42 protein-coding genes and 1 pseudogene are annotated in these 50,070 nt (G+C 61.1%); 27 read left to right on the plus strand and 16 right to left on the minus strand.

The annotated features are described in order from the left end of the window. The 4 genes from RIN13_RS13115 to RIN13_RS13130 form a co-directional block, all read left to right on the plus strand. Positions 1–1,331: trypsin-like peptidase domain-containing protein (locus tag RIN13_RS13115; RefSeq protein WP_309107782.1), on the plus strand; the 1,331-nt coding region annotated here is incomplete at its 5' end. A 264-nt stretch (positions 1,332–1,595) separates the two neighbouring features. Next, positions 1,596–2,396, plus strand: coding sequence for an electron transfer flavoprotein subunit beta/FixA family protein (locus RIN13_RS13120; RefSeq protein ID WP_309107783.1), 801 nt, complete (start codon positions 1,596–1,598; stop codon positions 2,394–2,396). A gap of 15 nt (positions 2,397–2,411) precedes the next feature. Next, a complete protein-coding gene (locus RIN13_RS13125) occupies positions 2,412–3,365 on the plus strand; it encodes an electron transfer flavoprotein subunit alpha/FixB family protein (RefSeq protein WP_309107784.1) in 954 nt (317 codons plus the stop codon). A gap of 3 nt (positions 3,366–3,368) precedes the next feature. Further along, positions 3,369–4,145, plus strand: coding sequence for a PIG-L deacetylase family protein (locus RIN13_RS13130; protein WP_309107785.1), 777 nt, complete (start codon positions 3,369–3,371; stop codon positions 4,143–4,145). Between the two features lie 5 nt (positions 4,146–4,150). On the opposite strand, the gene RIN13_RS13135 is transcribed toward RIN13_RS13130, so the two are convergent. The 4 genes from RIN13_RS13135 to RIN13_RS13150 form a co-directional block, all read right to left on the minus strand. Further along, on the minus strand, positions 4,151–4,948 hold the full coding sequence (locus tag RIN13_RS13135; RefSeq protein ID WP_309107786.1) for an anti-sigma factor: 798 nt from the start codon (positions 4,946–4,948) through the stop codon (positions 4,151–4,153). 1 nt (position 4,949) lies between these two features. Further along, entirely contained in the window at positions 4,950–5,555 is a 606-nt protein-coding gene (sigK, locus tag RIN13_RS13140) for an ECF RNA polymerase sigma factor SigK (RefSeq protein WP_309107787.1), read from the minus strand. A gap of 204 nt (positions 5,556–5,759) precedes the next feature. Then, complete coding sequence (locus RIN13_RS13145; RefSeq protein WP_309107788.1) at positions 5,760–6,227, minus strand: tRNA (cytidine(34)-2'-O)-methyltransferase; 468 nt, start codon at positions 6,225–6,227, stop codon at positions 5,760–5,762. A gap of 55 nt (positions 6,228–6,282) precedes the next feature. Continuing rightward, complete coding sequence (locus tag RIN13_RS13150; RefSeq protein WP_309107789.1) at positions 6,283–7,227, minus strand: DnaJ domain-containing protein; 945 nt, start codon at positions 7,225–7,227, stop codon at positions 6,283–6,285. Positions 7,228–7,440: 213 nt separating this feature from the next. On the opposite strand from RIN13_RS13150, the gene RIN13_RS13155 reads away from it, so the two are divergent. Both RIN13_RS13155 and RIN13_RS13160 read left to right on the plus strand, forming a co-directional pair. Next, entirely contained in the window at positions 7,441–8,187 is a 747-nt protein-coding gene (locus RIN13_RS13155) for a hypothetical protein (protein ID WP_309107790.1), read from the plus strand. Between the two features lie 81 nt (positions 8,188–8,268). Further along, complete coding sequence (locus tag RIN13_RS13160; RefSeq protein WP_309107791.1) at positions 8,269–9,516, plus strand: cysteine desulfurase family protein; 1,248 nt, start codon at positions 8,269–8,271, stop codon at positions 9,514–9,516. On the opposite strand, the gene RIN13_RS13165 is transcribed toward RIN13_RS13160, so the two are convergent. After that, the gene (locus RIN13_RS13165; RefSeq protein ID WP_309107792.1) at positions 9,495–10,751 is read right to left on the minus strand and encodes an FAD-dependent oxidoreductase; all 1,257 of its coding nucleotides are present in this window, start codon (positions 10,749–10,751) and stop codon (positions 9,495–9,497) included. The two genes, RIN13_RS13160 and RIN13_RS13165, sit on opposite strands and share 22 nt — an antisense overlap. A gap of 232 nt (positions 10,752–10,983) precedes the next feature. On the opposite strand from RIN13_RS13165, the gene mnmA reads away from it, so the two are divergent. From mnmA to RIN13_RS13200, 7 genes are all read left to right on the plus strand, one after another. Further along, complete coding sequence (mnmA, locus tag RIN13_RS13170) at positions 10,984–12,105, plus strand: tRNA 2-thiouridine(34) synthase MnmA (protein WP_309107819.1); 1,122 nt, start codon at positions 10,984–10,986, stop codon at positions 12,103–12,105. A 230-nt stretch (positions 12,106–12,335) separates the two neighbouring features. Beyond that, positions 12,336–13,967 (plus strand): ABC transporter substrate-binding protein, encoded by a 1,632-nt coding sequence (locus RIN13_RS13175; protein WP_309107793.1) that lies wholly within the window; start codon positions 12,336–12,338, stop codon positions 13,965–13,967. A gap of 110 nt (positions 13,968–14,077) precedes the next feature. Then, the gene (locus tag RIN13_RS13180) at positions 14,078–15,169 is read left to right on the plus strand and encodes an ABC transporter permease (protein ID WP_309107794.1); all 1,092 of its coding nucleotides are present in this window, start codon (positions 14,078–14,080) and stop codon (positions 15,167–15,169) included. Between the two features lies 1 nt (position 15,170). Next, positions 15,171–16,193, plus strand: a complete 1,023-nt coding sequence (locus tag RIN13_RS13185) for an ABC transporter permease (RefSeq protein ID WP_309107795.1) — start codon at positions 15,171–15,173, stop codon at positions 16,191–16,193. Next, complete coding sequence (locus tag RIN13_RS13190) at positions 16,190–17,905, plus strand: ABC transporter ATP-binding protein (protein ID WP_309107796.1); 1,716 nt, start codon at positions 16,190–16,192, stop codon at positions 17,903–17,905. The genes RIN13_RS13185 and RIN13_RS13190 overlap by 4 nt, the downstream gene beginning before the upstream one ends. Positions 17,906–18,066: 161 nt before the next feature. Further along, on the plus strand, positions 18,067–18,480 hold the full coding sequence (locus RIN13_RS13195) for a chorismate mutase (RefSeq protein ID WP_309107797.1): 414 nt from the start codon (positions 18,067–18,069) through the stop codon (positions 18,478–18,480). 3 nt (positions 18,481–18,483) lie between these two features. Further along, positions 18,484–19,527: a hypothetical protein gene (locus RIN13_RS13200; RefSeq protein WP_309107798.1), complete on the plus strand. Its 1,044-nt coding sequence runs from the start codon at positions 18,484–18,486 to the stop codon at positions 19,525–19,527. Here the strand turns inward: RIN13_RS13200 and RIN13_RS13205 are convergent. The 6 genes from RIN13_RS13205 to RIN13_RS13230 are packed head-to-tail and all read right to left on the minus strand — an operon-like array spanning position 19,524 to position 25,714. After that, positions 19,524–20,285, minus strand: a complete 762-nt coding sequence (locus RIN13_RS13205) for a DUF4166 domain-containing protein (RefSeq protein WP_309107799.1) — start codon at positions 20,283–20,285, stop codon at positions 19,524–19,526. The genes RIN13_RS13200 and RIN13_RS13205 overlap by 4 nt on opposite strands. A 57-nt stretch (positions 20,286–20,342) precedes the next feature. Beyond that, positions 20,343–21,635, minus strand: coding sequence for a DUF58 domain-containing protein (locus tag RIN13_RS13210; RefSeq protein WP_309107800.1), 1,293 nt, complete (start codon positions 21,633–21,635; stop codon positions 20,343–20,345). A gap of 5 nt (positions 21,636–21,640) precedes the next feature. Further along, positions 21,641–22,708, minus strand: coding sequence for a MoxR family ATPase (locus RIN13_RS13215; protein ID WP_309107801.1), 1,068 nt, complete (start codon positions 22,706–22,708; stop codon positions 21,641–21,643). Next, positions 22,705–23,970, minus strand: coding sequence for a DUF4350 domain-containing protein (locus tag RIN13_RS13220; RefSeq protein ID WP_309107802.1), 1,266 nt, complete (start codon positions 23,968–23,970; stop codon positions 22,705–22,707). Before RIN13_RS13220 ends, RIN13_RS13215 begins: the two co-directional genes overlap by 4 nt. Further along, complete coding sequence (locus RIN13_RS13225; RefSeq protein ID WP_309107803.1) at positions 23,967–24,662, minus strand: DUF4129 domain-containing protein; 696 nt, start codon at positions 24,660–24,662, stop codon at positions 23,967–23,969. Before RIN13_RS13225 ends, RIN13_RS13220 begins: the two co-directional genes overlap by 4 nt. A 5-nt stretch (positions 24,663–24,667) precedes the next feature. Continuing rightward, on the minus strand, positions 24,668–25,714 hold the full coding sequence (locus tag RIN13_RS13230; protein WP_309107804.1) for a hypothetical protein: 1,047 nt from the start codon (positions 25,712–25,714) through the stop codon (positions 24,668–24,670). Here RIN13_RS13230 and RIN13_RS13235 point away from each other — a divergent pair. The 8 genes from RIN13_RS13235 (at position 25,708) to secA (ending at position 36,714) form a co-directional block, all read left to right on the plus strand. Next, a complete protein-coding gene (locus RIN13_RS13235) occupies positions 25,708–26,025 on the plus strand; it encodes a hypothetical protein (RefSeq protein ID WP_309107805.1) in 318 nt (105 codons plus the stop codon). The two genes, RIN13_RS13230 and RIN13_RS13235, sit on opposite strands and share 7 nt — an antisense overlap. Positions 26,026–26,344: 319 nt before the next feature. Then, positions 26,345–27,019: an MtrAB system response regulator MtrA gene (gene mtrA / locus RIN13_RS13240; RefSeq protein ID WP_247042559.1), complete on the plus strand. Its 675-nt coding sequence runs from the start codon at positions 26,345–26,347 to the stop codon at positions 27,017–27,019. Next, the gene (gene mtrB / locus RIN13_RS13245) at positions 26,991–28,976 is read left to right on the plus strand and encodes an MtrAB system histidine kinase MtrB (RefSeq protein WP_375164774.1); all 1,986 of its coding nucleotides are present in this window, start codon (positions 26,991–26,993) and stop codon (positions 28,974–28,976) included. The genes mtrA and mtrB overlap by 29 nt, the downstream gene beginning before the upstream one ends. Then, positions 28,969–30,699 carry an LpqB family beta-propeller domain-containing protein gene (locus RIN13_RS13250; RefSeq protein ID WP_309107821.1) on the plus strand — a complete coding sequence of 577 codons (1,731 nt, stop codon included), beginning with the start codon at positions 28,969–28,971 and terminating at the stop codon, positions 30,697–30,699. Before mtrB ends, RIN13_RS13250 begins: the two co-directional genes overlap by 8 nt. Positions 30,700–30,816: 117 nt before the next feature. Continuing rightward, entirely contained in the window at positions 30,817–31,761 is a 945-nt protein-coding gene (locus RIN13_RS13255; RefSeq protein ID WP_309107806.1) for a phosphoribosyltransferase family protein, read from the plus strand. A 142-nt stretch (positions 31,762–31,903) separates the two neighbouring features. Continuing rightward, positions 31,904–32,626 (plus strand): ribosome hibernation-promoting factor, HPF/YfiA family, encoded by a 723-nt coding sequence (gene hpf, locus RIN13_RS13260; RefSeq protein WP_309107807.1) that lies wholly within the window; start codon positions 31,904–31,906, stop codon positions 32,624–32,626. 32 nt (positions 32,627–32,658) lie between these two features. Further along, the gene (locus RIN13_RS13265; protein WP_309107808.1) at positions 32,659–33,933 is read left to right on the plus strand and encodes a DNA glycosylase AlkZ-like family protein; all 1,275 of its coding nucleotides are present in this window, start codon (positions 32,659–32,661) and stop codon (positions 33,931–33,933) included. Positions 33,934–33,975: 42 nt separating this feature from the next. Then, positions 33,976–36,714 (plus strand): preprotein translocase subunit SecA, encoded by a 2,739-nt coding sequence (gene secA, locus RIN13_RS13270; RefSeq protein WP_309107809.1) that lies wholly within the window; start codon positions 33,976–33,978, stop codon positions 36,712–36,714. Positions 36,715–36,731: 17 nt separating this feature from the next. Here the strand turns inward: secA and RIN13_RS13275 are convergent, their stop codons facing one another. Both RIN13_RS13275 and RIN13_RS13280 read right to left on the minus strand, forming a co-directional pair. Continuing rightward, on the minus strand, positions 36,732–37,247 hold the full coding sequence (locus RIN13_RS13275) for an Rv3235 family protein (RefSeq protein WP_309107810.1): 516 nt from the start codon (positions 37,245–37,247) through the stop codon (positions 36,732–36,734). Positions 37,248–37,285: 38 nt separating this feature from the next. Further along, entirely contained in the window at positions 37,286–38,023 is a 738-nt protein-coding gene (locus RIN13_RS13280) for a hypothetical protein (protein WP_309107811.1), read from the minus strand. A 167-nt stretch (positions 38,024–38,190) separates the two neighbouring features. On the opposite strand from RIN13_RS13280, the gene RIN13_RS13285 reads away from it, so the two are divergent. Further along, the gene (locus tag RIN13_RS13285; protein WP_309107812.1) at positions 38,191–38,763 is read left to right on the plus strand and encodes a hypothetical protein; all 573 of its coding nucleotides are present in this window, start codon (positions 38,191–38,193) and stop codon (positions 38,761–38,763) included. A gap of 10 nt (positions 38,764–38,773) precedes the next feature. On the opposite strand, the gene RIN13_RS13290 is transcribed toward RIN13_RS13285, so the two are convergent. After that, positions 38,774–38,989 (minus strand): helix-turn-helix domain-containing protein, encoded by a 216-nt coding sequence (locus RIN13_RS13290; protein ID WP_309107813.1) that lies wholly within the window; start codon positions 38,987–38,989, stop codon positions 38,774–38,776. Between the two features lie 160 nt (positions 38,990–39,149). On the opposite strand from RIN13_RS13290, the gene RIN13_RS13295 reads away from it, so the two are divergent. The 4 genes from RIN13_RS13295 to RIN13_RS13310 are packed head-to-tail and all read left to right on the plus strand — an operon-like array spanning position 39,150 to position 47,514. Then, positions 39,150–39,794, plus strand: coding sequence for a hypothetical protein (locus RIN13_RS13295; RefSeq protein ID WP_309107814.1), 645 nt, complete (start codon positions 39,150–39,152; stop codon positions 39,792–39,794). Next, the gene (locus RIN13_RS13300; protein ID WP_309107815.1) at positions 39,791–41,104 is read left to right on the plus strand and encodes a P-loop NTPase; all 1,314 of its coding nucleotides are present in this window, start codon (positions 39,791–39,793) and stop codon (positions 41,102–41,104) included. Before RIN13_RS13295 ends, RIN13_RS13300 begins: the two co-directional genes overlap by 4 nt. Before the next feature lie 58 nt (positions 41,105–41,162). Beyond that, the gene (locus RIN13_RS13305; protein WP_309107816.1) at positions 41,163–46,010 is read left to right on the plus strand and encodes an NAD-glutamate dehydrogenase; all 4,848 of its coding nucleotides are present in this window, start codon (positions 41,163–41,165) and stop codon (positions 46,008–46,010) included. Between the two features lie 34 nt (positions 46,011–46,044). Further along, complete coding sequence (locus RIN13_RS13310; protein WP_309107817.1) at positions 46,045–47,514, plus strand: PAS domain-containing sensor histidine kinase; 1,470 nt, start codon at positions 46,045–46,047, stop codon at positions 47,512–47,514. A gap of 109 nt (positions 47,515–47,623) precedes the next feature. Here the strand turns inward: RIN13_RS13310 and RIN13_RS13315 are convergent, their stop codons facing one another. Then, positions 47,624–47,872 (minus strand): WhiB family transcriptional regulator, encoded by a 249-nt coding sequence (locus RIN13_RS13315; protein ID WP_003804966.1) that lies wholly within the window; start codon positions 47,870–47,872, stop codon positions 47,624–47,626. Positions 47,873–48,109: 237 nt separating this feature from the next. Between RIN13_RS13315 and RIN13_RS13320 the strand changes: the two genes are divergently transcribed. Beyond that, complete coding sequence (locus tag RIN13_RS13320; protein ID WP_309107818.1) at positions 48,110–48,649, plus strand: hypothetical protein; 540 nt, start codon at positions 48,110–48,112, stop codon at positions 48,647–48,649. On the opposite strand, the pseudogene RIN13_RS13325 reads toward RIN13_RS13320, so the two are convergent. Further along, positions 48,623–50,070, minus strand: a pseudogene (locus RIN13_RS13325) (hypothetical protein); the annotation flags it as partial. The gene RIN13_RS13320 and the pseudogene RIN13_RS13325 sit on opposite strands and share 27 nt — an antisense overlap.

The raw sequence follows: 50,070 nt of genomic DNA on the forward strand, positions 1-50,070 counted from the left end.
CCCACAGAGGCAATGGAGCGCCGTACGGGCAGCCGACGCCGTTCTACGGCTCCCACAGCGGGTCCCACATCAGCGGTGGCCAGCCTCCTTACGGCCCGTCGCATGTGTCCCACCCCGCGAATTCCCCTAGGCGCAAGGCGACTTTCGGCGTCGGGACCCTTGTGGCCAGCATTCTTGCAGCCGGTCTTGTGGGCGGCGGAGTGGTTGCGGCCAGTGACGCTTTCCTTGACGAGGATTCCCCCGCAGCTGTCAGCAGCAGCCAGCAGGGGACCGTGATTGTCAACAACAAGGACGACGTCAACGTTATTACTGCAGCGGCGCAGAAGGCGTCCCCGAGCGTCGTCACCATCAAAGCCACCGGCGGTGGAGAGGGCGGAACCGGATCTGGCATCATTCTTGATGCTGAGGGCCACATCCTGACCAACACCCACGTTGTGACGCTTGACGGCAAGGCAGCCAACGCCACCGTGGAGGTGCGCACGAGCGACGGACGGGTCTTGTCGGCCAGCATCGTCGGTACTGATCCCTTGTCCGACCTTGCCGTCATCAAAGTGGACAACGCTTCCGGGCTGGTTCCGGCTACACTGGGGGACTCTGCGAAGCTCAACGTCGGGGACACTGCCGTTGCCATCGGATCCCCGCTCGGCCTGACCGGTACGGTCACGGACGGCATCGTCTCCACCCTGAACCGCACCATCAGCGTCGCTTCGTCTGCCGCGCCCAAGGACGGCGGCGACGATTCCCAGGGTGACGACGAAGGCGGCTTCCAGTTCGCACCGCCGGACGGCGGGCAGGGCCAGAGCAGCGCCGACCAAGGCTCGATCTCCCTCAACGTCATCCAGACTGACGCAGCCATCAACCCTGGGAACTCCGGTGGGGCATTGGTCAACAGCAAGGGTGAAGTCATCGGCGTGAACGTGGCCATCGCTTCCGCCGGGGGCGGCTCCAGCAGCAGCGGCAACATTGGGGTCGGCTTCAGTGTTCCGATCAACCACGCCAAGCGTGTTGCCCAGGAGATTATTGACACCGGCAAGGCCAGCCATGGCCAGTTCGGCGTCAGCGTCAAGGCCAAATCGGCCAGTAGTGCGGCATCAGCGTTCTCAGTGGGCGCTGAGGTGGCTACGGTGGAGCCCGGGTCGGCCGCAGCCAAGGCGGGGATAAAGGTGGGAGATGTGGTCACCAAATTCAATGACCTGGCCATCAGTGATCCGAACCAGCTGACCGCGGCGGTGCGCGAACAGCCGGCGGGAGCCTCTGTCAAGGTCACCATCCTTCGAGGCGGCCAGGAGCAGCAGCTGGATGTGACGCTAGGAGCAGCGGCAGAACAATAGAAAACCGAACAGGAACGACGGCGGGGCATCCATGGGTGCCTCGCCGTCGCTTTGTCTGTGGCTGCTTGGTGACGCTCGATGTATGGGGAACCAGGCCGGGACAGCAAATGGGTCTGAAACAGGCGTTAACGCAGGCGGCTGGTCAGAGCCGCTATATGGTTAGCTAGGATTTACCCGCACCCCTGGGAAGATCCGCGGACATGACCCCACCCGGCTGGCATTCCATGGACATGGAGTGCCGCTGAACAGAAAGTGGAAGAGACATTGAAGATCATCGTGCTGGTCAAGCATGTTCCTGACGCCCAATTGGACCGTCACCTCAACGGCGCGGACTACACAACAGACCGTGCTGAGAGCATCCTGTCCGAACTGGACGAATATGCGCTCGAAGCCGCCCTGCAACTGACAGAGGCCCAAGGCGGCAAGGGAGCCGGCCACCAGGTCATCGCCTTGAGCATGGGCCCGGCAGGAGCAGCCAACGCAATCAAGAAGTCCCTGCAGATTGGCGCCACTGAGGGCGTGCACCTAAAGGATGACGCTCTGGCGGGCTCGGATGCCGCGGCTACGTCGTTGGCGCTGGCCGCAACTGTCCGGTATCTGAGTGCCGGCGGCCCCGTGGACCTGATCCTTACCGGTATGGCTTCCACTGACGGGGAAACCTCCCTTGTGCCGGCACAGCTGGCCGAACGCCTGGGTCTCCCTCAAGTGACCTTCGCCTCTGAGCTCGAGATCTCAGACGGCCGGATTACCGCCCGGCGCGACAGCGACACACACTACGACACCATCGTGGCACCGTTGCCTGCAGTGGTGTCAGTGACGGACCAAATCAACGAGCCCCGATTCCCCAATTTTAAGGGCATCATCGCTGCAAAGCGGAAAACCATCACTACTTTGTCGCTGGCGGACGTCGGCGTCAACCCTGCCGAGGTGGGTCTGTCCGGCTCCTGGACGGCAGTGCAGAACGCCGAACCGCGTCCGCCGCGTAGCGCCGGCACCATCATCACCGACGAGGGCGACGCCGGCATCCAGCTGGTTGACTTCCTGGCCGCCCAGAAGCTGCTCTAAGGGGAATCCACGAATATGGCAAAAGTACTTGTATTCATTGACAATCAGGGCCCCGCTCTCAAGAAGAGCAGCCTCGAGTTGCTGACAATTGCCCGCACTCTCGGCGAGCCGGTTGTGGCATTCAACGGCGAATTCAACGACGACGTTAAGGCTGTTTTGGGCTCCTATGGTGTCACTGCGGTGTACCGCCCGGGGAGTGCAGACCTCGATGACTACCTCGTAGCTCCCAAGGCCGCGTATCTGGCCGAGGCAGTTGCTGCGACAGGAGCCGGCACAGTGCTCATCGAGAACTCCTCGGACGGCAAGGAAATCGCTGCCAGGCTGGGCATCAAGCTTGGAGCAGGAGTAGTCACTGACGTCGTTGGAGTTGAAGCGGACGGAGCGGCTCACAAATCAGTGCTGGCCGGCTCTTACAAAACGGTATGCCGCGCCACCACGCCGGTCTCAATTCTGACTGTCAAAGCGAACTCAGTGACCCCTGAACCGGCTGCCGCGGCGACGGCGCCGGAATTCCTCAGCATTGAGGTTCCGGCCTCTGCCACTGCGAACGCAGCGCGCATCACCGGACGCAGCAACAAGGCAACCAGCGGGCGTCCGGATCTTCTGGACGCACGTATCGTGGTGGCCGGCGGCCGTGGTGTTGATGGCGATTTTGGCCCGGTGGAGGAGCTGGCAGACGCGCTGGGAGCAGCAGTAGGAGCTTCCCGTGCCGCCACCGACGCCGGCTGGATCAGCCACGACGCCCAAGTGGGTCAAACCGGAAAAACCGTTTCTCCCGAGCTTTACATTTCCGCCGGTATTTCGGGAGCAGTGCAGCAGAAGGCAGGCATGCAAACGGCAAAGGTCATTGTGGCAATCAACAATGACGCCGAGTCTCCTGTCTTCGAGATTGCAGACTTCGGGATTGTGGGGGATCTCTTCGAGGTCCTGCCGCAGGCAACCGCGGAAATCAAGAAACGCAAAGGCTGATGATTGAGCACTGATCCTGTATCAGCGCGGAGCCCGTTCAACCCGGCCTACCGGGTTGAGCGGGTCCTCTGTTTCGGGGCCCATCCTGATGATATTGACTTCGGCGCCGCAGGAACGGTCGCCGCTTGGACGGCGGCAGGCGTAGAAGTCAGCTACTGCATCATGACCGACGGCGACGCCGGGGGTTTCGACCCCTCGCAACGGGAAGCGATTGTATCCCTGCGTGCTGAGGAGCAGCGGATGGCAGCCGCCTTAGTCGGAGTCTCTAAAATTCACTATCTCCACGAGCGTGACGGCTTCCTCGAAGCCTCGCATGACGTGATGCGCGGAGTCGTGAAAGTGATCCGGGAAGTGCGCCCCGACGTCGTACTGTCCATGCACCCCGAGCGCAACTGGAACCGGATCCAGAAGAGCCATCCGGATCATCTGGCCGTCGGGGAAGCCGTGACCCGCGCCGTATACCCGGCCCTGGAGAATCCGTTCGCCTATCCGGAACTCGCTGAGGCCGGGCTTAAGGCCTACAAATTGCCGTGGCTGTGGCTTTTCGCGGGACCCGAGGAGCGGGAGAACCACTTTGTGGACGTCACCGACCACGTGGAAGATAAGCTCGCTGCCATTCACGTCCACACCAGCCAGCATCCCGATGTTCAGGCCATGGACAGAACCGTCCGTGGAATGATGCTGCAGAACGGGCAACGGGCAGGCATGAAGGAAGGCCGCAGTGCAGAAGCTTTCCACGTGGTCAGAATCAACGGCGACAGTACCATTGCCGGCTTCTGAAGGAGTCAGGCTCCCAAGGTAGCCGCGGCGACCGGTGGCGTGCTGGGGGCCCCGGAGCCGCCCAGCGGTTCCACGGTAATCCCGAGCGACGCTGCCGTCTGGATGCCGTCGACGACTGCGGGCTTGGACAGCGCTTCTGCGTCCATGAGTCCCTTAGAGACCGGTGCTGAACCGTCTTTGGGGATCAGCCACATCTGGTAGACCTTGCCCTCCGGGGGTGCCGGAACGCCGTCCATGGTGACCACCAGGGCGTTCTTCGACGGCGAGATTGCCAGGTTGGCCGTTCCGCCGCCTGTTACGCCCACACTCGCCTTGCGGAGATCCTGGGCCTGGAGTACCTGGTTCAGGGGATCGTTCTGGTACGCGTTGTAAGCGCCAATCCCTACTCCGCCCAGGGCCAAGGCTGCGGCAGCCGCCACGCCAATGATCCAGTTCCTCATCGAGCCGGACCGGCGCCGTTCCTCACGCCGTTGGCGCGCGGCGGCCAAGGCGTCCCGGACGGGGGCAGCCTGCTGTGAAGGCAACTGAGCCACGATGCGGCCAAAGAGGTCCGACGCTGGCTCCTCCTCCGCGGAAAAACTTAAGGCGAGCGTCTCGCGGGCCTGGCGCACACGATCATTGAAGGCCTGGCGATCTTCGGGCGTCGCTGCTGCTATGTGCCTCTCCACCGCCGCACGCTCCTCGTCGCTTAGCGCGTCCAGGGCGTAGAGTTCAGCCAGTTCCGCTGCGTGTCCGGCAGCCAGATCGGTGGCAATGTCTCCCGAAAAATTCATCGGATCACGATCGTTGTTGTTTTCAGTCATCTCAACTCACACCCAAACAAGTCTTCAACCGGATCAGTCCGTCGCGGATGCGGGATTTGATAGTGGGCACGGCGGCATTCAGCCTCTCGGCAACTTCGCGGTAGGTTAATCCGCCGTAGTAGGCAAGGCGAACGGACTCCTGCTGGGTTTCAGTCAGTGTGCCCAGGCATCGGACCACTGCCTCTGCTTCCAACCGGCTGTCCACTTCGTCCGAGACGGAGTCGTGGTCGATGTCCTGGCTGCTGGCTCCGTACCTGGCTTCCCTGTCCGTGGCGGACTGGGTGGAGCGCACCTTGTCAACTGCCCGGCGGTGGGAAATGGTCATCAGCCAAGCCAATGGGCTTCCAGCTTCATCGTTGAACTTGGACGCATTTTGCCAAACCTGCAGAAAGACTTCCTGAGTTGTGTCTTCGCTAAGCGCCGCGTCAATCAGCACCCTCCGCGCCATCCCATACACGCGCCTCGAGGTGAGTTCATAAAACTCAGCAAAGGCGGGCTGGCTTCCGCTCGCTATTTGGGCGAGCAGTGAGCCCAGACGGCGGTTCAGGTCGAGACTGGTGCCAGTCGAGGCGGCAGCCCCAGGGTTAGGCGCATTGGGAGTGTCCATCACTGTCAAGCATATGTCCGCCGGAGACTGTGCGGGAGCGCCCACGCCAAGGGAGGACTCGCCCGGGGTTACGGTCTCAGTTTCCCAGCCAGGGCTTGCTGCCAGTGTTGTCACCTTCCGCTCTCACGTTCCCTCCGGTCGCTTTTCCTGGTAGTGATTCGGCGCTGGCGGGCGTTCGGATGGGACGAAGACAGCCACTCGTTCCTAGAGCTTTGCTCCTGCGAATCCATTCTGCCGCCATGCCTCGTAGACGGCGATGGACGCAGCGTTGGCCAGATTCAGTGAGCGCAGCGAAGGGAGCATTGGAAGGCGGACGCGGGAGGTTACGTGGGGATCGGACTTGATGGATTCCGGAAGCCCCACGGATTCCTTGCCAAACAGCAGGACGTCGCCCGGCCGGTAGCTGATGTCGGTATAGGACGCCTCGCCATCGGATGTGAAAGCGAAAACCCGATCCGGCTGAAGGGCCTTCCACGCGGCGTCCAGGTCCTGGTGGATAGTGACGACGGCGAGGTCGTGGTAGTCCAGCCCCGCCCGGCGGAGTTTGGCGTCGGAAAAATCGAATCCGAGAGGCTCGATGAGGTGCAACTCTGCTCCGGTTATGGCTGCCAAACGGATGGCGTTGCCCGTATTGCCGGGGATTTCAGGGGTATGGAAGAGGATGCGGAACACTGTCCCATAGTAGCCACCCTCGCGGCTCCCGTTGGCCCGATCCTGCGCAGACGCGTCAGTGCATGCCGCGGAGGAGCCTGGCCAGTACCGGCACATTCACAGTGTTGGGGGCCGGTCCTGAACTGAGGAACTGCTTGAGCCCCCGTGCAAGCCCGGCAGCGTTGACCACCTGTACCATGTCCAGGCTGCTGCGCGACCGCCGGTGGTGGTCGATGACGGGCTCGTGGAGGTTTCCGTCGGGGCTGTGTATGACTGTCCACCCTGTGACGTTCAATTCAGGGAAAATGTCCTGCATGCGCCTCACCACATGGGCTAACTGTGGTGGCGCGATGGAACGTCCGCCATGGTTCAGGGTATTGCCGTTCCACGCATAGGCACCCTTTGGAAGCAGCATTGAACCGATGATCGCCAGCCGGTATCCGGACAGGACAGCGTGGTCGATGTGACTGTTGTCCGCGGGGGACTGAAGGCCGTTGATGAGCCTGGCAGCGGGAATTGCGGGAAGGATCTGGCGGGTGATCAGTTGGACGGTACGCATTTCACGCTGGATACGGGCCTCGGCTCCGAAGATCCCACGTTTCCGGGGCATTCCGTGCACCTGTTGGCGGGCCAATTCAAAGGGAATGAGGGGAACATACCCCTCTTGGTTGGCGCTCTCGAACGGCGGAATAAAAACGGCGGGGTCACCGGCGGTGTTTCGGGGAGTGTTGGGGCGCCGGACAGTGGAAGCGGCATGGCTGCCTGCCGCTGGAGCGTCGAAGTGGGCGCCGTCGTCGTCCTCCGACGTTCCCATCGCGTAGGCGCGATCGTATGCTGAACGGCGTTTCGGATCCATCAGTGTCTCGTAGGCGAGGGTAACCCGGCGGAAAGCGGCGGCGTCACCGCCCTGGTCAGGATGGGAAAGGCGTGCAGCCTTGCGGTAGGCCACCTTGATCTCCTTCTCCGTTGCCGTGACGGCGATACGGAGAACCTGGTAGTGGGAGCTGCTGCCCTGGGTCAACCACGGATCCTTTTCTTGAGGTGCCAGCCCGCTCAGGCAGTCCGGTCCGGCCAGTTTAACCGGCTAGGAACACAACGACTGCACCGTCGCTCTTGGTTCCCTGCGTGGCGGCGGCGCCGGTCCGTGCGAATCGGTTATGGCGGTGACGGGAGATTAGACTTTTGCGGAGGCCCGTGCAGGACGGCGTCTTCGGCAGGGCAGCGGGGGGACTGGGTGCAGGACGTAAAAGGCAAGGCGCGGCGGGTTATCTCGGCCAGGAAGTCAGGACGCCCGGCGGGGCAGCGGAGGATTTTTCATTCTGCCGTTCGTCGGGCGGTTCTCCTCACAGCCGGAGTGTCGTTGACGGCGGCCGGCTGCAGCCTTGATGTACCGGACCCTGCTGCTCCCAAGGTTGTTCCCACCACCCTGGGAGTAGCCACACCCACCATCACACCGGGATACGACGCTGCAGCCGTAGCAGGCCAGGACATGCCTTTCGCCGCTGGCGATTCACTCCCCGCAGGAGTTCCGGTGGGGATCTCTGACGGCCTGGCCCAAGCCCCGGGCTGGAAGCCCGGGAAGCAGAATGTGGCGGGCGAGAACCAGTACATCAAGGCCGACGGCTGCGTGGTGGCTGCAAAAGTGCGGACAAACCAGTGGCCCCTGACCACCAGCGGCAACGACAAAACGTCCACCGTTGAGCTTTTCACCTACCTGGATTCCACCATCCTGCCGGACTACCTGACGCCGGCCAATCTGCGTTGGGGAGGGGAACCGGACAAGCCCGCTCCGAACGTGGAGGTCCTGGTCCTTGAAAGGCGGCCCACTTCCGGTGCCAAGGCCACGTCGATAATGGCGAGGATGTTCAGCAAAACCGGCTCGTCCGTCTATATCTCCATTTCCTGTCCGGACCAGGGGACCCTCTCAGCTGCGAAGGCCGATGTAGCCCAAAGACTGGCCGTTGTGCCGCCGTCGAACTGACACCCTTTTATGAGACTGCGCCATGAGCCGTCTCCAACGTCTCTCGTCAAAGAGACGGGGCCCCAACGCTAGAATTGGTATGTGCCTGCCTACCTTGATCATGCCGCCACTACGCCCTTGTCCCCGGAGGCGTTGGCTGTACTGACGCGGGAACTTTCCCGCACCGGCAACCCGTCTTCGCTGCACGGCTCCGGCCGCCGGGCCCGTCGCTCAGTCGAGGATGCCCGTGAAGTGCTTGCCGCAGCGGCGGGAGCGCACCCCTCAGAAGTCATCTTCACGTCGGGAGGAACTGAGGCGGACAACCTTGCAGTCAAGGGACTATATTGGGCCCGCCACGGAGAAGATCCTTTCCGCACGCGCATCCTGTGTACCGCCGTCGAGCATCCAGCCGTTCTGGACACTGTGGAGTGGCTTGAAAAACATGAGGGAGCCGAGGTTTCATGGTTGCCGGTGGACGGCGATGGTGTGGTCCGGTTGGATGCTTTGAGGTCAGAGCTCGCGCGGGCTCCGGGTTCCATTGCCTTGGTCACCGTCATGTGGGCCAACAATGAGGTAGGGACGATCCAGCCGATTGCGGAGATCGTGGAGCTGGCGCATGCAGCGGGTGTGCCGGTGCATTCTGACGCTGTTCAGGCATTCGGCTCCGTGCCGGTGGACTTCAGGGGTGTCGGCCTGGATGCGATGTCGATTTCGGGCCATAAGATCGGCGGACCTGTGGGCGTCGGGGCACTGCTGTTGGGGAGATCGGTGAAGCTGACCCCTGTGCAGCACGGCGGTGGTCAGGAGCGGGACGTCCGATCGGGAACGTTGGACACAGCGTCCATCGCAGCCTTTGCCGCAGCCGCCGAATCCGTCACCCGGAACCTTTCACCCGAATTACTACGAATCTCGGGCCTCCGCGACCGCCTTATTGCAGGAGTACAGGCAGCCATACCGGCCGCAGTCCTGCGAGGGGCGCCTGGGGCCGGCCGTTTACCGGGTAACGCACACTTCACTTTCCCCGGATGTGAAGGGGATTCCTTGCTGTTCCTGCTGGATCTGGCGGGTGTGGAGTCCTCCACAGGTTCTGCGTGCACTGCGGGTGTTCCGCGTCCCTCCCATGTGCTCCTGGCAATGGGCCTGGACGAAGAGACGGCCAGGGGAGCGCAGCGCTTCACCTTGGGGCATGCGTCGACGGAGGCGGATGTCGATGTCCTGCTGAAGGCGTTGCCTGATGCCTACCATCGCGCCGCCCAAGCGGGCATGGCGGGGCATGTTTCCTCCATTCAGACAGCCGCCACTGTTGCCCGTCAGGGTTCAGTTGCACATCAGGGTTCAGCAAGCAGCTGATCCAGGGGCGCTGCGGCATCGGCCAGGGCCTCGGGTGCCAGCTGCCGCCGTGAACTAATCAGTTCTGTAATCACCTTTTGGGCGGAGGGTTTGGGCTTGGCGGCCTTTGGCCAGTTCACGCTCATTCCTGCCACCACTCGTCCTTCACGCTGCCAGAAGGCGATGAACTCCTTACTTTCGAGCGAGCCGCGCAGCAAGGGACTTTCCCTGGCCAGCGTGGGGAATCCCGAGTACTCCATGCTGACGTCGAACTGGTCTGTGTAGAAATACGGGATGGTATCGAACACAACGTCGTGTCCCAGCATGGCTTTCGCCACCGTTTTGCCCCCGTTCAATGCGTTGGACCAGTGCTCACTGCGGTGGTGCTCGCCGGTGAACGGGTGCAGGGCATTCGCGACGTCCCCGGCCGCATAAATATCCGGAGCCGAAGTCCGCAGTGAGGCGTCAGTGAGGATGCCGTTGCTCAGCTTCAGGCCTGCTTCGTTGGCCAGTTCGACGTCCGGGACAACCCCGACGGCGATCACGACTGTATCTGCCGGAAGGAGCTCCCCGGAATCGGTGACCACGCCTGTGGCCTTTCCTGAAGTTCCTCGTATCTCCACGGCCGATGCACCAAGCCTGAAACCTACGCCGTTAGCCTTATGGAGGCTGTGGAAGAACCTGCCCAGATCCGGCCCGATGGAAGCGGAGAGCGGAATATCCTCGAGCCCGATGAGGGTCACCTGGTTGCCGTAGGTGGACGCGGCCGCGGCCAACTCCATTCCGATCCAGCCTGACCCGATCATCACAACGTTCCTGCCGCCGTCGGACAGCCTGTCACGGAGCCTGCGGCTGTCATCGACAGTCCGGAAGGTAGTTACCCCATCAAGCACGCTGCCTGGAAGCGGTATGGTGCGAGGCTGGGCGCCACTGGCGATCAGCAGGGAGTCGAACTGAATTCCGCTGCCGTCGGCAAGGGTTACGCCATGGGCGGCGGCGTCAATTTCAGTGACCCTGATCCCCAAGCGGAGGTCGACGTCGTTCTCCCGGTACCAGGAGTCCGGCACCACGGGAAGGGCTGCTTCGTCCTCTTTGCCAAGGAGGTACTCCTTGGAGAGCGGAGGACGCAGGTAGGGATGATGCTCCTCTGCCCCAATGAGTGTGAGGGAACCGGCGAAACCTTCGGCGCGGAGAGTCTTTGCAGCCGTGGCACCCGCCAGCCCGCCTCCTGCGATGACGATGTGTTCGGCAACCATGATGCGCCTCGATTCTGACTGAAGGATGCAGCCTTCGCCTCGCCGTTCTAAAACTGATACTCTTGACTTTAGAAGTGAAGACAAGCGACGGTCAAGGGATTTTAGGCCCTGATTCGCAAGGACAGTAGAATAAATGGGCGGGCTCTGTGTCCGCCGGAATATCAACCGGGCTTCCCGGCCCTGAAATCCCTGAAACTTCCCAGAGAAAGCCAGTATGCGAGTTCTTGCAGCCATGAGCGGTGGAGTCGATTCCGCCGTTGCCGCCGCCCGCGCCGTTGACGCCGGGCACGACGTCGTCGGTGTTCACCTGGCGCTCTCCCGCATGCCCGGAACCCTCCGCACCGGCAGCCGGGGCTGCTGCACGATCGAAGACTCCCGTGATGCCTGGCGGGCTTGTGACGTCCTCGGAATTCCCTACTACGTCTGGGACTTCTCGGAGCGGTTCAAGGAAGACGTCGTCCAGGACTTCATTGACGAATACGCTGCCGGCCGCACCCCCAATCCGTGCATGCGCTGCAACGAGCGCATCAAGTTCGCTGCGCTGTTGGAAAAGGCCATAGCTCTGGGTTTTGACGCCGTCTGCACCGGGCACTATGCGAAGGTGATTGAGGATTCGGAGGGCAACCGCGAGCTTCACCGCGCTGCAGACTGGGCCAAGGATCAAAGCTACGTACTGGGAGTACTGACGCACGAGCAGCTCAAGCACTCGATGTTCCCGCTGGCAGATACACCCTCCAAGGCCGAGGTCCGCGCCGAAGCCGAGCGCCGGGGGCTGTCCGTGGCGAACAAGCCTGACAGCCACGACATCTGCTTCATCCCCGACGGCGACACCGCTGGCTGGCTGGCTGAGAAGATTGACATGACCACGGGGGACATCGTTGACGAAACCGGCTCCAAAGTGGGCGAACACCCTGGCGCCAATGCCTTTACCGTCGGCCAGCGCCGCGGATTGAAGCTGGGCACCCCCGCTGCAGACGGGAAGCCCCGCTTCGTCCTGGAGATCCGTCCCAAGGAAAATAAAGTGGTTGTTGGCCCCGAGGCGCTTCTTGCCATCGACGAAATCCGGGGCATCAAGGTGTCCTGGGCAGGCCTCCCCATCGGCGAGATCAGTACGGGCGAGCACTTTGACTGCTATGCCCAGGTCCGCGCCCACGGCGACCCGGTCCCTGCACGTGCATGGATGGAACGCTCAACGGACGAGGACGGCCGCAGCCAGGAAAATCTCGTGGTCACCCTCACCAACCCATTGCGCGGAGTTGCGCCTGGTCAGACGGTGGTGCTGTACCAGGGGAGCCGGGTACTTGGTCAGGCGACCATTGACACGGCCCGTTCCCTGCAGCGCGCAGCCCTTTAAGCCGCGGGATATCCTGCTGGCCAGCCTTCAGGCCGAAGAAAACGATAGTCGTGCATCGATCCGGTAAATATTGTGTTTCGAATCACCAGAACTGACCTTCCAGTACCGGATTCTCTGATTGAATCAAGGCATCAGACAGCGCGCCGTAATACGGAGTAACTTTCGATCAAAAAAGTACTTCCGGCATACATCAGGCGGCGCGCGGTAGTCACCGAACAGAAAGTTCACAGATGCCAACAACGAAGAAAGCCCTGCGGAGTGCCATCGCGCTCGCGGGCGTTTCCGCCCTCGCCCTGACTGCCTGCACGGGCCCATCAGGCGGCGGAACGAATACCGGCGGAGCCGGAGGTGGAACCATTACGTTTGGCACCACCGACAAGGTGGTCACTCTGGACCCCGCAGGCTCCTACGATGCCGGTTCATTTATGGTGATGAACCAGGTCTACCCGTTCCTCATGAACGCCAAGCCCGGAACGGCTGACTCCACCCCTGACATCGCTGAGTCAGCGGAGTTCACGAGCCCCACCGAGTACACCGTCAAGCTGAAGTCGGACCTCAAATTTGCGAACGGCCACGCGTTGACGTCGTCGGACGTGAAGTTTTCCTTCGACCGCGTCGTCAAGATCGCAGACCCCAACGGCCCGGCCTCCCTTTTGAGCAACCTCTCTTCGGTCGAGGCCACTGACGATCAAACAGTCGTCTTCACGCTGAAGAAAGGCAACGATCAGGTCTTCCCCGGAGTCCTGGCCGCCAACTCGGGTCCCATTGTCGATGAAGAGGTCTTCCCGGCCGACAAGGTCATGACCGACGACGACATCGTCAAGGGCAAGCCCTTCGCCGGCCCCTACACCATTGAAAGCTACAAGAAGAACGAACTGGTCAGCCTCAAGCCCAACCCGGATTACAAGGGCCTCCTGGGCAAGCCGGCAAACGACGGCGCCAACATCAAGTACTACGCGGACGCCAACAACCTCAAGCTGGAGGTCCAGCAGGGCGGGATCGACGTCGCAGGCCGCAGCCTGGCAGCCACTGACGTCGCTGACCTTGAGAAGGATTCCAAAGTCAAGGTTCACAAGGGGCCCGGTGGTGAGCTCCGGTACATCGTTTTCAACTTTGACACGATGCCGTTCGGTGCCAAGGCACCTGAAGCGGATTCCGCGAAGGCGCTCGCAGTCCGGCAGGCAATGGCCCATATCGTAGACCGGGAAGCGCTTGCTACCCAGGTTTACAAGGGAACGTACCTCCCGGCGTACTCGGTTGTTCCGGACGGCTTCGTCGGTGCTACCCAGCCGCTCAAGGAAATGTATGGTGACGGCACCGGCAAGCCGAGTCTGGACAAGGCGAAGAAGGCCTTCTCTGATGCTGGAGTCACCGCTCCGGTGACTCTCAAGCTCCAGTACAACCCTGACCACTACGGCGAGTCCTCAGGCGATGAATACGCCATGATCAAGGAGCAACTGGAGAAGTCGGGACTGTTCAAGGTGGACCTGCAGTCGACTGAATGGGTGACGTACTCCAAGGACAGGACGGCCGACGCCTATCCGGTTTACCAGCTGGGCTGGTTCCCGGATTATTCAGACGCCGACAACTACCTGACGCCGTTCTTCGTTCCGGGCAACTTCCTGGGCAACCACTACGAGAACCCGGCTGTGACCGAGCTGATCGGCAAGCAGCTGACCACCGTTGAGAAGGCCGAACGCGAGAAAGTCCTGGGTGAGGCCCAGGAGGCCGTTGCCAAGGACCTCTCCACCTTGCCCCTCCTGCAGGGTGCACAACTGATGGTGGCCGGGGCGAATGTGAAGGGCGTTGAAACCACCCTCGACGCTTCCTTCAAGACCCGTCTTGGTGTGATTTCCAAGTAAGAGTCCCATCAGGTCCTGACCAGCCAAGGAGGCGGGGCGCCACCACGGCGTCCCGCCTTTTGCTGGTCACCCGGCCCCAACAACCGGGAATCTCTAGATTTTAGGTACTAATGACAACCCTTATTGATGCGCCGCCAAGCGACGCCGACGGCATCCTCCCGTCGAAAAAGAAGTCTTCGGGCGGCGGTCTTGGCCAGTACATACTGGTCAGGTTTCTCCTGATCTTCCCCACGATCTTTATCCTCGTCACCATGGTTTTCTTCCTGATGCGGATCACCGGTGACCCCATTACCTCAGCCCTTGGCGGCAGGCTCCCCCCTGATCAACTGCAGGAAAGGATCCACGCCGCAGGCTACGACAGGCCAATCCTGGTGCAGTACCTGGAATACCTTGGCCAACTCATCACTGGGAACTTCGGCACCACATTGTCGGATAACCGCAAGGTTTCGGAGATGTTGACCACCTACGGGGCGGCCACGCTGGAACTGTCCATCAATGCGGTGCTCGTTGCCCTGGTGGTGGGAATTCCACTGGGCATGATCGCGGCTCACCGGCGTGACAAGGCACCGGATGCCGTGCTCCGCATTTTCGCCATCCTTTGCTATTCCACCCCGGTGTTCTTCTCCGGACTGCTCTTCAAACTGACGTTCGCTGTTTGGTTGGGCTGGCTGCCTGTGGCAGGTCGGGCCACCACCTCTACCGAGCTTTCGCTGACTGGGCTTGGGGCCCCATCGGGCATTTACTGGCTCGATGCCCTCCGCAGCGGGAACATGGCAGCGCTTGGCGACGTGGTGGGTCACGCGGTTCTTCCGGCCGTCGCCCTGGGCCTCCTGACGGCCGGAATCTTCCTCCGGCTCGTGCGGACCAACGTTATCGGCACACTGGGCAAGGACTACATCGAAGCTGGACGCTCACGGGGCGTCAGCGAATTCAGACTCGTGACCAAACACGCCTACAAGCCTGCCCTGATCCCCATCATCACCGTTATGGGGCTTCAGATCGCCGTGCTGCTTGGGGGAGCCGTGCTGACCGAGACCACATTCGAATGGAAGGGCCTGGGCTTCCAGCTGGCCTCATACCTGACTGCCCGTGACTTTGTGGCTGTTCAGGGCATTGTGGTCCTGCTGGCGATCATCGTGGCATTCACCAACTTCATCGTGGACATCGCGGCCGCGCTGATCGACCCCCGTGTGAGGTACTGACATGAGCACAGTTTCCCCTCTGCCGATCGTGGCAGATCCACGGCAACCACTTTTCAAGCGGCTGCCGGTAATTTCGCATTTCAACAAGAGTGTCGGCCTTCAACGCGGGATGCTGGTGGCCGGACTTGTGCTGACGGGCATTTTTATCCTGACGGCGCTTCTTGCCCCACTGATTGCGCCCTTCGGTTTCTCACAGATCTCCGACGCCGACGGCAGCTTTCCAACCCAGGAACCGCCGGGCGGCAAGCACATCTGGGGTACCACCGTGGGTGGCTACGATGTTTTCTCGCGGGTTGTTTGGGGCACGCAGACCGCAATTATGGTGATTATCGTCGCCGTCGTGATGTCCATCTTTATCGGGGTCATCCTCGGCCTGGTGAGCGGCTACTACGGAGGTTGGCTGGACCGGGTACTCGTTGTGGTCGCCGACGCTGTTTACGCTTTTCCCTCCCTCCTCGTGGCCATCGTCATGGCCATCGTTATCAGTGGGGGACGATCCAGCCTCATCGGCGGAATCCTGGCTGCGGCGATCTCCATAACGGTCGTGTTCATTCCGCAGTACTTCCGGGTAATCCGGGCGGAGACCATCCGTTTGAAGGCCGAGCCCTTCGTGGAATCCGCAAAGGTGGTGGGAGCCTCGAACATCCGGATCATGACCCGGCACATCTACGGGAACGCCACCCGGACTCTGCCGCTCATATTTACCCTCAACGCTTCAGAGGCCATCCTTACCCTTGCCGCTCTGGGCTTCCTGGGCTTCGGTATCGAGCCGACGTCGGCCGCTGAGTGGGGGTTCGACCTGAACAAGGCGCTGGCCGATACGACGTCGGGAATTTGGTGGACGGGCGTTTTCCCTGGCCTGGCCATCGTCCTCACAGTCCTGGGCCTGACCCTGGTCGGTGAAAGCATCAATGATCTCAACGATCCCCGCCTGCGGGGACGCAAACGCGCCGGCGGTAAGGGTGGAGCAGACGCCCCCACCGCTGCCCAGGCCGCGCTTGAAGCAGAAGCGAGGACGTTATGACCATCAACATCGATCCCATCAAGGACGACGCCGGCAATTCCGGACCGGTACTGGATATAGACCATCTGAAGGTCACCTTCGCCACCGACGGGGGTGACGTGCACGCGGTGAAGGACGTCAGCCTGCAAGTAAACCAGGGCGAGGTCGTGGCCATTGTGGGGGAGTCAGGTTCCGGGAAGACAGTGACAGCGAAGACGATTCTGGGGCTCCTTCCGGAAACTGCCACAAGTTCGGGGGCTGTGCTCATCAATGGCAATAACGTCATCAGCGTCAGCGCGGCACGTCTGCGCGAGATCCGTGGCAAGGACGTCGCCATGGTTTTCCAGGAACCGTCGACTGCGCTTAACCCCGTCTTTACCGTCGGCTGGCAGATAGCGGAGGGACTTCGCGCGCATGCCGGCATGGGGGAGGACGGTCACCGCATCAGCAGGCGGGAGGCGAAACTGCTGGCGATCGACGCGCTGCGCAGGGTGGGCATCCCTGATCCTGAAACCAGGGTCAACTACTACCCTCACCAATTTTCAGGTGGTCAAAAGCAACGGGTGGTCATCGCGGCAGCCCTGGCCTTAAACCCGGGACTCATTGTTGCGGACGAACCCACGACCGCCCTGGATGTAACCGTCCAGGCCGAGATACTCCAGTTGCTGAGGGATCTCAGGGACATCTACGGCACATCGATTGTCCTGATCACCCACAACATGGGCGTGGTGGCGGACCTTGCCGACCGGGTGGTGGTCATGTACCAGGGCGACGTGGTGGAGGAAGCTCCTTCCAGAGTCCTCTTCGCCCAACCAAAACAGGAGTACACGCAGAAGCTGCTTGCGGCTGTTCCTCATCTCGGCAGGAATTCTGCGTCGGAGGGCATGAAGGAACGGGCACACCAACATGGCAAGGTGCTGGTTGAGGCCAAGGACCTGACCATCGAGTATCCCGGGAGGCTTGGCAGCCCGGGATTCAAGGCAGTAGATCGTGTCAGCTTCACCTTGTCCGAGGGCGAAGTTTTTGGCCTGGTGGGTGAATCAGGGTCCGGCAAGACCACTATCGGCAGGGCGATCGCAGGGTTGAACCGCACCACCGGAGGCAGCCTGAAAGTCCTTGACTACGAAATGCTGAACCTCAAGGAGCGCACTTTCAAGCCGCACCGGAAGGATATCGGGTTTGTTTTCCAGGATCCTGCGGCCTCGTTCAATCCACATCTCACCATTGGCGACTGCGTGGCCGAGCCCCTCATCATCCATGGCAACCCGACACCCGCCCAGGCACGCCAGCGGGTCCGAGAGCTGCTCGAATCAGTGCAGCTGCCGGCGTCGTATGCAGGCAGGTACCCGCATGAGCTCTCCGGAGGGCAGCGGCAGCGGGCTTCCTTGGCCCGCGCCCTCATCCTGAACCCCAAGCTGCTCATTGCCGACGAGCCGACGTCAGCCTTGGATGTCTCAGTCCAGGCCAAAGTGCTGGAGCTCTTCAAAGAGATCCAGCAGGAGTTCGGCTTCGCGGCCCTGTTCATCAGTCACGACCTCGCCGTTGTGGACATCCTCTCCCACTGGGTGGGTGTGCTCTACAAAGGCAGGCTTGTGGAACAGGGGCTGGGACGCGTCGTGATGAATGCCCCACAGCATGACTACACCAGGCGGCTCATCGCTTCCTTGCCGGTGCCTGATCCTGAAGAACAGGCCCGACGACGGGAAGAGAACAGGGCGCTGCTCACGACCTAGGTCTATTACGCACACAGGAAATACAGGGCCCGCCGCCGTTCCGGAAGGTTTCTTCCGCGGCGGCGGGTCCTCGTTTGTAGCAGTATTTTGCGGGACAGGCACCCGGTCTGGCTGGAGCTTACAGCGACGGTGATCAAGGGCCATACCCCTAGACTGGAAGCATGAGCGAGCAGAACCACGACCACTCCGACGCCGAATCCTACGATCCTTCGGCCAGTTCCCTCGCCGGCCAGGTCGATAGCTCGGTGATGGCGGAACTTTTGTCCATCAGGTCCAGCATCGACAATATCGATGCGACGCTTGTGTTCCTCCTGGCCGAACGCTTTAAGGCTACGCAGAAGGTGGGCTTTCTCAAGGCAACGCATAAACTCCCTGCGGGGGATCCCGGGAGGGAACTGGCCCAGATCGCAAGGCTCAGGCGCCTGGCGGAAGAGGCACATTTGGATCCGGCCTTCGCAGAGAAGTTTCTCAATTTCATTATCGGCGAGGTCATCCGCCATCACGAAGCGATCGCCGAGGACCATGAAGCGGCCACGAACGGCTCCCTGAACTCTACTCAACAGGTGGACGCCTAAGTCATGCCCGTCAAGGATTCCCAGCAGGAAAGCCAGGTCACCGCAACAGCCCTCGGCCCGTGGCCAGGGGACGATCCGCTGGAAGCCAGCCGCATCGTCCGCGGCGAACTCGGTTCCCCGCACCTGCCGTTTCTGGTCGAGCTCCCTGAACGAGGGGTCGGTTCCGACCCATTGGGACGCACCTCCTCCGTCCTGGTGGATCTGGCTGTTGACGCGCAGCCCTACGGCTGGAGGATCGTAGACAGGCCCGGCAAGGACATGCGCAGGGCGCAGTCGGCGCTTTCGACCGATATCAATGTGCTCGCTGACGTGGCCGGGGCAGAAGAGGCCCCGGCCCAAGAATTCAAAATCCAGCTCACCGGCCCGCTTACCCTGGCCTCCGGGCTCCATCTGCACAATGGCGAACGCGCCCTGTTGGACTACGGGGCGCGCCGCGATATCGCTGATTCACTGGCGGCAGGGGTCCACGATCTGCTCGCCCGGATCTCGACGGCGGTGCCCGGCGCCCGGCTGGTCGTCCAGATTGACGAGCCGGATATCGCGTCGATCATGGCGGGAACCATCCCCACGTCCAGTGGTTACAGGACGCTCCGCTCGGTTCCCGGTCAGGAAGTTACTGAGTCCTGGCGCACCCTGGTTGAGGCTCTGCGGGTCGCGGGTGCCGTGGAGATCGTCGTGGCCGTGCCTGAAATCGAGGCCCCGTTTGACCGCGTTATCGCTGCCGGAGCCGATGGTATCGCCGTCCCGCTCAGAGCTCTCACGTCGCGTCAATGGGAGCAGTTGGCGGCTGCCGTGGAATCCGGTAAGCGGCTCTGGGCAGGGGTCCTTCCTGTTGAAAACCCTTCCGCACAGCTCCCCCGGGTGCCAGAGGTGGTTGAGAACGTCTGGCGGCCATGGCGGCAACTGGGGCTTCCGGCCCACAGCTTGAGATCACTGCGGGTCACGCCGTCAGCGGGCCTGGCCGGGCATACACCGCCAAGCGCCACAGCTGTCCTCAACCGTCTCACCCAAGTGGCGGACGGTCTCAACCAGCTGGCGTTGGGCTAAGTCCGGCTTTCCCACTTGTCCGGCTGAGCATAGGCCGGAAGGAAGCCGGGAGCGCTGCCGGGTTCGGGATAGCTGAGCAGGCGGTAGTCGAAACGTCCGGCGTAAACCAGGACGAGGCCAACCTGAGGCTGGATCACTTTGACCTGGATCCGGTGCTGCTGTTCGGAGGCATCCCACCACTGTTCTGCGAAGGCCTGTGCATCGAGGGCTTTGGGAAGAGGGATCCGAAGAGGGCCAAGGAACAGCCGGGAGTTACCGGAAATGCCACGGAGCCTGCCCCCGTCAGTGACTCCGAGGTCCAGATCCGTGACGAGTCTCCGGTAGCGGCCAACGTAGTCCACAAGCCTGGGATTCCCGGGCGACTCCAGGCGTGCCTCCGGTCTTGGTCCTTGGGAGCCAGGCTGTGCTCCGTGCTGCGAATCAATCAGGCTCGTCGTGTCGTGGAAGAGACGCGTCATCCCGGGAAAAAAGATCTCCCGCCGGGCAGTGAGGCTGGATCGCCCGAAGGGGTCAAGGTGGGCGTGGTTTTCGATCCGGAACCGGACACCTTCCCCGTATTCGGGGAAAAACGCCTCCTCTCCGGTTGTCAGTTTCATGAGTGGCCGGAGCCAGGACTGACGGCACCCTACGATGTCAAAGACGCCTTCGCCTACGCCGTATTTACCCATACCGGGGGCGAGCGAGAAGTATTCCTGCAGCTCCGGCTGCAGGCGCTCAAAGTCGCTGCCCATGGCACGCCTGTATATGGGGGTAGTCACGCTGGCCTCCTGATGGTCCTGATTCTTGAAATTCACGCCTGGCGTTACGATGCCGGGCTAAAGCCGTCCGGCTGCTTTGAGCCTGATATACATATCGGCCAAGGCAGGGGGCAGCTGATGCGGTTCAGCGTCCACTACCTCCACACCCAGGTGGCGGAGTTGGTTCGCCACAGCCTCCCGTTCCAAAAGCGCGCGTTCGGCAGCAGCCGCGCGGAAGACGTGGGCCGCCGTCGTACGTTCTTCCTGCATCTCACCCAGCATCGGGTCCCGCACGGAGGCAACCACCACAACATGCTGCTGCATCAGCTGGGCAGCCATGGGCAGCAGCCCTTCTTCGGGTGCGCCTCCGTCGAGAGCTGTCAGGAGCACCACCATGGAGCGGTGCGCCGATACCGCCCGGACCTGGCCCGGAATCTGGCTCCAGTCCAGTTCGATGAGTTCCGCATCCAGCGGCGCCATGGCTTGGACCAGCTGTTCCAGAAGATTGCCCCTGGACGCGGACCCCGCCCTTCCCCTGACTCTCCGGTCGAAGGCGAAGAAGTCAACCCGGTCGCCGCCCCGTTCCGCCAGGACCGCCAGCAGGAGTGCTGCTTCAATCCCGGTATCCAGGCGTGGCTCATCCTCGATTCGTGCCGCTGCAGTCCGTGACGTATCGAGCATGATGACAACACGACGATCCCTTTCGGGGCGCCATGTACGCACGACGACGGCGGATCGTCGCGCTGTAGCGCGCCAATCGATGGAGCGCACATCGTCGCCGCGTACATAGTCCCGAAGGGAATCGAATTCCGTTCCTGCGCCCCGGATCTGAACCGCGGCCTTGCCGTCAAGTTCCCGAAGTTTTCGCAGTTTTGACGGCAAGTGCCGGCGCGAGTGAAACGGCGGAAGCACCCGAAGCGAACCTGGGCAGGACAGCGTTCTTTGCCTCGCAGCCACTCCCAGCGGCCCGAACGACCGTATGGTGACATTGTCCGCTTTCAGGTCCCCGCGCCTGGTCGGCTGCAGCCTTACGGTCATCCGACGCCGTTCTCCGGAGGGTATGTCCAGTCGCTGAACCGGGTTTTGGGCTCCTGCGGAAGGCTGCCAGGCATCACGCACGCTGGCGCGGAGACGGCGTCGGCCGGAATTTGTGATGGTGAATGTGGAGTCTGTGCCCATATGGAGCGTAACGCTGCCGGAGGGCGAACGTTCGAGCGAGACGGTGCGCAGGGATGCTGCAGCCATCAGATCAAACACGAGGAGTCCGCACAGTATCAAGCACACCAGTAAGACTGTTCCCCACTCAGGAAACATCAGTACAGGTACAACGCCCAGCAAAGCCAGGAGGACAAAACGTCCGGAAATTGCCATGAGGATCAGCGCGGAACCGGCACGGAAGCCAGGATGCTGCCCAGCACCCCGTCAACGTGGACTCCATCCATTTGCGCTTCCGGCCGGAGCGCGACCCTGTGCCGCAGGCACGGGAGGGCGAGAGCTTTGACGTCGTCGGGCGTAACGAAGTGCCGTCCCGACAGCCAAGCCCAGGCGCGGGACGTGCTCAAAAGGGCAGTCGCACCTCGAGGCGATACGCCGAGCTGGAAGGACGGGGCGGACCTCGTTGCACGGACGATGTCCACCACGTAAGCGAGGACTTCCGGCGCAACAGTTACCTCTGCGACGGCTCGCCGGGCAAGTTCCAGCTCCTCAATCCCCGCGACAGCCCGGACGCCGGCAGCAGCCAGGTTTTTCGGATCGAAGCCGGCAGCGTGCCGCCGGATGACCTCTATCTCGTCGTCACGTCCGGGAAGGGGCATGGTGAGTTTCAGCAGGAACCGGTCGAGCTGGGCTTCAGGCAGGGGATAGGTGCCTTCGTACTCCACAGGGTTCTGCGTCGCGGCAACAATAAACGGTGCGGGGAGTTGGCGTGAGACCCCATCCACTGATACCTGGCGTTCCTCCATGGCCTCCAGCAGCGACGCCTGGGTTTTGGGAGGTGTCCTGTTGATTTCATCAGCCAGCAGGATATTGGTGAAGACCGGTCCTTCCCTGAAGGTGAATTCAGATGAATGGGCGTCGTACACGAGGGATCCCGTAACGTCACCCGGCATGAGGTCGGGCGTGAACTGGATACGCTTCGTATCGAGGTTCAAGGCTGCAGACAATGTGCGGACCAACAGCGTTTTAGCCACGCCGGGAACACCCTCCAGCAACACATGGCCGCGCGACAAAAGCGCGATCAGCATGCCGGTGACGGTGGAGTCCTGACCCACCACGGCTTTGGCTACTTCATGCCGTACGTCGAGCAACGACTGCCGAACGGGATCGCCCCGACGAGCCTGCTCCTCATCCCGGGGAGGCGCATGTTGTCCGGAAGGCCAAGGCGCAACTGTCTGTGACGCTCCGGTCATACCGCTGGCGGGATACTCCGCACGCTGCTCACTCATTGCTCGGTTACCTCTTTCTCTAATCCTTGAAGTTGTTGTGCCCAGTGCACGAGTTGCCGTTCGGTACGCGGTTGGCCGTTTAGCGTTTCACACACCGTTTCCGGGCGCCGTCCCAGTTTGCGCGCTGCGGCCTCGACGACGTCATCCGGTTCTGCATCCGCCCCCAGCCTGAGGGATTTGGCCAGCCGCACCAACGTCCCGGCACGGAGGCTTTCCGAGGCCCTGTCCACTGCCCGGGCGTCATGGTAAAGACGGGCGCGGCCCTCTGCTGTTTCGGCAGCCTTCACCACCACCGGAAGGGGTTCCGTTACCAGCGGTCCTTGGCGGCGTCCCCGCCAGAACATGGAAAGAAGGGCCACCAGAGCGAGCCATGGACCAAGGAAAGCCACCCATTTCGGTGCCAGTTCATTGAGCGTCGGCAGCGAGTCCGACGGTGAGATATCTGAGGGGGAGGGAAGGTACCAGACGAGCGTGCCACCAGCCCCCAGCGTGCGCAACACCAAGGCAGCATTGCCATGTTCGTCAAGCAGGTCATTGCTGATGATCCCGGTGCTTCCCAGCACAATGAGCTGCTCGTCCTCGGTTGTGGCATAGATCCCGCCGTCGGCTTCGGCAGCGCGGTAGCATGTCCAGCCGCCATTATCGCCGGCGTACAGGAAGGCGGATTCGGTGGAGATAGCGCCTGCGGCCTGGGGATCGGCTGCATTGCAACCGGGCTCCACAGTATCCAGCGCTTCGGGTGCAACCCCGGCCTGTCGGATTTCACCGCCCAGGCCGCGCAACGTTTGAAAATGAGGGGTTACCACAACCAGGCGGTCTGAGGAGTCCAGAAGCTCCCGCAACCGGTCTTCTTCGAGGAAGCCGTTGGGATCGTAGAGCAGGACGGTAGTGCCACCGTCGCCGCTGTCAGCGGAACGATCCAACACCGAAAGCGTGGATTGGAACGTATCGGTCTGCTGGACAGCCACACCGTGGTCCTCAAGGATTCCTGCTGCCGCCATCCCCCCCTGTGGGGCGGCGTTCCGGGTGGAAAGGACAGCACCGTCCTCTTTTGGCGAGAGTTGGGTCACGATGGTCAACACCATGGCTGCAATGATCACGAGGCTGATCAGAATGAAACCCAGATGACGACGCAGACGGCTTCTGATGACGTCCGCCATTCGAGGGGCAGAAGTATCGGAAAGGTTGCTTACCCGCTGTTCAGAAGCCGGGGCAGCCGAGGCCGGGGAATCGGACGAGTCGCCCCTAAGTTCGAGGCTCACCGGGGACGCGCCAGCGTGTACGAAGCTGAGCCCTTGAAGTCCGGTTGGAGGCCAGCGATAGATTCGTCCAGTTCCACCATGTCCGCAAAGTCCTGTTGGTCTACAGGTGTGTGTCCATAGCGGACAGCATCGAAGACGTTTGCTGCCCGCTCGAGCCGCCACACTATGGGGCTGAAGGCCGCTCCGAGACTCGCGGCAACCTCGTCGGCTGTTCGACCAGGCAGAGGGTCGATGATGGTATTTTCTTCCGCGGAGCGCACCACTGCACGGAATTGCTCGACGACGGCCGTTCCCCAGTCAGCGTTGGCGGCTGCAGCAGCTGCCCTTCGGCGGTAGTTTTCAGGGCTGACGGAGGGGTCGACGTCGAAAACCGCCTTGCTGCTGTTCTTCCTGCGGGCATTCAGGCGAGGACGAATCAGGACAATCGCCACAGCAATCACTATGACTGCTGCGACGGTGATAATCGGAAGCGCGCCAGTGTCGGTGCCGTCAGTGCTGCCGAGCGAGTCCAACCAGCGGAGGAAATTCCGCCAGGCATCCTCCAACCAACTTGGAGTCGCTTCCCCGTACTTGGGCTTGGACAGTTCCTCCACTGCCCACCGGCGTGCTTCATCCCCATCGGGAAGCACTGGTGGTTCTGCCTGGGCGGGACTATGGGAAGGGAGCGCTGCAGCCAGGTGTGTACCGGCCATAAGCATCATCCGTACATCGGGGGAGTACCGCCAGGAGATTGCGGCCACGCGCCTGGGTGACCAGGCCGGCCCGCCGTGTAGACAGGTGCCCCACGTCCTGGCACTCCATCGGGATCCTCGCCCGTTTCCAGTGAACGGATCAGCACCAGGTCCAGTCCGTCTTTTCGCATTCGGAGGTCCAAGTAGAGCAATGCCATGACTGACGTCTGGAAGGCGTATCCCACTGCCCCTACCAAGCCGGACACAATGATCGAGGCAATGAAGATGCCCAGGCCGGTTGCCGCGGTTTCTTCCGCGCCCGCATGTGGCGTAAGAAAACCGGTGCCACCGGACAGGAGGCCCAAGGGTGTGGTGACTATCTGCGTGATGATGCCTATCAGAATGGTGATGACCAGCGAGATGCCCAGGATCCGCCACCAGTTATGGCGGGTCAGTTGCCAGGAACGGCTGAGCCCGCCCAGGACACCGAGTTCCTCAATCACAATGGCGGCGGGAGCGACCAGAAAGCGGATATAAACCCAGACCATGGCAACTATGAGTCCAATGAACAGGGGGATTGAAATCGCTGCCGATACGCCGCCCATCGTCTCTGCCAGCAGAATGGCAAGGATTACCAGGAGAGCAAGCGCGCCCAGAAATCCGACCATGAGGAGCGCGGACAGCCCGATCAGGGCGCCCACCCGTCCTTTCGCCAAGGCCCACATCTGGCGGAACGTGGTGCGCCTGTTGAGCAGCGCCCGCGCCACCGGGACTACCATGACACCCTGAAGGACCGCGCTGAGGAAGACGCTCAACAGGAGCAGCAGCAGGCCGCCGGCGATGACGCCCACCATCATGCCGACCAGCTCAGATTCGTTCTTCCCCGTCATCCAGGCAGGCATGGACTCTTCTTGCAGCGAGGCCACGCCCAAAATGCCCAGCAACGCACCGGCAAGGATGCTGAGGGACTGTCCCAGGAGGGCCGCCCCAAACATTGCCTGCGGGTTCCGGCGCACTGTCTGAAAGGAACCGTCCAGGATTTCCCCGAATATCAGGGGCCGAAGGGGTGCCACTCCCGGCTTCGGTGGCGCAATGTACATCGGCCTCCCGTAGGAACCAGCGGGGGCGCCATACGGTCCTGGTTGTCCCTGCCAGGGCTGCTGCCGCTGGTCTGAGGGCCAGGCCTGTCCCGCCCACGGTTGTCCGGGCTGGCGGCTTTGGGGCCACGGTTGCTGCCCTTGTTGTGGGGGCCCTTGTGGCGCTGCCCATGGTTGCTGCCCTTGTTGCGGGGGCCCTTGTGGCGCTGCCCATGGTTGCTGACCCTGTTGCCATGCCGGCGGACCCCATCGAGGCTGGGATCCCCACCCAGGCTCGTTTCCCGTAGGATGCTGCTCCCGCGGTGCCGGAGCACTCCGTTCCTCTTCAGACAAGCTGTTCCTCCCCAAGCGGCCGCGTCCCCGGGCACCGCACCATCCAAGGTCCCGGTCCCGGTTCCAGGTCAAGGTCATCCGGCCAGACCCGACCTGTCCCCAGCCTATAGTTCCAGCGGGCAGCGTCATAGCACCCAGGCCAAGCTGAGGGCTCAAAATAACTGTGGGAGTCCCGCCCCGCAAAAGAAGCAGGGGCAGACATGTGAAGTACCCGCGCCATGCCGACCCTGCCCCCAACAGGACAAAGCCAATACAATAAGGGAATATGTAACTATGAAGGCACGCATTCTGGTAGTGGACGATGACGAGGCGTTGGCCGAGATGATTGGCATTGTGCTGCGCAATGACGGCTTCGAGCCGGTTTTTTGTGCAGACGGCGGTCAGGCCCTGGAAATTTTCCGCTCCTCCAAGCCGGATCTCGTGCTGCTCGATCTCATGCTTCCCGGAGTTGATGGCATCGAGGTATGCCGTCAGATCCGGGGTGAATCCGACGTTCCGATTGTGATGCTAACGGCTAAATCCGATACCTCTGACGTGGTCCGTGGGCTGGAGTCAGGGGCCGATGACTATGTCCCTAAGCCCTTCAAACCCGCTGAACTCGTGGCACGGGTCCGGGCCCGACTGCGTCCGGGGGACCAGAAGGCCCCCGAGACTTTGCGTATCGCTGATATAACCATTGACGTTGCGGGCCACCTGGTAAGCCGAGGCAGCGAACGGATCTCACTGACTCCTTTGGAGTTCGATTTGCTGGTGGCCCTGGCCCGCAAGCCTTGGCAGGTGTTTACTCGTGAACTCCTTCTTGAACAGGTGTGGGGCTACCGCCATGCGGCCGACACGCGTCTGGTCAACGTCCATGTCCAGCGGTTGAGGTCAAAGATAGAGCGTGACCCTGAAGCCCCCGAAGTAGTATTGACGGTCCGTGGTGTCGGCTATAAAGCAGGTTCCTGAGCCTTCCAAAGGACGCTCCGGCGAGACGGATGCCCAGTCGCCACCGGTCGAACGCGTCGCGCCCAGCTCCACCAAACCAACTCCGTCGCTGGAAACCGACAGGCCGCCGGTGCCTGAGCATGGTCCCGAACATACAGATGCGTTGGCCAATGTGCCTGCGCTGTCCTTCCGGGCCAGGCTCTGGGGACGGCGGGCGCAAATAGTAATACTGCGTGTGCTGAGACTCGTTCGGACCGGGCTAAGCCGGGCCTTGCCCGGGATCCGGTTCCTGCTTCGCTCCCTGCGCCGCCGGTGGCGTCGGTCCCTGCAGCTGCGAACGGTCCTCACAACGCTGTTGCTTTCGATCAGCTCTTTTGCCGTTGTAGGTGCCTATTTGTCGAATCAAATTGCGAACAACCTGTTCCAGGAACGGCTGACCCAGGCAGAGTCTGAGACCCTGTACAACGTCAAGCAGGTCCAGGAAACGTTCGACGGCGCACAGGTCACCAATCAGTCCAGCGTCATCACGCTCGTCTACGACACCCTGAATGCCGTCGAAGGCCGTGGCAACGTGATTCAGAGGCGCTACGTCTTCGAAGCGAAGCCGGAGCAGACCAAACCCCGAAACCGGTGGGTGGAATCGCGGGCATCAGACCAGCTGACCATAAACGTCATCCCCCCGGAACTTCGAAGGGCGGTGCAGGAGTCCGGAAAAGAGCAGTTCTGGGCCTCTATGGAGTTTCCCGTCGGTACCGAGGACCGGCCAGGTATTGCGGTCGGAAACCTGGTGACTTTCAACGGTACGGCCTACGAGCTGTACCTGATCTACGACCTCAATTCGGCACAAATGACTCTCGATGAAATCCAAAATGTACTGTGGGCAGGCGGCGCCGTCCTGGTTCTGATGATCGGTGCCATCGCCTGGTACGTAACGAGGAATGTGGTGAGCCCGGTCAGTCATGCCGCCCTCGTGTCCGAAAAGCTGGCCGCCGGCCAACTTCAGGAGCGGATGGTGGTCAAAGGCGAGGACGAAGTCGCGCGCCTGGGAGCATCCTTTAATCACATGGCTGCCAGCCTCCAGGAACAGATCACCCAGCTGGCGACGCTTTCGCAAATGCAGCAGCGGTTCGTGTCAGACGTGTCCCATGAGCTCCGTACACCGCTGACAACTGTCCGGATGGCTGCTGAAGTCCTGTACGACGCCCGCCACGACTTTGACCCCATCAACAAGCGATCTGCTGAGCTTCTTTACAACCAGGTGGAACGATTCCAGTCACTGCTGGCGGATCTGCTGGAAATCTCACGCTTCGATGCCGGAGTGGCAAGGCTCGACGCCGAGCCAACTGACATCTTGTCGCTTGTAACCCATGTGTTGGATGGGGTGGCACCCGTTGCCGCAGAATACGGTTCCGAGATCGTGGTCATTTGCCGGGAGAAAGGCATCGTCGTGGAGATGGACGCTCGCCGGATCGACCGGATACTACGCAATCTTATTCTCAACGCGCTCGAACACGGTGAAGGAAAACCTATTCACGTTTCCGTTGCGGCGAATGAGTCTGCGGTCGCAATCGCCGTCCGGGACCATGGAATTGGAATGACCCCAACGGAGGCAGCACGGGTGTTCGACAGATTCTGGCGTGCGGACCCGGCGCGGGCACGCACCACCGGCGGCAGCGGATTGGGGCTGTCAATCGCAGCTGAGGACACAAAGTTGCACGATGGCTGGCTTCAAGCGTGGGGCAACAAGGGAGCAGGGTCCAATTTCAGGTTGACGCTTCCGCTCCGGCAGGGCGAAGCGATTGTGAAGTCGCCCCTTCAACTGGAGCCGGCCGACGTCGGGCTTTCCGTCCGTTCCGGCGATCGCTCCACACTGGTAGTCAACTCGGGTGCCCCGGCGAGCAACACGCCTGCATTGGAGGCTGCCGGACAGGGAGTCCCTGAAGAAAGCGGCCGGGAAGAGGACACGCGTGATCACTGAGAGCGCCCGCCGAAGGGTTATCCGTCCCATCGTGGCTTCCCTGACCGTCTTGCTGTTGCTGTTCGTCACTGCCTGCGCGCAAATTCCCCGGTCCGGTCCAGTGGGAAAAAGCACAGATGAAAGCGCGGGCAATCCTGACGCTCCCGTGTTTTTTCCTCAGGGGCCTCTTGATGGTGCCAGCCCGGAGTCCATCCTGGAGGGCTTCTACAGTGCCGGCAGCGGCTACGAATCCGACTACGCTGTAGCCCGCCAGTTCCTCACCCAGGCATCGGCCGTCTCGTGGAAACCAGACCAGCGGACTCTAGTCTTCCGGTCGGCCCGAGTAGTCAAGACGGCCGTTGAAAATGTCTACAATTACGAACTTGACTTGTCCTACACAGTAGACGCCGACGGTGTGGCCACAGCCCTTCCTGAAGGAACCAAGGAGAATATTCCAGCGACGTTGACACAGGTCGACGGCGAATGGCGGGTTTCTGCCATACCGGATGGCACGGCTATTCCGGAAGAGAATTTCAGGATCATCTACGGCCCTTACCCCATCTACTTCTATGACCACAGCTTCACTTACGCGGTTCCGGACGTCCGCTGGTTTATCAAGAAGAAAACGGTCAAGGCCATGACCAGCGCGCTCTTGGCGGGCCCGGCCCCGTACCTCCGCGGCGCAGTGGTGAGCGCGTTTCCGTCTGGAATGCGGCTCGCCCGGGAGTCTGTGCCCGTCGTTTCAGGAGCAGCTCAGGTCGACCTGACCGCAAAGGAGCTGAGGGAGTCTTCACCCGAGGACAGGTTGCGGATGCAGACCCAGTTGGCGCTGACGTTCCGAACCCAAGCCGATGTCATCAACGTGGAATTGCGGGCGGATCAGGATCTGGTCCGGGTCGAAGACAACGGATCCGTCCTTCCCCCGATACGCGACGTGAACGTTCCTTCCCGCCAGATAGCCGTCAACGGCAATGAGCTTGTTCGCTATGAAAACAACAGGATCTCGCCACTGCCCGATATGCAGTCCGTCAGTGGGCTGGGACCCCGATCGCCTGCAGAGTCGCCGGTATCCCAGACAGCTGCATTCCTCAACGGGGGTAGAACTACGCTTTATTCCATCCTTCCTGGACAACCGGCGAGGGCACTGACCACGCGTAGCACACTGACCCATCCGTCCTTCGGCCGGAGCGACTGGGTGTGGACTGCCGGCCCTGGCGCCAACGGCTCCACAGAAGTGGTGGCGTTCCGGCCGGTCAATGTTGCGGAAGGCGGTGCGGTTCCGACGGTTTCCCTGGCGCCGTCCTGGCTCGCCGGCAGAAATGTGAAGGAGTTCAGGGTCTCCCGTGAAGGCGTGCGTGCCCTGGTAATTTCAGAGCAGAACGGAAAATCACGCGTGCAGGTGACGGGCATCGTCCGTAATGCAGACGGGACTCCCCGTGACCTGACTGCACCGATTACCTTGGTCTCGTCAAAGGAAGCGGATCAAGGGGTGTGGGTGAATGACACCACGGTGGCAGTCATGAAGACCGCCGTGAATGCAAATGACTCTGTCTCGCCTGAACTGCTCACGTTGACGTCCTCACCCCCGCAGCAGCTTGCACCGTGGCCGGGACTGACCGCGATCAGCGCAGGAAACGGGGCCGAAGAGATCTTTGGCCAGTCTTCAGAAGGCATCTTCCAACGGCTCGGCAACGGCTGGTCACCACAGCTGAAGGGGCCAGTGGATCCGTCCTTCCCCGGCTGAATTCACCGTGGGCAGGACGTGTCACGCACGGCAGTTGGCGCGGTTTTCCACGCCGCGTTGTCCACATTGGAGCAGTTCTCCCTGTCGAAGCGATCCGTAGCGAAGAACACTGGGACAATGAAGCTTCATACGGTCTCGGCTGACCCAGATCTGGCGCCCTCCGTAACCACGCCCGCGAAGCATCGGGGCAGTTATTCCAAGAGCCTGTGGAGGTGGAGCGATGCGCTGGCTGTTTCTTTCGCGGAACTTCTGGCGCTCATATCCCCGGTTGACTGTGTCTGCTGTGGTGCTGAAGACAGTTCCCTTTGTGCTTCCTGCGAGCGGCAACTCCAGCGGCTGACCCGCACGCCTTTCAGAGCTGAAGGCCAGGCTCCGGCGCTGATGGACGTTGACGGCTCGGTCATTCTGCCGGTAGTGGCAGCTGCCGTTTATCGGGAGGAGATGGCCCAGGCCATCCTCACCTTCAAAAGACGTGGCCAGCATCAGCTGGAAAACGCCCTCGCCAAGGGCCTGGGCCGGGCCCTCCGTTCGAGCCTGGGCGAACGCACCAACGTGAGGCTCGTGCCGGTCCCGAGCAGTGCGGCTGCCTACAGGAAGCGCGGGTTCAGTCCTGTACATCTTCTGTTGCACAACCTGTGGCTGCACCGGGAGCTTGCAGGGTTTGTTGTCGTCGACGCCCTGACAAAAACCAGCTGGCTCAACGGGGGAACGATGGCACCCGGCGGAGTCGCCGCACTCCCTCGGGTGGTGAATAACAACGGGCAAAAAGGCTTGGGCAGGGGGCAGCGTGCGCGGCGTGTGAGAGGCTCCATGATGTCCCGGATTACGCGCCGGCGACTGATCCGGGGGCAGCCCTGCATCATTGTCGACGATGTCCTCACCACCGGTGCAACATTGGCCGAAGCCGCACGGGCGCTGCATGCCGCCGGGGGCATCGTGCTCGGTGCAGTGGTCTTGTCCGCGACGAGCGCGCCCGACGCCGGCGGGGTGGTTCCGGAGGTCCGGCGGGGCAGTGATGGCCACAAGGACTTAGAAAAAAATAAACGGCGAAAAGATGAATAACGGGTAGCTATGAACTAACGTCGGTTGTGGGTACCAAGATCAGTTGTACCTGTCGATAGCGGCTCGAAAGGGGGCTCGACTGTCAATCAGATCGGCCCCGGAAGTGCCGCCGTCGTGTCACCGAAGTCATTTGGAGGGCACCATGGAGTTCATGATCAGCGGACGGAATTTGACGGTTTCAGACCGCTTCCGCGAATACGCCGGCGAGAAGATTTCAAAGATTGAGTCGCTGGGGGACAAGGTCCAGAGGGTAGACGCAAAGGTTTCGAAAGAGACCGGTACGCGGCAGACCGGCGATCAGCTCACAGTTGAAGTGACAGTTTTGGGACGCGGCCCCGTAATCCGCGCGGAAGCCAGCGCGGCGGACAAATTCGCTGCTTTTGACTTGGCTTACAACAAACTCCTTGAACGGTTGCGGAGGGCGAAGGACCGGAAGAAGGTCCACCACGGACGGCACACGCCCAAGGCTGTCCGGGAAGCTACAGCAGCACTGGAGCCTGCCAGCCCCAGCGGGCCCCTCTACGCGGATACCAGCAGCCGCAAGCCCCCTGTCGCGCCTGCGGCGGAAAAGTCACCGTACGACGTCGACAACGATATTCCAGCCGGTGATTCGCCTGTGCTGATCAGGCGGAAGGTCTTCCCTGCGGCCTCCCTGAGTCTCGACGACGCTGTCGACAACATGGAGCTGGTCGGCCATGACTTCTATCTCTTTGTGGATAAGGAGACCAACGCCCCCTCCGTCGTTTACCGGCGTCGTGGCTGGACCTATGGAGTCATTACCCTGGATCAGTTCTGCGAACCGGGTGCCTTGCTTGAGGACAAAATCATCGCTTACCGCTCCGACGATCAGGCAGCGAACGCCTAAGCTGGAGGAGACCATCCAACGAAAGGATTGATGTGAGTGCATCGCTGAGCCTGATCCAGGCCAGGCGGATTGCACTTGCAGCGCAGCAATTGGATAAGGTACGGCCCGCCGGCCCCGTGACATCACGGGCGGTGGGCCGTACCTTTGCCCGCCTGCATCTGGTGCAGATAGATTCTGTCAACGTCCTGGCCCGCAGCCACTTTCTCCCTTTTTTCTCCCGGCTGGGAAACTATGACCGGAAAATACTGCAGCGAATGGCGGCAACACATCCCCGCCGAATGATGGAGTACTGGGCGCATGAAGCCTGCTTCATCCTGCCTGATCACTTCCACGACCTCGTACTCTGGCAGAACCGGAAATGGGTAGGCGCCGGAGGCATGGATCCCATACTTCGTGAGGACGTGGCGAATCAGGTGTTGGGGGAGCTTTCGAAGGGTAAGCCCCGGACAGCCGCGGAACTCACAGCCCGGATCGGCCATGTGGAGGACCGTCGCCAGGACAATTGGGGATGGAACTGGAACGCCGTCAAAAGGGTCCTTGAGCACCTGTTTGAAGAAGGCGTGGTCTCGGCTGCGTCCCGGACAGAACAGTTTGAACGCCGATACACTCTGACTTCGAAGATCCTGCCGGCAGCAACCGTTGAACCCTCGGCTGATCGAGACCCGGATTCCGCGATGGACCGGCTCATTGAAGCTGCAGCGAGGGCTCACGGCATCGGAACAGTACGCTGTTTTGCCGACTACTTCCGGACACCACTGCGCGCCGGGGCTGCCTCGGTGGAGCGTCTTGTGGAGCAAGGACGTCTTCAACCTGTCATGGTTGAAGGGTGGGATAAACCGCTGTACAGACATGCGGAGGCAAAGCTTCCACGCGCGGCAACGGGCAGGGCGCTGCTGAGCCCCTTCGACTCGCTTGTGTTTGAGCGTAAGCGGCTGGAGGCTCTGTTCGGATTCCACTACAGGATTGAAATCTATACTCCCGAGGCCAAGAGGAGGTTCGGGTACTACGTCCTGCCGTTCCTGCTTCGCGACGGAATCGTGGCCCGGGTTGACCTGAAGGCGGACCGCATAACGGGAAGACTGCTGGCGAGGGCTGCGTATGCAGAGCCCAATGCGCCTGATGACACTGCTGTGGAGCTTGCCGACGAGCTGAGACTTATGGCCGAGTGGCTCGAACTGGATGAGGTGGTCGTCTTCCCGATGGGGGATCTGGGGCCCGCCTTGGCGGATGAAATGGCCCGGCCCCGGGTTGGGTATCAGCTCTCAGGGAACACTAACCGCGTGGCCAGTGTCTCTCACGTAGACTGAACACGCCAGAATTCGGCAGCTTGAGACTGGGAGCAACTTCACGTGGCATCACTTATCGAAAAACTTCTCCGTACGGGTGACAAAAAAACCCTGAGGCAACTGCGGAACTATGCTGATTCCATTAATGCCCTGGAAGACTCATTCAAAACCTTCACGGATGCTGAACTGCGGGAAGAAACCGACCGCCTCCGGGAGCGTCACCAGGACGGTGAGAAGCTGGATGAGCTCCTGCCCGAAGCTTTCGCCGCCGTTCGGGAAGCATCTTCCCGAACCCTGGGCCTGCGCCATTTCGATGTGCAGCTCATGGGTGGGGCTGCGCTGCACCTGGGCAACATCGCCGAAATGAAAACCGGTGAAGGCAAGACCCTCGTGGCCACAGCTCCGGCCTACCTGAACGCATTGACCGGCAAAGGCGTCCACGTCGTCACGGTCAACGACTACCTGGCCGAATACCAGTCGGACCTGATGGGCCGCGTCTACCGCTTCCTGGGCTTGACCAGCGGATGCATCCTTTCGAATCAGGATCCCTCCGTCCGCCGTGAGCAGTACGCCGCTGACATCACCTATGGCACCAATAACGAATTCGGCTTCGACTACCTGCGCGACAACATGGCGTGGGACCAGTCAGAACTCGTCCAGCGCGGCCACAACTTCGCTATCGTCGATGAGGTCGACTCCATCCTCATCGACGAGGCCCGTACCCCGCTCATCATTTCCGGCCCGGCACAGGGCGATACGAACCGCTGGTACAGCGAGTTCGCCAAGGTAGTGATGCGTCTCCAGCCCGAACGGGACTATGAGGTGGACGAAAAGAAGCGTACCGTCGGTGTTCTTGAGGCAGGGATCGAGAAGGTCGAAGACTACCTCGGAATCCAGAACCTCTACGAATCAGCCAACACGCCGCTGATCGGCTTCCTCAACAACGCAATCAAGGCCAAAGAACTCTTCAAGCGGGATAAGGACTACGTCATTCTCGACGGCGAAGTCCTGATTGTTGACGAACACACCGGCCGCATCTTGGCCGGACGCCGCTACAACGAGGGCATGCACCAGGCCATCGAAGCCAAGGAAGGCGTCGAGATCAAGGCCGAGAACCAGACCTTGGCCACGGTGACGCTGCAGAACTACTTCCGTATGTACAGCAAGCTCTCCGGCATGACGGGTACGGCCGAAACCGAAGCCGCGGAATTCATGGGCACCTACAAGCTCGGGGTCGTTGCCATTCCGACCAACCGGGATATGCAGCGGATTGACCAGTCCGACCTCGTCTACAAGAACGAGACTGTGAAGTTCGATGCCGTCGTCAAGGACATCGCTGAACGCCACGAAAAGGGGCAGCCGATTCTGGTCGGCACCACCAGTGTTGAAAAGAGCGAGTACCTTTCGCGTCTCCTTGCCAAGGAGGGCATACGGCATGAGGTTCTGAACGCAAAGAACCATGCCCGCGAGGCCGCCATTGTTGCCCAGGCCGGACGCAAGGGCGCCGTCACTGTGGCCACCAACATGGCCGGTCGCGGTACTGACATCATGCTTGGCGGCAACGCTGAATTCACCGCAGTGGCCGAACTCGCCAAAAAGGGACTGGATCCTGAGGAAAACTCGGAGGAATACGAATCTGCCTGGCCGGCTGCCTTTGAAGCCGCCAAGCAGGCCGTCAAGGACGAGCACGAAGAGGTTTTGAACCTCGGTGGCCTCTACGTCCTGGGCACGGAGCGCCACGAATCACGAAGGATCGACAACCAGTTGCGCGGCCGCTCCGGCCGTCAGGGAGACCCAGGCGAGTCACGCTTCTACCTGTCTCTCACGGACGACCTCATGCGACTCTTCAACTCCGGCGCCGCAGAGCGTCTGATGAACAGTTCTGTCCCTGACGACGTCGCCCTTGAATCCAAGCTGGTGTCCCGTGCCATCGCCTCGGCCCAGGGGCAGGTGGAGGGACGCAACGCCGAGCAGCGCAAAAACGTGCTCAAGTACGACGACGTCCTCAACCGCCAGCGTGAAGCCATCTATGGCGACCGGCGTCGGATCCTCGAGGGCGATGACCTCCACGAAAAGGTGCAGTACTTCCTCGAAGACACCATCAACTCCTTCATCGACGAAGCTACCGCTGAGGGGAACGGAGATGACTGGGACTTCAACCAGTTGTGGACCAACCTCAAGACTCTGTATCCCGTTAGCGTCACGCCTCATGACATCATCGATGAAGCCGGCGGGAAGTCACGCATTACAGCAGAATTCCTCCGCGAGGAGATCCTTTCCGATGCCCGCCTGGTCTACACGGCACGAGAAGAATCCATCGGGTCAGAGAGCATGCGGGAACTTGAGCGCAGGGTTGTCCTTTCGGTGATTGGCCGCAAATGGCAGGAACACCTGTACGAGATGGACTATCTGAAGGAGGGCATTGGCCTCCGGGCGATGGCCCAGCGCGATCCGCTCGTTGAGTACCAGCGCGAAGGGTTCATCATGTTCCAGGCCATGATGGAAGCCATCCGGGAAGAAAGCATTGGATTCCTGTTCAACCTTGAGGTGGAAGTGACGCCCGCTGAAGATGTGGTCGTCGCCGATGCCCAAGGTGAGCATACGGAGCACCACACTCCGCAGATCAAGGCAGCTGGTCTCCAGGCTCCCGAGAAACCCGCCCAACTTCAGTACACGGCGCCGAGCGAAGACGGCTCCAGCCAGACCCGCGTGGAGACCAAGTCGACGGGCCGTTCAGGTAACCCAGCGAAAGCTGCAGCCCAGGATGTCGGAAGACGGAACAACAAGAAGAAGCGTCGCTGACCTGATAGTCAGGGAAATCAGCCGATTTCCAGGACCGTGATCCTCCATACCTTGTTGTTCCGTTCCAGCCGTAATGCCACTGCACGTGCCCGCGTCTCATCCACTACGACGGCGCTGGCTTCGTAGACGTCAGCCGTCACTTCTGAGGCGCGCACAGAGCGTACGGCAGGATTTCGGTACACACCGGAGGCAGACGGGGAAAGGCTCTGCCTGTTAAGCCGAATGAGGGCTGCCCGATGTTGAAGGGCCGCCAGGCACTGCTGGTCGAGGCGTCGAGCCAATTGGTGAACAGGACGGGTACCGGCGAGGACTTCTATGGCAGCCTGAACTGTCCCTCGCGCAATGGCGCAGACCTCGCGATGGTCTGTGGCCGCCCTCAGGCTGCTCACGGGATTGTTCGTTGCTTCCCCGGCGTGTTTCAGCGCTGAAAGGGGCTCGCCCGCAGGGGCGACGGCTGAAGGGAACGCGTGAACAGCCGGGTCCGTATTGGATACAGGGTCCTGCTTGCTCCGAACTACCGTTACTGCACTCATAGTGATCCTTCGATAGATGTTGGGTTGGCCGGCGCCGCTCAGGCCGCACCGGGAGGCGTCAGCAGTTGCCCGGGCTTCAGCACGTCAGGGTTTTCGCCTATGACGGCACGATTGGCCTGATACCAGCGCGGCCATTCCTGGGCGATGTCGACGTCGGAGGCCAGTGGACCAAGATGACTGGCAACAATGGTCCACAGGGAATCGCCGTCGACGACTGCTACCGGTGCGGTGCCGGCTCCTGGCACCTGGTGAACGGCCCGAAGCGGAGTGCCTGCGAGCGGGCCCGGCTCCACTGCCGGCTTACTGGGTTGCCAACGGGGGTTCAACGGCTGGATGAGATTGCCGTCTGATTGCTCAGCCTTCCATGCCACGGATACCGAAGTCCCCTCGCTGGGGGTCCAGGCTGAACCGGGGGAAGAATCCGCATTTGCAATGGGCGCGGTAACCAGCTGAAGGCCCAAGGCGGCCAGTGCCAACCTGCGCATGTAGCGGGGAGTAAAACTGCCCGTGATGGCCGCCGCCCGACGGCTCCCCGCATGCTCCAGGAGAGCTGTAACTAAAGCGATCAATGCGGAAAGTACCCACCACGAAACCAGGATCAAGCCAAGAATGTTGGCACCGAACCCCAACATGTCATCAAACCCCATGGATTGGTTCCGCGCGGCGGAACGCTGCCAGCGTCCGGCCAGGGCCTCACCTGTGGCAGCAAGGAATACACCGAGCAGCAAAATCAGAACTGCCAAGGCAGCGTCCGAAATGAGAGGTCTATGGTTCATGGATCTCATTGAGCACCTCAACCTTATGTTTGATGTTGTTTGACATCGTTTGACCCTATTTAGGCTCGCTGGATCAGTCTGGCGGAGACAGTGTTGTTTTGTCCAGTCATTTTTCTCTTGGGTTTCTTGGAATTGACCGGCTGACCCGGGACACCTACGCTGACGGCATGCGTTGGGATGCACTGTTCGAAGACATGGAAGCGCAGTTCGCTGCCGAGAACCGTCTTCAGCAGGAAGCCGAAATTGCTGAGCGCGTACGCATTGATGCCGCAGGTGTGGCCCTGGCTGACCGGCTCAGGGCTTCAATCAACCTCAGGGTCACGGTTCATTTGCTGTCCGGATCCACGCTTGGCGGATTGCTGAGCCATGCCGGCAGCCAGCTGTTGGTTCTGAATGAACAGCAGCATCAGGTGCTTGTTCCCTACACGGCAATAGGCCGTTGCAGTGGCCTTGCCCGGCATGCTGTTACGGAACCTTCAGTAGTGCGGCAGGGACCTGGTCTGGGAAGTGCGCTCAGGGCGCTTTCACGGGATCGTTCGCATCTTGCACTGACGTTGGCCGGCGGATCCCAAGGCGAAACGACACTCCACGGGGTTATTGACCGCGTGGGCAGGGACTACGTGGACTTCGCCGTGACCTCGGCCGGGGAAGCAAGGCGTCCAGCAAATGTCATCGACATGGCAGCCGTTCCCTTTGCGGCACTATGCGCCATCAGATCCATCCAGGCAGCGGTGACCTAGGCGGCAGAAATCAAAGCGACTTTGACTTTGACTCCTGGATCATACGGCTTGCCTCGGCGTACCGCTCCTCTATGTACTGCTCCAGCATCTTTTCCTCGACGCGCCATTGCCCCCTGCCACCCACCTGGATTGCCTTGAGCTCACCGCTGCGCACGAGGGCGTAGGCCGCCGGGGAATTGATCTGTAGCTGTTCGGCAACGTCTGCAAGCGTCAGGAATCTGGGCATATATCCATTTTGCCATCGATGTGGTGAAGAGCATGCGTTATCCACAGTTTGATGGAGTTTGATGCTGTGACTTTCAGATCCGCTTCTTTGCAATGACAATGAGGGGTGTCTGGTGCATGATCCACCAATCCGGTAGCGCCTAAAGGGGGAAGCGGTACACATGACTGTGAACACAACATCCGCGGGAGCACGGCTGAAGAAGCCGTCCTGGAAGGATCCCCGGCTACTCGTCGGACTGTTGCTGGTGCTTGCATCCGTGGTCGGAGTGGTTTCGCTGGTGGGTGCAGCTGATCAGACTACTGACGTCTACGTGGCGCGGGAGGTTATCGCCGTTGGGGAGAGACTGACCGCCGACAACACTGCCCGGGCTAAGGTGCGTCTGGGGGAGTTGGAGGAGCTCTACATCTCCGGCGAGGCCGGACTTCCCGATGGGCTTGTAGCTGTCCAGAGGATCGGCAAGGACCAGCTCCTGCCCAAGGAGAGCCTCGGAAAGCCGGATGAGCTCGACCGCAAACCAGTCGCCATCACCATCGATGAACCGCTTCCTGACCAGGCGCTGGCCGGTTCGAGGGTTGATGTGTGGGTGGCGCAGCCCGACACACGCAATGGCTTCAGCGAGCCCTCGATGCTGCTGCCCGGCGCTGAAATTGCGCAGGTGACGCCAGGGTCCACTGCCCTTGGATCCTCCCGTTCCACCGTCCTGATGGTGCTGGTCAGCGACGATCAGATGCCGAAGCTCTTGGGTTCACAGGCAAACAAGGCAAAGATCTCAGTCGTGTGGAACCCGGGCGGTGTGGGCAAGTGAGCATCCCGGTCGTAACAGTGGGAGATGCCCAGGAAGACCTGGTCGGAGGGCTGGAGCGGCTGCATGGTCCGGTATCCGTCGTCAGGCGGTGCTCGGAGCTGACAGAACTGTTGGCAGCATGCCAGGGCGGGTTGGCAAGGGCCGCTGTGGTGGCAGGAGGAAGCGAGGAGCTTGCGGCCTCGTTGGTTGACCGACTCCGGGCCGTGGGAGTGGCAATAGTTGCCTTGACTGACATTCCGGCAGAGATCACCAGGCTGCGTGGAATGGGAGTGATCAGTGCAGCGCCGGATCTGGATCCGGCGGCGCTGGCAGCAAAGATCTCGGAAGCGGTAGCTCTTTTGTCCGGGGGTGGATCCGTTTCCCCTTTCAAGCAGGACAGCGGGATGTCTGATCCCGGCGCCTCCAACCGAATCAGGCTGGACGATGGCGCCGATGTCCCTCCGGCATCGGGAACAGGGAAGATCATTGCTGTTTGGGGTCCTGCCGGGTCACCTGGACGGACTCTTGTCGCAATCAACATCGCCGGAGAGTTGGCGGCTGAGGGCAAGTCTGTCCTTCTGATCGACGCCGACAGTTATGGCGCCAGCGTCGCAGCCATGCTGGGATTGCTGGACGAAACGGCTGGGCTCGCCCAGGCCTGCCGATTGGCTGACCAAGGGATCCTCGACGTCGATGCCTTGCTTCGGGTTGCCACCCGGGTGGTCACGAAGGGCGGCACGTTCCGCGTGCTCACCGGGATTACCCGTGCTGACCGATGGACAGAGTTGCGTGCCGCTGCCCTTTCCTTGGTGCTTGAGAAGTCCAGGGAAATCGCCGACGTGATCGTCGTTGATGCCGGGTTCTGTCTGGAGGCTGATGAAGAACTGAGCTTTGACACGGTGGCTCCAAGACGCAACGCGGCCACGCTGCGCAGCCTTGAACTCGCAGATACTGTCTTTGCGGTAGGAGCCGCGGACCCCGTTGGGGTTCCCCGGTTGGTGCGCGCCTTATCCGACCTCGAGCAGGCCGTGCCACATGCCTCGCCGAAGGTGGTGCTGAACAAGGTGAGAGCCTCAGTAGTTGGCAGGTCTCCGGAACGTCAGCTGCGGGAAGCCTGGGACAGATACGGCCCGTCCCTTCGGATAGAAGCGTTTCTTCCGGCTGATGCCGGAGCCGGAGATGCAGCGCTCCTTACGGGGGCCCTGCTGCTCGAAGCTGCGCCGGACTCGGCACTTCGCCGCTCCATTGCTGAATTGGTTTGTGCACCAGTCCAGGGAAAACGCCGTTCGTCTGTATTTACTTCCACAGCAAGGCGCAGAGTTAAGGATTAGGCTCACCTTGAGGGCTGCAAAGGTGCAGCCGTGAACTTCTGATGGAGGCGTTTCATATATGTCGTCTGGATCCAGTGTGGAGGATCAATCCTTGACCGTCGCGGCCTTGGAAGGATACCTGGGGGACTACTACGAGCACTTGGCAGAAGAGGATTTCCAGGCGTACCCCGCCGAAGTCCTCTCAACCCGGGCGGAGACGCACCGGGCTGTAGCGCAAAGCCGCCGGCCGGGCCACGCGAACGTCTCCATTTTTGAAGAGGGCGACAACTGTGTCATATATATAGTCACTGACGACATGCCGTTCCTCGTGGACTCGGTGAATGCGGAAATTGTCCGTCAAAAATCCGCCATCCATTTGGTGGTGCATCCGCTGTTTGTTGTCACGCGCAACAGAGTTACGGGTGAACTGGTCAAGGTGGACAAAGTTCCTTCGACGGTTGGTCTCTCCAGTGGCGATACAGCTACTATGCCCAGTCTTTCCCATCTCATTGCTGAAGGCGAAAATGCCTCCCACATGGAGTCCTGGATTGCAGTTGAGATTGACAGACTGGGGAAGGAGGGGCGGGATCTTCTTGAAGATGGACTCCAGCGGATTCTTGGAAACGTCCGGGCCGCGGTCGAAGACTGGCCGAAGATGCGGAATAAAGCACTCCAGATAGCTGCCGACTTGGACAAGGTAGCCAATCCGGCCCAGATTACAGAACTTCGGCAGGCTCAGGATCTCCTGCGCTGGTTGGACGAAGGCAACTTCACATTCCTGGGCTACCGCGAATACGACCTCGTCAACGAGGACGGCGAGGATGTGCTCCAGCTTCGTGAAGACAGCGGGCTGGGCCTTCTGCGCGCCAGCTCCGACGGGCGGCAGATCCAGCACCTGACGGATGCCGGCCGGAAAAAGGCCAGGGAGAAGCGGGCACTTGTGATTACGAAGGCCAACTCCAGGTCCACCGTGCACCGCCCGGCCTACCTTGACTATATTGGCGTCAAGAGTTTCGATGCCGCCGGTAACGTCAATGGCGAGCGGCGCTTCATCGGATTGTTTGCCACCAGTGCCTATGCAGGGTCTGTCAGGGATATTCCAATCGTGCGGGAGAAGGTCGAGGCAGTCCTCGGGATCGCAGGTTTTCCGCCCGATTCACACTCCGGCAAGGACCTCCTCGGGATCCTCGAAACGTACCCTCGCGACGAACTGTTCCAGATTGAGGTTCCTGATCTTTCTGCGACTGCCATCAGCATTCAACGACTGCAGGAACGGCGCCGGACCCGTCTCTTCCTCAGGCCCGACATTTACGGCCGGTTCATGTCTGCCGTCGTCTTCCTTCCGCGCGACAGGTACACCACCAACGTCAGGCTCCGTATCGAAGATGAGCTCCGCGAGACCTTTCACGCAGAGTCGATTGACTATGAAGCACGCATGACTGAGTCTGCGCTGGCCAGGCTCTTTTTCCGGATCCGTCTGCCGAAGGACGCCGATGGCACGAACGTCAACTCCCAGGAACTGGAAAAACGTCTTGTTCGAGCTACGCGTTCGTGGAGCGAAGGAATCACGGAAGTACTGCGTGATTCCTCGCCGGACGGGGGCGGCAAAGAGCTCGCCGAACTATGGGCCGAGGCCTTTCCTGCAAGCTACCGCGTTGACTACGAGGTTGAAGATGCATTGCAGGATATTGCAAGGTTCGAGAAGTACAGTGCAGTAGCCAAAGAAAGGGGCGGCCCGGAACGCCCGGGCGTTCACGTCTACCTCCCTGAAGGCGCCGGAGCAACTTTGGAGGAGGACGCACGCGTCAAGCTGTACATGCTTGACCCCAAGAGCCTGAGCCAGATTCTTCCGTACTTCCACAACCTGGGCCTTGAGGTGCTGGATGAGCGGCCGTTCGAGATCGAGACGGCCGACAAACGTGACTTCTTCCTCTACGACCTCGGGCTCAAGTACCCGCAACGGGTGGATCCTTTGGTCACGGGAGAGCTTCTCGCCGAGTCCTTTGGCGCAGCAGTTTCCGGGGCAGCCGAATCTGACAGCTTTGACCGGCTCGTCCTTCGTGAAGGCATGTCGTGGCGCCAGATCGTGGTTCTTCGCGCCTATGCCAGGTACATGAGGCAAATGGGCAACACCAACTCCTTTGAATTCATGGCTGACACATTGTTGGCGAACCCCGATGTCACGCGTGCCTTGAGCGCACTGTTCACGGTGCGGTTTGACCCTTCGTTCGCGGAGGAAGAGCGCGAGGCCAGGCAGGAAGAGTTGCGCGGGGAGCTGGCTGCGTCGATTGAGCAGGTAGCCACCCTGGATGCAGACCGGGTTCTGCGGACCTTCAAGAACCTGATCGAGTCGACCCTGAGGACCAACTTTTTCCAGAACAAGCCCTACCTGAGCTTTAAGCTCAATCCGGCCGGCATTGAGGGATTGCCGTTCCCGCGGCCGATGTTCGAAATCTGGGTCTATTCCCCACGCGTCGAGGGTGTACATCTCCGATTCGGGAAGGTTGCACGAGGCGGCCTTCGCTGGTCAGATCGCAGGGAGGACTTCCGGACTGAAATCCTGGGTCTCGTCAAGGCACAAACAGTCAAGAACGCAGTCATTGTTCCCACGGGGGCCAAGGGCGGCTTCTATGCCAAACAATTGCCGAACCCCGCGGAAGACAGGGCTGCCTGGATGACTGAGGGGGTGGAGAGCTACAAGACGTTCATCCGAGGTCTGTTGGACCTCACAGACAACCTCGTTGCGTCACCTGGTGGCGAGGAACTGGTGCCGCCGTCCGGTGTAGTGCGGCATGACGGAGATGACTCCTATCTGGTGGTCGCAGCGGATAAGGGGACAGCGACTTTCTCTGATATCGCCAACGGGCTGGCCGCTGAGTACGGCTTCTGGTTGGGGGATGCCTTCGCGTCCGGTGGCTCTGTTGGCTACGACCACAAGGCCATGGGGATCACGGCAAGGGGCGCCTGGGAATCAGTCAAGCGTCACTTCAGCGAGCTGGACCTGGACACCCAATCCGAACCATTTACCGTCGTCGGCGTGGGGGATATGTCCGGGGATGTCTTCGGCAACGGAATGCTGCTTTCACGGCACATCCGGCTCCTGGCTGCTTTTGACCACCGGCATATTTTCCTCGATCCGAACCCGGACGAAGCTGTTTCATTCGATGAACGGCAACGGCTGTTTGCGCTGCCGCGTTCGTCCTGGGACGACTATGACAAATCGCTCATCAGTGAAGGTGGCGGTGTTTATCCCCGCCAGCTGAAATCCATCCCGGTTTCGGAGCAGGTCCGGGTCGCCTTGGGCCTTCCTGATGGAGTTACCCAATTGAGCCCTCCGGAGCTCCTTCGTGCGATCCTGCTGGCTCCGGCCGACCTTCTTTACAACGGGGGAATCGGTACCTACGTCAAGGCGAGCACTGAGACGAATGCAGAAGTTGGTGACAAAGCCAATGACGCAATCCGCGTGGACGGACGAGAGCTGCGTGTCAAGGTGGTCGGCGAAGGCGGCAACCTGGGACTGACCCAGCGGGGCCGTATTGAAGCCGCCCTGCAAGGGGTGATCCTCAACACGGACGCGATCGATAACTCCGCCGGAGTTGATTGCTCCGACCACGAGGTCAACATCAAGATCTTTGTCGACAGGATGGTAGCGGCAGGCAGACTCGAGGCCAGAGAGCGCGCCGAATTCCTGGCCTCCATGACGGAGGAAGTAGGCCGGTTGGTTCTTGAGGACAACATTGACCAAAACATTCTGCTGCTGAACGATCGGATCCGCGTTGCTGAATGGAGCCCTAGCTACGAGCGGCTGATGGACTGGATGGAGAAATCCGGATACCTGAAGCGGAAGCTTGAAGCCCTCCCCACGACCGAGACAATCCGGGAGCGGCTGGAGCAGGGCCAAGGACTTACTTCCCCTGAGCTCTCCGTGCTCTCTGCTTATGCCAAGATCCAACTGGCCACAGCACTGCGGGAAAGTGACCTCGCCGATGATCCATGGTTCCGTCGGACCTTGCGGGAGTATTTCCCCCGTCAGTTGCGGGAAAGGTTCGACGCCGAGCTGGACAGCCACCCTCTGCGCAGGGAGATCATCGCGACGGTAATCGCCAACGACATGATCAACATGGGCGGAATCACGTTCGCCTTCAGGGTGATGGAAGAGACTTCCGCCAGTGAGGTCCAGGTGGCAAAGGCATTTGTGGCCCTGCGGGAAGTGTACGAACTGGACAACATGGTGGCCAAGCTCAACGCCCTTCCGGCATCGTTCCCCACCGAGCACTGGAGCGCTGTCCACCTGGATATCCGCAGGTTGCTGGACCGGGCGGTTCGCTGGGTCCTGACTCAGGGGAACGCCACCCGGCCGATTGCAGACACAGTCGCGGAGTTCAAGCCGCTGATGGACCCAATGCGTTCGCGCCTGCTCGATTACCTGCGCGGTGATGACCGCGCACGAGTGGCCGCATGGCTTGAAAAGGCGCGGGCGTGGGGCCTACCTGAAGACCTGTCGTACAGGTGGGCTGAGCTGTTCGAGAGCTTTGTGCTGCTGGACATTGCCAAGATCGCCCATGGCAATGCGGAACCGGTGGAAAGCATTGCGCATGTGTACTACACCGTCTTCAACCGGTTCCACAGCGATTCCCTGCTGGAGCGGATCACGAAGCTCCCGAGGGAGGACCGTTGGCAGGCCCTTGCCCGGGCCGCTCTGCGTGACGATCTGTATTCAACCGTCTCAGATATAACCACTTCAGTCCTGGAGGCCACTCCCAGCGGTGTCCCTGCGGAAGACCGCCTGAAGACCTGGGAAGGACTTAACGCCGAACAGTTGGGGAGGGCGAAGAGCATGTTTGATGAGGTCAACGCCCTTGAAGCCGACGATATGGCGTCCCTGTCGGTAGCATTGAGGCTCTTGAGGTCAATCGTCCGACGCTAGGCAGTAGCCGGGAGCGTCGCAAAATGGAGGTGCAGTGGCAATCTTTACGGACCCTATCAGGGAGCATGCTGATTTTGGGCCGGGGGATGCCGAGTGGCTGCACCTCCTGGTGGGCGACTGGCAGATGGTTGCAGACCTTGCCTTCGCTGACCTTGCATTGTGGTTTCCGCATCCGGAACACGGATACATCGCGCTCGCGCATGTCCGCCCCTCCACCACGCATACGGTGTTTCACGCCGACTTTGTGGGGGAGGGGATCAGGTCGGATTTGCAGCCCCTGGTGGACAAAGCGTGGGAGAGCCGGACTATTGAGCGTTCCAGCGAGACCAACTGGAGCAGCGACATGGCCCTCCGCGTGGAGGCGGTCCCGATGGTTCGCAACGGCCGGACCCTCGCTGTGGTCACCTCCCACATGGACCTGTCCAGTTCCAGAATGCCCTCCCGGCTTGAGCTGACGTACCGCCAGTGTGCGTACGACCTGCTGAGGATGGGCACCCTGGGTCTCTGGCCCGATTTCGCATCGCCCACAGGTTCCCGAAGGGGTGCCCCGCGTGTGGGGGATGGCCTCATCAGGCTGGATGCGGACGGAATCGTCCAGTATGCCAGTCCCAACGGCGTCTCGGCTTTCCGGCGTCTGGGCGATGGGGAGTCTCTGGAAGGGCGATCGCTCGCAGAAGTAACCGCAGGTTTGCTCAAGGACCGCCGAATGGTGGACGAAACCTTGCCGCTGGTTGTTACCGGGCGGATGCCCTGGCGCAGCGAAATTGAGTCCCGTGGCGTCAGCCTTTCACTGCGGGCTATTCCGCTGCGGGACGAGCAGCAGAGGTTCGGAGCCCTAGTCCTGTGCCGCGACGTGTCGGAATTGCGGCGCCGTGAAATGGAGTTGGTGACCAAGGACGCGACCATCCGCGAGATCCATCACCGGGTCAAGAACAATCTGCAGACGGTCGCTGCCCTCCTCAGGATGCAATCCCGCCGAATGGTCAGTGACGAGGCAAAACAGGGCCTCGAACAGGCGATGCGCCGGGTAGCAACCATCGCACTGGTCCATGAGACGTTGTCCCAGGGCCTTACCCAAAGTGTCGATTTCGACGAACTAATCGGACGGCAATTCAGGCTCTCGGCTGAAGTCGCCTCGCCCTCCCAGCAGGTACGCACCGAGCGCGCGGGTCTGTTTGGTGAACTGCCCAGCGACTTCGCCACACCCTTGGCCCTGGTAATCAACGAACTCGTCACCAACGCGGTCGAGCATGGACTGGAGGGGAGAACCGGCACCGTCTGGTTGCTCGCCAACCGCTCAGAAGGAGACGACGGTGAGGAACTGCTGACAGTGACCGTTGCCGACGACGGTGTAGGACTCCCGGAAACACCCCACACCGAGGGATTGGGGCTGCAGATTGTCAGAACCCTGGTGATGAGTGAGCTCGGAGGCACAATCCAGTGGCAACGACGCGAAGGTGGCGGAACCGCGGTCCAGATCGTGCTTAGCCTCATCCGGCGGTAGGGCCCGTTGCCGTCCCGGAACTTCCGGCCTTAAGTCGCGCCGGATCGCCGGCAAAATGAGAGGGGCCGCGGACTGTAACGTCCGCGGCCCCTCTCATCAGTTTGTGCTCTCAGGAAGCCCGGCGTGCGCGTGCAGCACGTCGTTTGAGGGCGCGGCGCTCATCTTCACTCATGCCGCCCCAGACGCCTGCGTCCTGGCCGGACTCCAGGGCCCACTGAAGACAGGTATCCACCACGGGGCACCGGCGGCAGACGCTCTTGGCCTCCTCGATCTGCAGGAGGGCAGGGCCGGTGTTGCCTACGGGGAAAAACAGCTCCGGGTCCTTGTCTAGGCACGCTGCGCGGTTACGCCAATCCATGCTGATCAGTCACTCCATTCCTGGGAAACTCGTTGAGTGCTTTGTGAAAATATTCACTAAAGGCAACAAAGGAAAGGGGCCCAATCGGGCCCCCTTGGTCATCTCGAACAAGCCTGTCATGTTAACGCTGTGTAAACAAGGGGGTTTGATGACGGAAGTGCCTCTTCGGCGTGAGCGATGCATCACATTGTTCAGGGGGCCCTCACAGTTAGTGACTATGTCCGGTATTGTGCCAATGTGTCAAGACCTCCACTGGAACCACCCGAAGATGCCTCCGGGAACGACCGGAACACCGGGATGAGCAGCGACGCCGGAATGGACAGCAGCGCCGAAATCCGCCGCACCCCCGGGGTCAATGACGCCGATGCAGCCGACACGCAACGGCGCCCGGCCGGCATTGCCGTCCTCAGCGGAATACTGGCAGCAGAAGCAACTGCCCTTCTCGTTGCTGCCGCCTGGTTCATCATCGGGCTGGTCAGCGGAGCTCCCACAGGCTCCTTCTGGAGCGCTGTCTTCCTCCTTGTGCTCCTGCTCGCCTTTTCAGCGTGGCTTTACGCGATGGCCTACTTTCTTTTCCGCGCTTACCGCTGGCCCAGGGCAGGAGCCTTCCTGGCCCAACTCTTCGTCCTCACCCTTGGATTTCCCGCTCTGACAGGCGGACTCACGCTCATTGGACTATTGATGCTGGTCCCGGCTGCCACAGCCATCGTGCTGCTGTTCGACAAACGCGTGGTCAGGTTTGCTTCACGTTCAGGCGGTGGACCTCCCGCCTTGTAGACGGGGAGCCAAAGTTCCCAGCTGGGTCAGGACGGCAATTCCACGGGATATGACTACCGCGCGGCCGGCTGGCGGGCGGTTGTCCAGATCGAAACGCACACCGAAGAAGTCGCCGTCCAGAACGCTCCTCGGACAAATGAGTACCCCCGTGCCGTGGCTGCGCGCCTGCAGCATCAAGGGAACGCGTTGTGCCAACGTGGAGCTGAAGCCCGCGGCCAGGACAATCGTCAGACCCATAGTGTTGAGGTCCAGCAGACTGCTGTGCGCTGCCGGCGACAACCGGTCAGCATCGTCCACGAGGGCTAAGGCATCCGGGGCGAGTGCCTGCGATGCGCCCTTCGCGGCGAGGCTGGACCAGTACGATGCCGCATCTGCTTCCTGCCCCGGGATTAGCCAGGCCGTTTCACCGGGGTTCATTTCGGGGAGGGCCCGCAGAAAGGTACTCTTACCCGCCGATGGGCCACCCAGTACCGCCAGGACGCCGCCCTTGGGAAGCGTGAGGGTTACAGGCTCAAGCTCGTCTCCACCTACTCCCACCAGGAGCGTGTGGTCCCGTCGCTTGGGTGAAGTTCCGGAAGGAACAATTCCCCGGAACGTCATGTCCTCATACCGGTCTCTAATTGCTTTCCCGGGAATGGAAGCGGGTAGCCGCTCTACCCTGAATGGTCTTGTCTTTGGAGTTTGAACGGATGCAGAAAGCCGCAGCGTATTCTGCGGTGGAGCGAAGAACTGGACCATGGACGGACTCCCCTTAACAAGGGATCCAAAAGCGACGGCCCGGCCTCTTACCGACGGCATGGCAGGAAGGCGGGGCCACGCGAGGCGTCCTTCCTCGCTGGAACCCGTCGGGAAAAAGCACTGGTTCGGAATGGAGGAGAAAAAGCGTGCTGTCACGAGTTCCCGACCTCCGGAAATGAGAACCGTGACCTTGGCCTTCGGTCCATCCCTGATGATGTCCTGGAGCAGGTCTTCAGCCCAAACCAGCGGAGAGGCGCGGAGCGCAGAGACCCAGGAACCCCAACCTGAAATGACCAGGACGAGGGGAGGATCTGTACCCTCGGTCTGGCGACCCAACCGGACGGACATCTCGTGGGCGACTCGTTCCAGCACACGGACTCCGCGACGAAGTTCCTGAAGGCCAGCTACTGCACCAACGTGTGGGAGCGCGGATGTTCCGCTTAAAGATCCGTCGGAGTCCAAGAGGTAAAAATGCGCCTCCCCTGGTGTCTCCAGCATTTGGTCCAGCACAAGGAGCAGTGCCTCGTCCACACCCGCCATCGCCGTTCCCACCAGCCCAAGATGACCGTCAGTCAGGGGTTTCCATTTCAGCGCTGTTACTGTCTGCTGCTCCGGAGAGTCCACCCACCCGAGCTCTGCCACACCATGAGAGCGCGGGCCCGGGAACGGCAGGAGTTCAGGTA

It is taken from the genome of Arthrobacter sp. (genome assembly GCF_031179985.1).
Lineage (GTDB): Bacteria > Actinomycetota > Actinomycetes > Actinomycetales > Micrococcaceae > Arthrobacter.

Excerpts from the sequence above, each read along its gene's own strand:
- RIN13_RS13125 (WP_309107784.1), top strand. The coding sequence starts at position 2,412 with ATGGCAAAAGTACTTGTATTCATTGACAATCAGGGCCCCGCTCTCAAG.
- RIN13_RS13135 (WP_309107786.1), bottom strand. The coding sequence starts at position 4,948 with ATGACTGAAAACAACAACGATCGTGATCCGATGAATTTTTCGGGAGAC.
- sigK (WP_309107787.1), bottom strand. The coding sequence starts at position 5,555 with ATGGACACTCCCAATGCGCCTAACCCTGGGGCTGCCGCCTCGACTGGC.
- RIN13_RS13165 (WP_309107792.1), bottom strand. The coding sequence starts at position 10,751 with ATGGTTGCCGAACACATCGTCATCGCAGGAGGCGGGCTGGCGGGTGCC.
- mnmA (WP_309107819.1), top strand. The coding sequence starts at position 10,984 with ATGAGCGGTGGAGTCGATTCCGCCGTTGCCGCCGCCCGCGCCGTTGAC.
- RIN13_RS13175 (WP_309107793.1), top strand. The coding sequence starts at position 12,336 with ATGCCAACAACGAAGAAAGCCCTGCGGAGTGCCATCGCGCTCGCGGGC.
- RIN13_RS13180 (WP_309107794.1), top strand. The coding sequence starts at position 14,078 with ATGACAACCCTTATTGATGCGCCGCCAAGCGACGCCGACGGCATCCTC.
- RIN13_RS13185 (WP_309107795.1), top strand. The coding sequence starts at position 15,171 with ATGAGCACAGTTTCCCCTCTGCCGATCGTGGCAGATCCACGGCAACCA.
- RIN13_RS13190 (WP_309107796.1), top strand. The coding sequence starts at position 16,190 with ATGACCATCAACATCGATCCCATCAAGGACGACGCCGGCAATTCCGGA.
- RIN13_RS13195 (WP_309107797.1), top strand. The coding sequence starts at position 18,067 with ATGAGCGAGCAGAACCACGACCACTCCGACGCCGAATCCTACGATCCT.
- RIN13_RS13200 (WP_309107798.1), top strand. The coding sequence starts at position 18,484 with ATGCCCGTCAAGGATTCCCAGCAGGAAAGCCAGGTCACCGCAACAGCC.
- RIN13_RS13210 (WP_309107800.1), bottom strand. The coding sequence starts at position 21,635 with ATGGCAATTTCCGGACGTTTTGTCCTCCTGGCTTTGCTGGGCGTTGTA.
- RIN13_RS13215 (WP_309107801.1), bottom strand. The coding sequence starts at position 22,708 with ATGAGTGAGCAGCGTGCGGAGTATCCCGCCAGCGGTATGACCGGAGCG.
- RIN13_RS13225 (WP_309107803.1), bottom strand. The coding sequence starts at position 24,662 with ATGGCCGGTACACACCTGGCTGCAGCGCTCCCTTCCCATAGTCCCGCC.
- mtrA (WP_247042559.1), top strand. The coding sequence starts at position 26,345 with ATGAAGGCACGCATTCTGGTAGTGGACGATGACGAGGCGTTGGCCGAG.
- RIN13_RS13255 (WP_309107806.1), top strand. The coding sequence starts at position 30,817 with ATGAAGCTTCATACGGTCTCGGCTGACCCAGATCTGGCGCCCTCCGTA.
- hpf (WP_309107807.1), top strand. The coding sequence starts at position 31,904 with ATGGAGTTCATGATCAGCGGACGGAATTTGACGGTTTCAGACCGCTTC.
- RIN13_RS13275 (WP_309107810.1), bottom strand. The coding sequence starts at position 37,247 with ATGAGTGCAGTAACGGTAGTTCGGAGCAAGCAGGACCCTGTATCCAAT.
- RIN13_RS13280 (WP_309107811.1), bottom strand. The coding sequence starts at position 38,023 with ATGAACCATAGACCTCTCATTTCGGACGCTGCCTTGGCAGTTCTGATT.
- RIN13_RS13285 (WP_309107812.1), top strand. The coding sequence starts at position 38,191 with ATGCGTTGGGATGCACTGTTCGAAGACATGGAAGCGCAGTTCGCTGCC.
- RIN13_RS13290 (WP_309107813.1), bottom strand. The coding sequence starts at position 38,989 with ATGCCCAGATTCCTGACGCTTGCAGACGTTGCCGAACAGCTACAGATC.
- RIN13_RS13295 (WP_309107814.1), top strand. The coding sequence starts at position 39,150 with ATGACTGTGAACACAACATCCGCGGGAGCACGGCTGAAGAAGCCGTCC.
- RIN13_RS13305 (WP_309107816.1), top strand. The coding sequence starts at position 41,163 with ATGTCGTCTGGATCCAGTGTGGAGGATCAATCCTTGACCGTCGCGGCC.
- RIN13_RS13315 (WP_003804966.1), bottom strand. The coding sequence starts at position 47,872 with ATGGATTGGCGTAACCGCGCAGCGTGCCTAGACAAGGACCCGGAGCTG.